Source organism: Laedolimicola intestinihominis (assembly GCF_040096155.1).
GTDB lineage: Bacteria > Bacillota > Clostridia > Lachnospirales > Lachnospiraceae > Laedolimicola > Laedolimicola intestinihominis.
Genome location: NZ_JBBMFE010000005.1, coordinates 57,672 through 115,342, shown reverse-complemented (window position 1 = coordinate 115,342; position 57,671 = coordinate 57,672). Strand labels below are relative to the sequence as shown.

51 protein-coding genes and 1 tRNA gene (2 of these 52 cut by a window edge) are annotated in these 57,671 nt (G+C 49.3%); 10 read left to right on the top strand and 42 right to left on the bottom strand.

The window, feature by feature from the left end; genetic code table 11:
- The 3 genes from pfkA to coaBC form a co-directional block, all read right to left on the bottom strand.
- Window positions 1–179, bottom strand: the 5' end (the start) of a protein-coding gene (gene pfkA / locus WMO29_RS07395; RefSeq protein WP_178037974.1) for a 6-phosphofructokinase. It extends 802 nt beyond the left edge of the window; only the first 179 of its 981 coding nucleotides appear in the window; it begins with the start codon at window positions 177–179; its stop codon lies off the left edge, out of view.
- 83 nt (window positions 180–262) lie between these two features.
- Complete coding sequence (locus WMO29_RS07390; protein ID WP_349164373.1) at window positions 263–3,745, bottom strand: DNA polymerase III subunit alpha; 3,483 nt, start codon at window positions 3,743–3,745, stop codon at window positions 263–265.
- A 9-nt stretch (window positions 3,746–3,754) separates the two neighbouring features.
- The gene (gene coaBC / locus WMO29_RS07385; protein WP_349164372.1) at window positions 3,755–4,966 is read right to left on the bottom strand and encodes a bifunctional phosphopantothenoylcysteine decarboxylase/phosphopantothenate--cysteine ligase CoaBC; all 1,212 of its coding nucleotides are present in this window, start codon (window positions 4,964–4,966) and stop codon (window positions 3,755–3,757) included.
- A gap of 173 nt (window positions 4,967–5,139) precedes the next feature.
- Here coaBC and WMO29_RS07380 point away from each other — a divergent pair, with 173 nt between their 5' ends.
- Together WMO29_RS07380 and WMO29_RS07375 are read left to right on the top strand one after the other, a co-directional pair.
- Complete coding sequence (locus tag WMO29_RS07380) at window positions 5,140–5,748, top strand: ECF transporter S component (protein WP_349164371.1); 609 nt, start codon at window positions 5,140–5,142, stop codon at window positions 5,746–5,748.
- Between the two features lie 33 nt (window positions 5,749–5,781).
- Window positions 5,782–6,552, top strand: coding sequence for a type III pantothenate kinase (locus WMO29_RS07375; RefSeq protein ID WP_349164370.1), 771 nt, complete (start codon window positions 5,782–5,784; stop codon window positions 6,550–6,552).
- A gap of 186 nt (window positions 6,553–6,738) precedes the next feature.
- Here the strand turns inward: WMO29_RS07375 and WMO29_RS07370 are convergent, their stop codons facing one another.
- The 3 genes from WMO29_RS07370 to WMO29_RS07360 form a co-directional block, all read right to left on the bottom strand.
- The gene (locus WMO29_RS07370) at window positions 6,739–6,972 is read right to left on the bottom strand and encodes a polya polymerase (RefSeq protein WP_178039972.1); all 234 of its coding nucleotides are present in this window, start codon (window positions 6,970–6,972) and stop codon (window positions 6,739–6,741) included.
- Between the two features lie 94 nt (window positions 6,973–7,066).
- Window positions 7,067–7,903: a CvfB family protein gene (locus WMO29_RS07365; RefSeq protein WP_349164368.1), complete on the bottom strand. Its 837-nt coding sequence runs from the start codon at window positions 7,901–7,903 to the stop codon at window positions 7,067–7,069.
- A gap of 82 nt (window positions 7,904–7,985) precedes the next feature.
- Window positions 7,986–8,687: an acyl-[acyl-carrier-protein] thioesterase gene (locus tag WMO29_RS07360; protein WP_349164367.1), complete on the bottom strand. Its 702-nt coding sequence runs from the start codon at window positions 8,685–8,687 to the stop codon at window positions 7,986–7,988.
- A gap of 176 nt (window positions 8,688–8,863) precedes the next feature.
- Between WMO29_RS07360 and WMO29_RS07355 the strand changes: the two genes are divergently transcribed.
- The gene (locus WMO29_RS07355) at window positions 8,864–9,613 is read left to right on the top strand and encodes a FadR/GntR family transcriptional regulator (RefSeq protein WP_349164366.1); all 750 of its coding nucleotides are present in this window, start codon (window positions 8,864–8,866) and stop codon (window positions 9,611–9,613) included.
- Window positions 9,614–9,681: 68 nt separating this feature from the next.
- On the opposite strand, the gene WMO29_RS07350 is transcribed toward WMO29_RS07355, so the two are convergent.
- From WMO29_RS07350 to WMO29_RS07305, 10 genes are all read right to left on the bottom strand, one after another.
- Complete coding sequence (locus WMO29_RS07350) at window positions 9,682–10,512, bottom strand: SDR family oxidoreductase (protein WP_178039980.1); 831 nt, start codon at window positions 10,510–10,512, stop codon at window positions 9,682–9,684.
- Between the two features lie 6 nt (window positions 10,513–10,518).
- On the bottom strand, window positions 10,519–11,427 hold the full coding sequence (locus WMO29_RS07345) for a dihydrodipicolinate synthase family protein (RefSeq protein ID WP_349164365.1): 909 nt from the start codon (window positions 11,425–11,427) through the stop codon (window positions 10,519–10,521).
- Window positions 11,428–11,430: 3 nt separating this feature from the next.
- Complete coding sequence (locus WMO29_RS07340) at window positions 11,431–12,540, bottom strand: mandelate racemase/muconate lactonizing enzyme family protein (protein WP_178039982.1); 1,110 nt, start codon at window positions 12,538–12,540, stop codon at window positions 11,431–11,433.
- Between the two features lie 45 nt (window positions 12,541–12,585).
- A complete protein-coding gene (locus WMO29_RS07335) occupies window positions 12,586–13,863 on the bottom strand; it encodes a TRAP transporter large permease (protein WP_349164364.1) in 1,278 nt (425 codons plus the stop codon).
- A gap of 17 nt (window positions 13,864–13,880) precedes the next feature.
- Window positions 13,881–14,480 (bottom strand): TRAP transporter small permease subunit, encoded by a 600-nt coding sequence (locus WMO29_RS07330; protein ID WP_178039984.1) that lies wholly within the window; start codon window positions 14,478–14,480, stop codon window positions 13,881–13,883.
- 99 nt (window positions 14,481–14,579) lie between these two features.
- The gene (locus tag WMO29_RS07325) at window positions 14,580–15,680 is read right to left on the bottom strand and encodes a TRAP transporter substrate-binding protein (RefSeq protein WP_349164363.1); all 1,101 of its coding nucleotides are present in this window, start codon (window positions 15,678–15,680) and stop codon (window positions 14,580–14,582) included.
- A 307-nt stretch (window positions 15,681–15,987) separates the two neighbouring features.
- Window positions 15,988–17,604 carry a hypothetical protein gene (locus WMO29_RS07320; RefSeq protein WP_349164362.1) on the bottom strand — a complete coding sequence of 539 codons (1,617 nt, stop codon included), beginning with the start codon at window positions 17,602–17,604 and terminating at the stop codon, window positions 15,988–15,990.
- 176 nt (window positions 17,605–17,780) lie between these two features.
- Window positions 17,781–18,380, bottom strand: a complete 600-nt coding sequence (locus WMO29_RS07315; RefSeq protein WP_349164361.1) for a TetR/AcrR family transcriptional regulator — start codon at window positions 18,378–18,380, stop codon at window positions 17,781–17,783.
- Window positions 18,381–18,666: 286 nt separating this feature from the next.
- Window positions 18,667–18,738 (bottom strand) — tRNA-Gln (locus WMO29_RS07310).
- Window positions 18,739–18,857: 119 nt separating this feature from the next.
- Window positions 18,858–20,036 (bottom strand): cation diffusion facilitator family transporter, encoded by a 1,179-nt coding sequence (locus WMO29_RS07305; protein ID WP_349164360.1) that lies wholly within the window; start codon window positions 20,034–20,036, stop codon window positions 18,858–18,860.
- A 254-nt stretch (window positions 20,037–20,290) separates the two neighbouring features.
- On the opposite strand from WMO29_RS07305, the gene WMO29_RS07300 reads away from it, so the two are divergent.
- Window positions 20,291–21,745: a nicotinate phosphoribosyltransferase gene (locus tag WMO29_RS07300; protein WP_349164359.1), complete on the top strand. Its 1,455-nt coding sequence runs from the start codon at window positions 20,291–20,293 to the stop codon at window positions 21,743–21,745.
- Window positions 21,746–21,839: 94 nt separating this feature from the next.
- On the opposite strand, the gene WMO29_RS07295 is transcribed toward WMO29_RS07300, so the two are convergent.
- Window positions 21,840–22,790 (bottom strand): LysR family transcriptional regulator, encoded by a 951-nt coding sequence (locus WMO29_RS07295; RefSeq protein WP_349164358.1) that lies wholly within the window; start codon window positions 22,788–22,790, stop codon window positions 21,840–21,842.
- 162 nt (window positions 22,791–22,952) lie between these two features.
- On the opposite strand from WMO29_RS07295, the gene WMO29_RS07290 reads away from it, so the two are divergent.
- The 4 genes from WMO29_RS07290 (at window position 22,953) to WMO29_RS07275 (ending at window position 27,584) form a co-directional block, all read left to right on the top strand.
- Complete coding sequence (locus WMO29_RS07290) at window positions 22,953–24,380, top strand: aspartate ammonia-lyase (protein ID WP_349164357.1); 1,428 nt, start codon at window positions 22,953–22,955, stop codon at window positions 24,378–24,380.
- 164 nt (window positions 24,381–24,544) lie between these two features.
- The gene (locus tag WMO29_RS07285; RefSeq protein ID WP_349164356.1) at window positions 24,545–25,918 is read left to right on the top strand and encodes a sodium-dependent transporter; all 1,374 of its coding nucleotides are present in this window, start codon (window positions 24,545–24,547) and stop codon (window positions 25,916–25,918) included.
- Between the two features lie 267 nt (window positions 25,919–26,185).
- Window positions 26,186–26,464 carry a helix-turn-helix domain-containing protein gene (locus tag WMO29_RS07280; protein ID WP_178039996.1) on the top strand — a complete coding sequence of 93 codons (279 nt, stop codon included), beginning with the start codon at window positions 26,186–26,188 and terminating at the stop codon, window positions 26,462–26,464.
- Window positions 26,451–27,584 (top strand): type II toxin-antitoxin system HipA family toxin, encoded by a 1,134-nt coding sequence (locus WMO29_RS07275; RefSeq protein ID WP_349164355.1) that lies wholly within the window; start codon window positions 26,451–26,453, stop codon window positions 27,582–27,584. Before WMO29_RS07280 ends, WMO29_RS07275 begins: the two co-directional genes overlap by 14 nt.
- Window positions 27,585–27,656: 72 nt before the next feature.
- Here WMO29_RS07275 and malQ read toward each other — a convergent pair whose 3' ends face one another.
- The 16 genes from malQ to WMO29_RS07195 form a co-directional block, all read right to left on the bottom strand.
- On the bottom strand, window positions 27,657–29,123 hold the full coding sequence (gene malQ / locus WMO29_RS07270; RefSeq protein WP_349164354.1) for a 4-alpha-glucanotransferase: 1,467 nt from the start codon (window positions 29,121–29,123) through the stop codon (window positions 27,657–27,659).
- A 6-nt stretch (window positions 29,124–29,129) separates the two neighbouring features.
- Window positions 29,130–29,369, bottom strand: coding sequence for an HPr family phosphocarrier protein (locus WMO29_RS07265; protein ID WP_158362543.1), 240 nt, complete (start codon window positions 29,367–29,369; stop codon window positions 29,130–29,132).
- A gap of 34 nt (window positions 29,370–29,403) precedes the next feature.
- A complete protein-coding gene (locus WMO29_RS07260) occupies window positions 29,404–30,501 on the bottom strand; it encodes an ABC transporter ATP-binding protein (protein WP_349164353.1) in 1,098 nt (365 codons plus the stop codon).
- Between the two features lie 83 nt (window positions 30,502–30,584).
- A complete protein-coding gene (locus WMO29_RS07255; protein WP_349164352.1) occupies window positions 30,585–31,595 on the bottom strand; it encodes a LacI family DNA-binding transcriptional regulator in 1,011 nt (336 codons plus the stop codon).
- An 8-nt stretch (window positions 31,596–31,603) separates the two neighbouring features.
- Window positions 31,604–32,446 carry a carbohydrate ABC transporter permease gene (locus WMO29_RS07250; protein ID WP_349164351.1) on the bottom strand — a complete coding sequence of 281 codons (843 nt, stop codon included), beginning with the start codon at window positions 32,444–32,446 and terminating at the stop codon, window positions 31,604–31,606.
- A gap of 1 nt (window position 32,447) precedes the next feature.
- Window positions 32,448–33,299 (bottom strand): carbohydrate ABC transporter permease, encoded by an 852-nt coding sequence (locus tag WMO29_RS07245; RefSeq protein ID WP_158362550.1) that lies wholly within the window; start codon window positions 33,297–33,299, stop codon window positions 32,448–32,450.
- An 87-nt stretch (window positions 33,300–33,386) separates the two neighbouring features.
- The gene (locus WMO29_RS07240) at window positions 33,387–34,733 is read right to left on the bottom strand and encodes an ABC transporter substrate-binding protein (protein WP_435391117.1); all 1,347 of its coding nucleotides are present in this window, start codon (window positions 34,731–34,733) and stop codon (window positions 33,387–33,389) included.
- A 191-nt stretch (window positions 34,734–34,924) separates the two neighbouring features.
- Entirely contained in the window at window positions 34,925–35,194 is a 270-nt protein-coding gene (locus WMO29_RS07235; RefSeq protein WP_349164350.1) for a hypothetical protein, read from the bottom strand.
- A gap of 188 nt (window positions 35,195–35,382) precedes the next feature.
- Window positions 35,383–36,120 carry a creatininase family protein gene (locus WMO29_RS07230; RefSeq protein WP_178040006.1) on the bottom strand — a complete coding sequence of 246 codons (738 nt, stop codon included), beginning with the start codon at window positions 36,118–36,120 and terminating at the stop codon, window positions 35,383–35,385.
- A gap of 17 nt (window positions 36,121–36,137) precedes the next feature.
- Window positions 36,138–37,316: a M24 family metallopeptidase gene (locus WMO29_RS07225; RefSeq protein ID WP_349164349.1), complete on the bottom strand. Its 1,179-nt coding sequence runs from the start codon at window positions 37,314–37,316 to the stop codon at window positions 36,138–36,140.
- 45 nt (window positions 37,317–37,361) lie between these two features.
- Window positions 37,362–37,724 carry a sensory rhodopsin transducer gene (locus WMO29_RS07220; protein ID WP_349164348.1) on the bottom strand — a complete coding sequence of 121 codons (363 nt, stop codon included), beginning with the start codon at window positions 37,722–37,724 and terminating at the stop codon, window positions 37,362–37,364.
- A gap of 13 nt (window positions 37,725–37,737) precedes the next feature.
- Entirely contained in the window at window positions 37,738–38,067 is a 330-nt protein-coding gene (locus tag WMO29_RS07215) for an L-rhamnose mutarotase (protein ID WP_349164347.1), read from the bottom strand.
- A gap of 13 nt (window positions 38,068–38,080) precedes the next feature.
- Window positions 38,081–39,046 carry an ABC transporter permease gene (locus WMO29_RS07210; protein ID WP_178039301.1) on the bottom strand — a complete coding sequence of 322 codons (966 nt, stop codon included), beginning with the start codon at window positions 39,044–39,046 and terminating at the stop codon, window positions 38,081–38,083.
- On the bottom strand, window positions 39,043–40,563 hold the full coding sequence (locus WMO29_RS07205) for an ATP-binding cassette domain-containing protein (protein WP_178039302.1): 1,521 nt from the start codon (window positions 40,561–40,563) through the stop codon (window positions 39,043–39,045). Before WMO29_RS07205 ends, WMO29_RS07210 begins: the two co-directional genes overlap by 4 nt.
- Before the next feature lie 17 nt (window positions 40,564–40,580).
- A complete protein-coding gene (locus WMO29_RS07200; RefSeq protein ID WP_349164346.1) occupies window positions 40,581–42,680 on the bottom strand; it encodes a glycoside hydrolase family 20 zincin-like fold domain-containing protein in 2,100 nt (699 codons plus the stop codon).
- Window positions 42,681–42,758: 78 nt separating this feature from the next.
- Window positions 42,759–43,850, bottom strand: a complete 1,092-nt coding sequence (locus tag WMO29_RS07195; RefSeq protein WP_349164345.1) for a sugar ABC transporter substrate-binding protein — start codon at window positions 43,848–43,850, stop codon at window positions 42,759–42,761.
- A gap of 196 nt (window positions 43,851–44,046) precedes the next feature.
- Between WMO29_RS07195 and WMO29_RS07190 the strand changes: the two genes are divergently transcribed.
- Window positions 44,047–46,332: an extracellular solute-binding protein gene (locus WMO29_RS07190; RefSeq protein ID WP_178040010.1), complete on the top strand. Its 2,286-nt coding sequence runs from the start codon at window positions 44,047–44,049 to the stop codon at window positions 46,330–46,332.
- Here the strand turns inward: WMO29_RS07190 and WMO29_RS07185 are convergent.
- The 8 genes from WMO29_RS07185 to spoVT all read right to left on the bottom strand — a co-directional run bounded on the left by WMO29_RS07185 (window position 46,311) and on the right by spoVT (window position 54,065).
- The gene (locus WMO29_RS07185) at window positions 46,311–46,919 is read right to left on the bottom strand and encodes a sugar O-acetyltransferase (protein ID WP_178040011.1); all 609 of its coding nucleotides are present in this window, start codon (window positions 46,917–46,919) and stop codon (window positions 46,311–46,313) included. The genes WMO29_RS07190 and WMO29_RS07185 overlap by 22 nt on opposite strands.
- A gap of 58 nt (window positions 46,920–46,977) precedes the next feature.
- Window positions 46,978–48,156, bottom strand: a complete 1,179-nt coding sequence (locus WMO29_RS07180) for a M24 family metallopeptidase (protein WP_349164344.1) — start codon at window positions 48,154–48,156, stop codon at window positions 46,978–46,980.
- 45 nt (window positions 48,157–48,201) lie between these two features.
- Entirely contained in the window at window positions 48,202–48,561 is a 360-nt protein-coding gene (locus WMO29_RS07175) for a sensory rhodopsin transducer (RefSeq protein ID WP_178039305.1), read from the bottom strand.
- A 31-nt stretch (window positions 48,562–48,592) separates the two neighbouring features.
- A complete protein-coding gene (locus WMO29_RS07170) occupies window positions 48,593–49,603 on the bottom strand; it encodes a substrate-binding domain-containing protein (protein WP_178039306.1) in 1,011 nt (336 codons plus the stop codon).
- A gap of 69 nt (window positions 49,604–49,672) precedes the next feature.
- The gene (locus WMO29_RS07165) at window positions 49,673–50,665 is read right to left on the bottom strand and encodes a substrate-binding domain-containing protein (RefSeq protein ID WP_178039307.1); all 993 of its coding nucleotides are present in this window, start codon (window positions 50,663–50,665) and stop codon (window positions 49,673–49,675) included.
- Between the two features lie 44 nt (window positions 50,666–50,709).
- The gene (locus tag WMO29_RS07160) at window positions 50,710–51,675 is read right to left on the bottom strand and encodes an ABC transporter permease (protein WP_178039308.1); all 966 of its coding nucleotides are present in this window, start codon (window positions 51,673–51,675) and stop codon (window positions 50,710–50,712) included.
- A gap of 13 nt (window positions 51,676–51,688) precedes the next feature.
- Window positions 51,689–53,191, bottom strand: coding sequence for a sugar ABC transporter ATP-binding protein (locus WMO29_RS07155; protein WP_349164343.1), 1,503 nt, complete (start codon window positions 53,189–53,191; stop codon window positions 51,689–51,691).
- A gap of 325 nt (window positions 53,192–53,516) precedes the next feature.
- The gene (spoVT, locus tag WMO29_RS07150) at window positions 53,517–54,065 is read right to left on the bottom strand and encodes a stage V sporulation protein T (protein ID WP_349164342.1); all 549 of its coding nucleotides are present in this window, start codon (window positions 54,063–54,065) and stop codon (window positions 53,517–53,519) included.
- 225 nt (window positions 54,066–54,290) lie between these two features.
- On the opposite strand from spoVT, the gene WMO29_RS07145 reads away from it, so the two are divergent.
- A complete protein-coding gene (locus tag WMO29_RS07145; RefSeq protein ID WP_349164341.1) occupies window positions 54,291–56,816 on the top strand; it encodes an ATP-binding protein in 2,526 nt (841 codons plus the stop codon).
- 171 nt (window positions 56,817–56,987) lie between these two features.
- Here WMO29_RS07145 and WMO29_RS07140 read toward each other — a convergent pair whose 3' ends face one another.
- On the bottom strand, window positions 56,988–57,671 hold the 3' portion of the coding sequence (locus WMO29_RS07140) for a 2-hydroxyacid dehydrogenase (RefSeq protein WP_178039312.1). The gene runs 288 nt beyond the window's last position; only the last 684 of its 972 coding nucleotides appear in the window; its start codon lies beyond the right edge, outside the window; its stop codon occupies window positions 56,988–56,990.

The window sequence follows — 57,671 nt, the reverse complement described above, 5'->3', positions numbered from 1 at the left end:
TCATTTGCGGACATATCTATAATCTCTTCGTCCAGAAGTCCGGTATAGCCTTTGAGAATTCCTTTTACCTGTTTGCCGTTTACCAGTGCTTTACGTACTACAGCGCGGACTGCCGCGTTCATACCCGGCGCATCGCCGCCGCTTGTCAGTACTCCGATGGTTTTAATCTCTTTTGCCATAATGATTCCTCCTCGCGTCCGTCCGGGTTCTCATCTCCTGGACTGTTACTGCCAATCATTTTATAACATCCTTGAATGTGATTTTACTTCATCCGCCTTATATTTTCAATACGTTTCTCTACAACTTTTACATTTCCTTTACCGAAACTTTTTTCCAATTTTCCAATCAACTCCGGATCTGCGTTTACATTTCGTCCTGCAGGAAGACGCTTCACGCTCTTCTCTGCCGCCGCGTAAAGCACCACCGGATCTTTTCCGTCGCTGTCGGCAAGCATCGTCAGCAGCTCCTGCTCCCGTTCCAGACAGGACGCCTGATTCGGGAACTGAATCCACAGCTCTTTTCTGCCTGCGTCAAAAGGAATGATCCGGTCGCAGATAAGCTTACCCGCCCGGTCGTCGCCCACGTCCGCATGGCCGCTGATGAAGATCTTCGCATCCTCCTGCAGTACCTCGCCGCTTCGCTCATACACATTCGGAAATACGACTACTTCCACCGTACCCAGCAGATCCTCGATCTGCAGGAAGGCCATGACCTTATTGTTCTTGGTGTATTTGATGGTTTTGCCGGTAATCATGCCGCCGATGACGACGGATTCCCCGTCATGCACCTTCGCAGCTCCGCTCTCCTCATCCAGGGCAAAATCCGTGGTCACCGCTGTAATGTTCTTCTTCCAGCGATCCATATATTCCTCCAGCGGATGGCCGCTGACATAGACGCCCAGCACCTCTTTTTCAAAGGAAAGCATGAGCTCCTTGGGGTACTCGTCCACATCGGGCAGTTTGGCCTGGAAGCTCTCCTTTTCCTCCTCGCCCACCAGGTCAAAAAGGGAAAGCTGGCCGGTCATCATGGTCTTCTGGCTCTGGGCCACGCCATCCATGATCCCTGCGTAGGCTATCATAAACTGCTGCCGGTTGCCGCCGAGGCTGTCTAAAGCGCCCGCCTTAATCAGGTTCTCCACTACACGCTTATTCACATCCTTGCCGCCCATGCGCTCAATGAAATCTGTCAGGCTCTTAAAACGTCCGCCAAGCTTCCGCTCCTCAATGATGGATTCCACCACCGGACGGCCAATGCTCTTGATCGCGCATAGCGCAAAACGGATCGCGCCGTCGGACACGGAAAAACGGGCCTCCCCCTCGTTGATATCCGGGGGCAGAATATCGATGCCCATCTGGCGGCAGGTCAGGATGTATTCGGATACCTTTCCCGAGTTATCAATGACAGAGGTCATCAATGCCGCCATGAATTCCACCGGATAATAATATTTCAGCCAGGCCGTCTGATAGGCCACCACCGCATAAGCTGCCGCGTGGGACTTGTTGAAGGCATACTTGGCAAAATCAATCATTTCATCATAAATCTTCTGGGCTGTCTGCTCTGGAATGCCGTTTGCGATACAGCCCGGCACGCCCTCCTCCGGATTTCCGAAGACGAAATTCTGCCGTTCTTTCTCCATGACGGAAGCCTTTTTCTTGGACATGGCACGACGTACCAGGTCGCTTCGTCCCAGGGTATAACCTGCCAGCTTCTGTACGATCTGCATAACCTGCTCCTGGTAGACAATGCAGCCGTACGTGGGCTTTAAGATCTCCTCCAACTGAGGGCAGTCGTAGGTGATGCTCTCCGGGTGATCCTTACCCTTGATGTACTGGGGAATGAAGTCCATGGGTCCCGGACGGTACAGGGAAATTCCGGCAATGACGTCCTCCATGCTCTTTGGCTTCAGTTCCTTCATGAATCCCTTCATGCCGCTGCTTTCCAGCTGGAACACGCCGTCGGTCTTACCGGTTCCAAGGGAAGCGTAAACCGCCGGGTCGTCATAATCTATTTTATCAATGTCTATCGTCTGTCCGGTTCGCTCGGACGCCATACGGGCCGCGTCCTGAATGACCGTCAGGGTACGCAGGCCCAGAAAATCCATTTTCAGAAGGCCCAGCTCTTCCAGGGTAGTCATGACAAACTGAGTGGTGATGGAACCGTCGGAGGCCCGGGACAGGGGTACATATTCGTCCACGGATTTCTGGCTGATGACGACGCCCGCCGCGTGCATGGATGTGTGTCTCGGAAGTCCCTCCAGACGCATGGACATGTCGATGAGCTCCTGCACCTGCGGGTCATTTTCGTAGCTCTTCCGAAGCTCCGGATTCATTTTCAGGGCTTTTTCCAGAGTGATATTCAGCTCCTGGGGCACCATTTTCGCGATGGAATCCACAAAATTGTACGGCAGATCCATAACACGGCCCACGTCCCGGATGACGCCCCGGGCCGCCATGGTACCAAAGGTTACGATCTGTACTACCCGGTCCTTGCCGTATTTGCGGACCACATAGTCGATGACCTCCTGACGACGCTCAAAGCAGAAATCCACGTCGATATCAGGCATGGACACACGCTCCGGATTCAGAAAACGCTCGAACAGCAGCTGATAGCGCATGGGGTCGATGTTGGTGATTCCCATGGTATAGGAAACGATGCTTCCGGCTGCGGATCCCCGCCCCGGGCCTACCGCTATGCCGTGCTCTCTGGCATAATGGATGAAGTCCCAGACGATCAGGAAATAATCTACATAGCCCATCTTCTGAATGACGCCAAGCTCGTAGGTCAAACGGTCGCGCATGGTGCCGTCGTCATTGGGATAGCGCTCTGACAGGCCGTCGAAGCACAGCTTGTTCAGGTATTCCCAGGAAGTGTAGCCCTCGGGCACATCGTATTTCGGCAGCTTGGTGACGCCGAACTCGATTTCCACATTGCAGCGCTCGGCAATTTTACCCGTATTCTCCAATGCATCCTTCGCATAAGGAAACAGAGCATCCATCTCCTCGGGAGACTTCACATAATACTGGCCGCCCTCGTAGCGCATACGATCCTCGTCCGCCAGCTTTTTGCCGGTCTGGATACAGAGCAGAATGTCGTGGGGCTTCACGTCCCGGGCATAGGTATAGTGGCAGTCGTTGGTGGCTACCAACGGAATATCCAGCTCCCGGCTCATGCGAAGCAGCGCCTGATTGACCGTCTTCTGCTCAGGAATGCCGTGATCCTGCAACTCCAGGAAATAATTTCCTTTTCCGAAAACTGCTTCATACTTTAATGCGGATTTTTTTGCCTCGTCGTAGAGTCCCTTCTGGATGTACCGGGGTACTTCGCCTGCCAGGCAGGCAGACAGGGCGATGATTCCCTCGTGGAACTCCTGCAGTACCTCCATGTCCACACGGGGCTTATAATAGAAGCCTTCCACGTAACCCCGGGACACGATTTTCATCAGGTTGGCGTAGCCCTGGTTGTTCTCGGCCAGCAGCACCAGATGATAATAGCGGTCGTCGCCGCCGGTGGTCTCCTTGTCGAACCGGGAGTTGGGAGCTACGTAGACCTCGCAGCCCAGGATGGGCTTGATCCCCTCCGCCCGGGCCGCCCGATAGAAGTCGATGACGCCGAACATGGCTCCGTGGTCGGTAATAGCTGCGGCAGTCATGCCCAGCTTCTTCACCTGGGCCACGTATTCTTTTATTTTATTGGAGCCGTCCAGAAGGCTGTATTCTGTATGGGTGTGTAAATGTACAAATGACATGGAGTCTCCTTATCCCAGTTTTTTACAGATCTCGTTTAAAATCTCATGGGCAGTTTCTTCTTTCGAAAGCAGCGGAAGCTCCCGCTCCCCGTCTTTCGTCAGCACGGTCACGCAGTTCGTATCCCCACCGAAGCCCGCGCCTGCCTTTCTGAGACTGTTGGCGCAGATGAGATCACAGTTCTTACTCTCCAGCTTCTTCTTCGCGTTCTGAAGCAGATCTTCCGTCTCCATGGCGAAGCCGCAGAGCACCTGGCTTTCCCGCTTGTGCCCGCCCAGATATTTCAGAATATCCCGGGTTCTGGTCAGCTCAATGGAAAGTCCGCCCTCGGCCTTCTTGATTTTATGGTCTGCGGTCGTCACCGGCGTATAATCCGCCACGGCAGCGGCCTTGATAATCACGTCGGATTCTTCCGCGCGCTCTTTCACGGCCTCAAACATATCCTGTGCCGAAGTCACACGCACTACGTTCACCAGAAGGGGGACTTCTGCCTCGGTGTGTCCGGCTACGACGGTCACATCAGCACCACGCAGCATGGCCGCATGAGCCAGCGCAAAGCCCATTTTCCCGGTGGAATGGTTGGTGATAAAACGCACCGGGTCGATGGCTTCCCGGGTCGCCCCCGCGGTTACCAGCACCTTTTTTCCCGCCAGATCCTTCTCACAGGCGATTTCCTTTAAAATATATTCCAGCAGCAGTCTTTCATCGGGCATCCGACCGTCGCCGCTGTCGCCGTTGGCCAGCATACCGGTCTCCGGCGGGATGATTTCGTAGCCGAAGCGGGCCAGCTTTTCGATATTATCCTGGACGATGGGGTTGTGGTACATGTTGTGATTCATGGCCGGAGAAATGATTTTCTTACAGGGGCAGGCCATGACTGTGGTGGTCAGCATGTCGTCGGCAATGCCGTTCGCGATTTTGCCGATCACATTGGCGGAAGCCGGAGCCACCAGCACCACGTCCGCCTGCTTAGCCAACGCCACATGCTCCACATTATACTGGAAATTCCGGTCGAAGGTGTCGATCAGGCACTTATTGCCGGTGAGTTGCTCGAAGGTCAGCGGCGTGATAAATTCCGTGGCGTTCTTCGTCATCAAAACCTGTACGTTGGCGCCCAGTTTTTTCAGCATACGCGCCAGATTTACAATTTTATACGCAGCGATACTGCCGGTCACGGCCAGCACCGCGGTCTTTCCTTTTAAGGTTTTATTATCAAATGTCATCGTATTTCCTCCCAGTTTATCCCCCTTGATTATATGGGAATTTCGCATTTTTTTCAATACAAAGGCCCCTGAACTTTTTATTTGCTTGAATCCGCTCATTTCCTATGCTATCATTAGCCCGTAATTGTATTGTATCCCCGCTTGGGGAATAATAACAAGGAGGAAAACTGAATATGAAAACATCTACCAAAACACGGCAGCTAACCGTTCTCGGACTGCTGACCGGCATCTTACTTCTGATGGCTTATACGCCTCTGGGATACCTGAACATCGGGCCTCTGGCTATCTCGTTCAACGTGATCCCTGTCGCACTGGCTGCCATTACCCTGGGACCTGCAGGCGGAGCTGCCGCGGGAGCCGTATTCGGACTGACCAGCTTCTTACAGTGCATCGGTGTGGGCGGAGTGAGCTCCATGGGAGTCGTCCTTTTCGGAATTAACCCTGTACTGGCTTTTATCCAGCGCTTTGTACCCCGTCTTCTGGACGGTCTGCTGCTGGGATATATCTTCCGCGGTGTAAAGAAGGCTTCGAACGCGCGTCTTAGCTGCTTCGTTACCGGCTTCTTTTCCGCATTTTTAAATACGCTGTTTTTCATGACCGCACTTGTGGTTCTCTTCGGTAATACCGAATACATGCAGGGCCTCATCGGCGGCAAGAATATCATTCTTTTCGTATGCGGCTTTGTAGGAATCAATGCTGTCTGCGAGATGGTTTCATCTACAATTATTACCGGAGCGGTGGGCTTCGCACTTTTGAAGGCTGGCCTGGTTAACCGCGACTAATTTTCGGAAAATGATTTATTTACGGAGGAAAACATGATTCTGACCATTGATATTGGAAATACGAATATTGTCATGGGCTGTTTTCTTAAGGATCAGCTTCTCTTTCTGGAGCGTTTTTCCACGGAGCAGGATTCCACGGCCCTGGAATATGCCACCATTATCCGGGAAATGCTGGATCTGCATGAAATAAAGCCTTTCCAAATCAAAGGCGGCATCATTTCCTCCGTCGTTCCTTCTGTCACCAATACGCTGAAGGAAGCGGCCGAGAAATTCACCGGTGCCCGCATGCTGGTGGTTGGACCCGGCATCAAAACCGGCATTAAGCTGGCGGTGGACGACCCTGCCCAGCAGGGCAGCGACCTGATCGTGGGTGCTGTAGCAGGCGTACACAGCTATCCGGTACCCCAGATCATCATTGACATGGGAACTGCCACCACGGTCTCTGTCATCAATAAGGACAAAGCTTATATCGGGAAAATGATTTTACCCGGCGTGGCTGTCTCCCTGAACGCCCTGTCCGGCAAGGCGGCACAGCTGCCTTATATCTCGCTGGAAAAGCCAAAGCGGCTCATCGGAAGTAACACCGTTGATTCCATGAAAAGCGGTATCCTCTATGGAAATGCCGGAGCCATGGACGGGCTGATTGATCGAATCAACGAGGAGCTAGGTGAGGAGTGCACCGTAGTAGCCACCGGCGGGCTGGCCGGGGTGATTACACCGCTGTGCAGGCATGAGATTATACTGGATGACGATCTGCTTCTGAAGGGGCTGCTGATTCTGTATTATAAGAACTGTCCGGCGTAGAAATCGGCACATCCTTTTCCCCGCCTGTCCAAAGCAGTCTGCTACAGATATCAGATAAAAAGGAGCGAATGCTGCATAGATGAGTAATCACCTATCTGGCATTCGCTCCTTTTTCTCGTTTTTTCTGATTTTTGGGCAGAAAAAACGAGGTATCCGTTCCCGCAGGAACACGTACCCCGTTCTTAATTAACCATTGATCATAAATGAAACTAATCTGTCGATGTCTTCCTTCTCGTACGCGATGATCTCAAGCTCCGGAATCTCTCCGTTGGAGAAGATGTTCGCCATAGATACATACTGGGAAAGCTTTGACTTCAGGTTCAGTCTGTCGCCCTCACCTGTAACCAGCTCAACCTTACCCTTGCAGCTGTCTACTACCTTGAAGAATTTATCGATGTCGGTAATGTTCTGTACTTTCATTCTAATTCACCCCTTTCTTCTCTTTCCCTATTATAACCGCAAAGTCCGGCTTTGGAAAGCACTATTTTTCAATTTTCATAAAATTTAACATTTTTTATACTTTTCGGCGGATACTCTTCTCGGTTATCTCTATTTTGCCCTCTTTTAAGAGTCTTCCCACCGCTCTTTTGAACGCATTTTTGCTTAAATGCAGCTCCCGTTCAATCACTTCCGGCGACGCTTTGTCTGTAAAGGGCAGAACGCCGTCAAATTCGTCGATGACAGCCAGCACAGCTTCCGCGTCTGAGTCCATCTGCAGGTAGGCTTTTTCCCGGAGACTTAAGTTCAGCTTGCCGTCCTCATGGACGCCGGTAACCCGGGCCTCCACAATGTCGCCTATTTTCGCTCCGCCATGGAAATCCTTTCGGGGCACCAGTCCGGAGTAGCGGTTATCAACAGCCACAAACGCGCCGAACTCCTCGCTTATCTCGTAGACGGTTCCTTTGACGCGGTCGTCCTTTTTATAAGGAGACTGAAGCTCCAGATACTCGTACACGTTCATGGTCGCGCAGAGGCGGCTGCTCTTGTCGATATAGAGGGCCACCAGGACCTCCTGGCCCTCATGCACCCGGCGGGTCTGTTCCCGGAAGGGCAGCAGCAGATCCTTCTCCAGCCCCCAGTCCAGAAAAGCACCGATTTTGCCCACCTGAGCCACCTTCAGGACGGCCAGGCCGCCCAACTCCAGCTTTGGTTCATTTGTAGTGGAAATCAGGCGGTCTTTGGAATCCTTGTACACAAAGACTGTCAGCTTCGAACCAATCTCCGTCCCCTCCGGCACCTGCTTCTTCGGCAACAGCACGCGCTCCTCCGCGCCCTCCTGCTCACCTAAGTAAACGCCGAATTCCACCCTTTTTATTACGGTTAATTCCTGTTTTTTTCCTAATTCAATCATTTTTAGTGTTTCCGTCTCCTGTTCTTTTCGTTCCTTCCGCTATTTCAAAACGCCTCGCGGGCCAGTGTTACTTAAATAATACTTACGATAGTTCTATGACCGCATAAGGCCGTCCCAGCTCATCACACAGTCCCACCGTATACCGCTCGTCCTCCAGCGCCACCACCGGGTAAATCATGTCGCCCAGCAGCGCTGATTTCTTATACTCGGCCCTCATCTGGTGAATAGGGAAATCCTCCGGTACGTATTCCCGGGCCATCTGAATATACTGGCCGTTGTTCACGTGGTGATTCGTGTCCAGATGATGCTTCTGCACCGCAAAGGGCTTCTTCATGCCGCCATTCTTCGGCATCGGCACCTTCCGGGAAGCGTACTTCATGTCCAGTTTTTCTTCCAGCACATAAGCCTGTTCAATATCCGCCGGCACCCGGGTCGGAAGTCCCGTATCCGTGTCCAGAAAGCTCCAGAGGCTGTTGGCGTAGGCTATCAGCTTTCCCTCTTTATCCCGCATGATAAAGTTACGGTAGCCTGCGAAATTCTTAAAATAATAGGGCCAGGTTCCTATTTCAATCTCCTCACAGAGCTTCGGATACCGTTCAATCACTATCTGCCAGGAAGAAAGCACCCAGACTCGATGCAGCTCCTCCAGGCGCTCCACACCGTTATTCAGCAGCTCTGACTGAAAGGTACTGCAATCCTGAAAATAGTTAATAATGCTGTTCAACGACAGCTTCTTATCCTCGCCCACCTCGCTGTAGCGGACGCGGCTTTTAAATGAATACATAAGATGTCCTCCTTATCCGCCTGCGTTTCGCCTCTATTATACAGAAACCTTTGCGAAAACACAAGTAAATCCGCCTTTTTCTCTCTAATCGATTCCTTGCAAATATTGACATTTTCCCTCTTTTTCGTTACACTTTTGTGTAGAAAAGGTATTTTTTACGATGGGGATCGATACATATGAAATCAGAAAATTATGGTTCTGTGGTGCAGAAAGCAGTGGAGCAGATCAAGCAGTTTCTCTTCACCTCAGACTTAAAAAAGGGCGAGCATCTTCCGACGGAGAAGGAGCTGTGCCAGCAGTTGGGCGTGGGGCGTAACAGCCTCCGGGAGGCCTTGCGAATTCTCGCTTCCACCGGCTACATTACCCTGGAACCCGGGCGGGGCGCTTTCGTCCGCCGCACCGGGGAAATTCAGGACGAGGAGGACGTTATCTTCTGGTTCAACCAAAATCAGGTGGAGGTCCGGGACTATCTGGAGATTCGTTCCGTCTGTGAGCCTCTGGCGGCCAAGCTGGCCATCGAGCGCTGTTCCCAGAAGGATCTGGCCCGACTACATTCCATTCACAATGCCTTTGTGAAAGCCACCCAGGAACATGATATGCAATCCATCCTGCTTCAGGAGGGTAATTTTCACGACTCCATCATCGAGCTGTCCCAAAATCAGCTCTTAATCAATATTTTCCGGTTTTTCCAAAGCCGGACCCAGGATTTCCGCTACCAGAGTCTGCGTCTGCCCAATGGCCCCCAGGAAGCGATTCTGCCCCATTTCAAGATTCTCAGGGCCTTTGACCTGCATGACCCGGAACTGGGCGAAACAGCCATGCGGGAACATGTGAAGCTGGGTATGCAGAATTACCAGCTGGCTATGATCGATGCGGAATACGAGCGGATGCAGAAAAAAAAGGAAGAGACGGAAGCTCCCCAGTAACGAGACACGAAGCGATACAAAAAACCGGAAGGCTTAAAAGCTTTCCGGTTTTTTGTATTTTACAGTTTTTACCAGGCCGTCCATCCGCCGTCCATAATCAGGTTGGAACCTGTCATATAACGGGAAGCATCGGAGGCCAGAAAAATGATAGCCCCGTTATACTCGTCTTCTTTGGCCATCCGTCCAATCGGAATCCGACTGCAGTAGTTGGCCTGGAAATACTCGTCCTGGGTGTCACGCCATACGCCGGAGGGCGTAAAGGTATTGACACGGATATTTTTCTTTCCCCAGTAGGTCGCCAGATAACGGGTCAGGTTGTAGATACCGGATTTGGCCGCGGAATACGCCACCGGTTTGACGAAGGGAATTCCTGTCATCTTCTCCTTGTAGGCGTAGATATCCTGCACCGGGGAAACCATGCCGTAGATGGAACCCACATTGATGATAGAACCCGGCTTTCCGGCCTTGACCATGCGCGCACCTACGGCCTGACAGGTCAGGAAGGTACCCACCAGATTCACATCTACTACCTCCCGGAACACCTCCTCCGGGAAGTTCTCGAAAGGTCCGGATACCTCGGGCGGAGCACTGGGCTGCGTATCAATTCCGGCATTATTTACCAGTACATCCGGAGTTCCCCAAGCTTCTTCCATCTGATCCAGAGCCTTATTCAGATCACTCTTACTGGTGATGTCTACCTGGAAAAATTTCAGGTTCGGGCTCTCATACTCGTCCTTCTCAAACACCTTCTGTACTTTGTCCTCGCCCACATGTCTGCCAAATACGGCTACCTTCGCGCCGCGGCTCAGGAACGCCTTCACATACTGGGCCCCCAGCTGACCCATACCACCGGTAATTACACAGATTTTATCTCTTACGCTAAACAGTTTGTCTTCCATACACTATCACTCTCCGTAATTTGTCTTATAATAGGAAATCCATTCTGCAATCTTCTTTTTGTCGTCCTCTGAAACCGGAATATAGGGCTTCGTAAACGCGGCGCTCATAATCCCCATCTGGGCCAGCGCCTCTTTCCGCCAGATATTCGGACTCATCCAGCTGTCAGAGAACCGGTTCAGCTTATTCATCTCATCCACCAGGTCACAGTGCTTCTTGCATGCCTCCCAGTCGCCCTCTCGGGACGCCTTCCAAGCCGCCGCCAGCACCTTCGGAAATGGGTTCGCCAGGGACGGAACCAGACCGTCCGCGCCATTTTTCAGGCCGAAATAATTCAATTCCTCGGCGCCCACGAAGATCTTCAGCTTCTCGCCGTAGCGTTCCTTCAGCTTCAGAAAATTCTCTGCCTTTCCGCTGCTGTCCTTGATACCATACAGGTTATCAATGTCGCAGACGTGATCCAACAGTTCCTCGTTCAGAGAATAGCCTGTCACCGGCGGAATATTATACAGAAGCACCGGAAGCTTCGTGCTGGCTGTCACATCCTCGGTGAATTCGATCTGTTCCCGGATACTGGTGGTCGGGAAATAATAAGGCATGGTGGTCACAATGGCGTCTGCTCCCGCCTCCTCAGCCCGCTTGATATTCTCAATGACCAGACGGGTACCGCACTCGCTGACGCCGGCCAGAACCGCCACTCTGCCCTTTGCGGCTTTGGCCACGGTACTCACCAGCTCCTGGTGGGATTTCTGGGAAAATCTGGCAAATTCGCCCGTTGTTCCATTTACAAAAATGGCGTTTACGCCGCCCTCCGCCACATAGTCGGTGAGGGCCGCCAGCTGCTCATGGTTGATTTCCTCCACCTCATTAATCGGTGTCAGAATCGGAACCGCGATTCCTTCGATTTTATTCGACATGTTCTATCTCCCCTTACACTCCTTGATATAATCCATGTTCAACTCCAGGCCGAGACCCGGCTTCTCGGGAATAGTCATAATACCGTTTACCGGCTCCGGCGCATTCAGGTATACGCTCTTTACAACCTCGTCGAACATAAACAACTTCTCCAGATATACGCCGTTGGGTGCAGCCGCAACCAGATGCATATGCATATGCTCCATGCCATGAGGCGCGAATGCCTTATTAAAGGCCTGGCTCAAAGCCATGATACGGAGCATCTCGGTGTAGCCGCCCACACGGGTGGCGTCGCACTGCAGGATATCTACCGCATGATTCAGAAACAGGTCGCGCACGCCGTAACGGGTATACTCATGCTCGCCGGTAGCCAGCGGAATGTCGGTGCCACGCTTAAATTCTGCCAGTCCCGGAATATCGTCTGCAAATACCGGCTCCTCGAAGAACTCAATGTTGTACTCGCGAATCTTATTAGCAAACTGGATGGCAGTCGCCGCGCGCCACACATTGTTGGCATCCAGCATAAAGCCAATGTCCGGGCCGATAGCCTCGCGGACTGCAGCCACACGTCTTACGTCCTCATCCGGGTTGTTGCCGCCCTCTACGCCGACCTTCAGCTTAATCTTCTTGTAGCCCTTGGAAACCATCATTTTCGCTTCCGCTACCAGTTCCTCTGTGGAATAGCTGGTCCATCCGCCGGACGCGTAAATCGGTACTTCCGGATTGGTGCCGCCAAGCAGACGGAACAGAGGCATACCCAGAGCCTTGCCCTTCAGATCCCAAAGCGCGATATCCACAGCGCTGTAGGCGCAGAAGGCCAGTCCCTTACGGCCAACGCCGCGCATATAGTGGAAGTTCTCCTCATACAGCACTTCCGTCTCGAAGGGGCTTCTTCCAATCATCTTGGGTTCAATCGCATATTTAATGAAATCACGGATGGCCTCGCCGCCTACCTCATGGTAGGTAACACCAATGCCGTGCAGACCCTGGTCTGTACTCACGTCTACCACTGCAAAGCCGATAGTCTCCACATTTCGGGTGGAATCCGCAAAATTTCCTTTTACTCTTGTCTCACAAAGCGTTACGTCAATGCCTGTAATTTTTAAATCATTCATAGTTGTCACCTCATATTATGAAAAATAGATTTTTGTCATTTTATATTATGAAAATAAATTCGGAATAAAGGTTGTCAGGGCCGGTACCCAGGTAATCAGCACAAGTACTGCCAGGCCAACCAGTACAAAGGGTATGATTTGTTTGAACAAATCGGTCAGTTTTACCTTCGCCACATTTGCCGTTACGAACAGCGTCATGCCGATTGGCGGGGAAATCAGGCCTACGGTCAGGTTGAAGCAGCACAGTACGCCAAAGTGAACCGGGTCGATGCCGTATTTCATGGCGATGGGAAGCAGAATCGGGGTCATCATCAGCAGCGCCGGGCTCTGATCCAGCACGCAGCCCAGAATCAGCAGAATGAGATTCACCAGAAGCAGGAATACTGCCGGGCTGTTTACATACTTCATGCAGACTTCTACCATGGCCTGGGGAATACGCAGTACGGTGATAGCGTAGCTCATAGCTGACGCGATGGAGATAATCAGCATAACGTTCGCTGTGGTTTTCGCCGTATTCTTGCAGCATTCCACCAGACTCTTCCAGGTAATTTGACGCTTGCAAATGGCTACAATTAACGCATAGAATACTGCTACCGCACTGGACTCTGTGGCGGTAAATACGCCGCTCACGATACCGCCCAGAATGATAATCGGCAGGCCAAGGGCCGGAAGAGAACGCTTGAAGGAATGCAAAACCTCTCTTGCAGAAGAACGTCTTGCTCTGCAGGGATGATTGTATTTCCGTGCGAAATAGTAGCAGAGCAGCATCTCAGCCAAGCCCAGCACGATACCGGGCATAATGCCTCCCAGGAACATGGCCGATACAGATACGTTGGACGCGCACACTGCGTAAATAATCATAATATTACTGGGCGGGATAATCGGTCCGATGATGGCGCTGGCCGCCGTAACCGCCGCGGAATACTCCTTGGTATATCCAGCTTTGGTCATCATTTCCATCTCGATACGACCCAATCCCGAAGCATCCGCCGTAGCGGATCCGGAGATTCCCGCAAACAGCATACTTGCCAGAATATTGACGTGTGCCAGACCGCCCCGTATATGTCCCACCAGGGTATCGCAGAATTTTACGATGCTCATGGTCAGTCCGCAGCGGCTCATGATCTCGCTGGCCAAAATGAACAGCGGGATACACATATAGGTGAAATTGTATACACCTGAAAACATTTTCTGAGGGATGATAACCATGGCTCCATTTCCGATGGTGAACGCCGAAATGGTCATAAAGCCCATGGCGAAGCTAATCGGAACGCCTACAATTACAACCAGCAGAAAAATAATCAGTAAAACGGCTGCTAACATGATTTCTCATCTCCCTTCTATTCACCCTCGATGGAGCGAAGTTCTTCTTTCTCCTGTTCGGTCAGTTCTATCTCCTCTTCCTTCGGCGGACGGCCCACAAAAGGAAGTAATTCTCCACATAATACGCCCAGTGTCTCGGTCACTGCCTCATATCCCATAAGAATACAGCCCAGGAACGGCGCGCTGTAAAGGAGATATCCCGGCAGATGCAGACTGGTGGAACTCCAGGTCAGCATGGAAATAATTGCGTCCCAGCCATATTTCAGTCCCATAACCAGGAAGATGAATACAATGACTCTGGTAATACAGTACAGTACTACCTTTCCCTTTTTTCCAAGTTTGTCATAAATTACATTGACAGAAGCCATGCTTCCCTCTTTATAACAGATGCCTACCATCAGATAAGTAATCCAAATCAGGGCGTCCTGCGCGTACTCTGTGGTCCATGAACAGGACCAGCTTACAAAATTGACCAGAATGAATCGATATGTAACCTGCAAAAGCAGGTCCGCGGCACAGCTCAATACCAGCAGTACCACAACAGCTTCCAGAATTTTCTGTATCACGCCGGATATCTTGTTCATGCCGTTATAAATTCCACATACAGCTTTTTTCATTCTCCTCCTGCACCTCTCTTTCTTCTTTAATAAAGCTGCCTGTCTGAATATTTTACATATACAAACAGGCAGCTTTTCAGTTTCCTAATTTATTTCTTTTTAGTTTGCCTGCTCAATTGCTGTCAAAAGTCCGTTTACTACATCCTCGCCTACCTGACCGGTTACGTAGTCAATACAGGGCTGTCTCATAGCGGAGTGCCAGTCTTCCAGCTCAGCCTCGGTCGGTGTGTAAACTTCCATGCCGTACTCTTCCAGCTTTGCCACGCCTTCGTCGTTCAGCTTTTTGCAAACTTCAGAAGCCTCCGGAGTAACAGTTTCTGCCGCGTCGGTTACAACCTTCTGCAGATCCTCCGGCAGAGAATCCAGGAACTTCTCGCTGATAGCGAAGGTTACGATGGAAGCGATGTGCTTGTCCAGAACCATGTATTTCTGTACTTCATAAGTCTTGTCGTTCAGAATATTTACAGGCGGGTTCTCCTGTCCATCTACAGTACCGTTCTGAAGCGCTGTATACATCTCGCTGCCTGCCATGGGAACCGGGTTCGCGCCGATTGCGGATACCATCTTCTCGCAAACCTCGCTCTGCATGACACGGAAGGTGATGCCCTTTGCACTGTCTACGGTAGTCAGCGGAGTCTTTGTGGTGGTGAAACAACGCATACCGTTACAGAAGGCTGCCAGTACATGGATACCGGATTCCTCGCCGATCTTGCCGAAGAATTCCTGTCCCCACTCGCCGGACAGAACCGCGTCGCACTGTGCCTCGTCCTTGAACAGAGCCGGGCAGCTTAAAGCCATGGTGTCAGCATAAATGTTGTTCAGGGAGTTTACATTTGCTACCGTCATCTCCAGAGAACCGTTCAGAAGTCCCGCCAGGTTCTCCTCTACACTTCCCAGCTGTCCGGAGGGATAAATCTCTACGCTGATCTGTCCGTTACTGTTCTTTTCTACCTCTTCCTTAAACCGCTCAGTCCAGGTTACCTCCGCGCTTTCCTCTCTCGGAACATCGCCCTGGGTCATACCCAGCTTAATCACGTAGCTCGCGTCTCCGGTGGAGGCGGTATCTGCGGCGTCTGCCGCTGTGTCCTCGGTGGTGTCTGCTGCCGGTGCGTCTGCGGTCGCATCCTTGGAACCGCCGCATGCGGTCATTCCGACTACCATCGTTGCTGCCAGAAGCGCTGCCAAAACTTTCTTTTTCATAGTTATCCTCCTTTTTAATGTTTTCCGTATTTGTAGGACAATTTCTACTGTATCTTTATTATATCCTCTGTTTATTTGTTTGTAAATGTTGTTTTTCGCCAATATATTTATGATGATTTTATGCATTTTGTCTATTTATTCACATTATTGTCCTACAATTATTTTGTTTTGACAGAACAAATCCTTTTGGAAACATTTCCTATGCATGTACAGGCAAAAGGGACTGCCGCTCCATCACCTGTTATCGATGATGAAGCGGCAGTCCCTTCTGGTAGTTCCCACATTTCCCCTGTATTCTGCGTTCTATTTACTTGTTATATTTTTTTCTGCTGCCGATCACTGCGCCAAATGCCGCACCGGCACTGAGGAGCAGCAGAACCAGCCATAAGGAAATGACGTTTGTATCGCCGGTTTCCGGGCTCTTGCCATTTGTTTTCGGACTGGAAGCTGTTGATTTACTATGGCTTGTTTTGGTGCCGGACGATTTCGTGTCGGTCGGCTTTGTGTCAGCCGGCTTTTCCGTAAGCTTCGCTATGATCGTCGCGTCCTTTGTAATTTCCTTTGTGGCGGCCTCGTCGCTGTAATATTTGCCGCAGCCGTCGCAGTACCAGTACTCAATATTGCCCTCGGCGGTCTTGGTCGCCGCCTTTGCCGGAACATGTTGAAGGTGGATATGATTCTGCATATTCAGGCTGCCATATTCCTTTCCGCAGCCGCTGCAGACCGCCTTGTCCTTGCAGGTGGCCTCCCCGCCGTGATGCCGTGCCGCCAGCCTCTGCCATGCCAGTACCGGGAGTTCTGTCGTATCCTCTGCCGCATCGGTCAGGGGCTTGCAGCCCTCGGTGTCCCAGGGATTCTCATCTCCGGTGCGGTTGGCAATCAACAGATTCAGCACGGTGCCGTTGGCAAAGTCGGCTGCTTCATAGGCTGTCGGTGCCACAACCTCGCTTTCGCTGGTATTGTCGTTTGCTCCGATGCCCTTTTCTGCTGTGCCGTTCAGATAATAGCAGTTCTTTATTTTGCCGCCATAGTGCTCATCATCGTAATCATCCCCATAGACATAACCCACAATCGCTCCATATTTGCTTTCACCGCCTGTAGCGCTAACAGTACCCATATTATAACAGGATTCCATTTCCCCTCTATGATGTCCTGCCACACCGCCTGTATGACTGTTACCTGTTACTTTACCCAGATTATAACAATCCTGTATGCCTCCTGCTTCCGGGGTTTCTCCTGCGATACCGCCGATATCGTCATCACCGCTCACCTCACCGGTATTATAGCAATTTTCAACGACTCCACTGTCATTGATATCTCCTACGATACCACCGATATCGTCATCGCCGCTCACGGTACCGGTATTGCTGCAATTTCGGACGATAACATTATCATAGATAACACCTGCAATACCGCCGATATCATCGTCGTCACTGGTAATCGCGCCTGTATTGTGACAATTCTCGATAATTGTATTGTCATTGGCATCTCCTACGATGCCGCTGATATCTCCGTCTCCACGGATCTCACCCGCATTATAGCAATCACGGATGACAACGCTATCATAGCTCTCTCCCACAATACCGCCAATATTATCATCACCTTTTATCGTGCATTCACTCCTGCAGCTTGAAATACTGGTGGTACCTATCGCTTCTCCCGCGATGGCGCCGACATAATCATACCCTTCTATATATCCCGTTACTGTCAGAGCTTTCACTGTGGCATTCTCCAGCTTTGCGAAAAGACCCTGATAGTCATCACTACTATTGGTATACAATCCCCGAATTGTATGACCGGCACCATCAAATGTACCTGTGTAGGGCGCTTCATAAGTTCCAATTGGCGTCCACTCTACCGCTGTCCCATCGGAATAATTACCGTCCGCATCGAAGGTTCCCTCATTGAGTACGATATCATTCATCAGCCTCCCGCAGAGACCAGCTTCTCCATATCACTTTTCCTCCGGTCTTTTTATTAATTAATCGTTTAGTTATACAATATCATAATATAGCTCCGTATACAAGCATCTCTGTGAAAAGATAAAAAAAATAGTGCCTGACCTGACGGCCAGACACCACTTATCCACCATGTGATTCTCTATTCTGCTTTTTTTACCATATTACCTTTATATTTTTCCATAAACATCACGACGCTCTGCTTCAGTACCTCCAGCTGGCTCTTCAGATAATATTCATCCTCAAACATTGCGTAATGCACGCTGGCTCGAATCAGAATAAAGATCAGCGGCGTCAGCACCTCACAGGGAATCCCAAGCTTCGCCTCCAGGCTTATGGCATACTCCATATAACGCCTGCTTACTCCTTTGAAGAACTGCTTGCCGTGTTCGATATACTTCGGATGCGTGTAGACCTGGTACATCAGCCGGTACTTCTTCCCGTGCTTTTTTGCTGTCCAGTAGGGAATCTCATCGATGAAATGCATCAACTCCATCGGATCGGTGGGCGCTTTCGCCATGAAATCATCCTCCACCTTCGCCATACAGTATCCGGTAGACTGTATAATCAGATCGTCCAGATTCTCAAAATACTGATACAGCGTAGCGGAATTACATCCGCAGGCCTCCGCTACTGTCTTGATTCCCACACCTGTCAGGCCATTTTCCGCATAACAGTCGTAGGCCTTTTCCATCAATTCTATTTTTCTCGCCCGCCGGGCCTCTTCGTTTACTGTACGCAAAGCTTTCTTCCGCCTTTATATAAAATAATGGACTGATGATATACTTCAGATTTTCATTTTATCATAGCTTTTTTTATATCGCAATCTCTTCGTAGAGTAAGAAAGAATCCTGCGAAGCAGGATTCTCCGCCTGCGGCGGGTCGCATAAGCGACATGATTCCATTCCGCCGCAGTGCGATCTCCCGGAGGGGCTTTTTGCTCTATAGGAATCATGGCTTTCACACTTTAATGTAACACGGTATTTCCTATAGAGCAAAAAAGGGAATCTCTCACGAGATTCCCTCAGCAGGGCTACAAGGATTCGAACCTTGAAATGACGGAGTCAGAGTCCGTTGCCTTACCGTTTGGCGATAGCCCTATGTCTTAGCGACGAATATTATGATACCATAGTATTTTGTAGAATGCAAGCACTTTTTTCATTTTTTTCGATTTTTTTTCAGCCTTTTGCCGAACGCCGGAAATCGGGCGGCGGATGGACTATTCCTCCGCCACGAAACCACTGTCAAATGTAATGACGCAATGGTAGCGTTCGTCCAGGGATCTCACTTCTTCTTCGATAGCTTCCCGAAGCTTTGGCCGATCATTTTCCCCATAGGAAAAAGGGACAACCACGTCAAAGATCAGATTAATCCACTTTTCTCCATCCACCATACGAAAATCATGCAGGCTCAGACGTTCATCCATCTGATGAAGCACTTCCTGCACCTCTGCCTTCACTTCTGCCACCTGCGCGTCCGCAGTTTCCACCGGATCCATATGAATCACCAGAAAGATTCCCAGCTTCTTTGCCGCGTCCCGCTCGATCCGGTCAATGATCTCATGGGATGTCTCGATATCCACATTGTTCGGCACCTCCGCATGGATGGATGCCAGACTTTTCGTCGGGCCATAATTGTGTACAATCAGATCATGGCTGCCCAGAATGCCGTCATAGCTTTCCACAAATTCTGAAATCTCCCGGTACAGCTTTGGATCCACCGACTGGCCAATCAGCGGCTCCAGCGTATCCTTCGCAATACCGACGCCGGCCCACATGACAAGCAGGGATACCGCCAGGCCCACATAACCATCGATATTAATCTTTGTAAAATAAAAGAAAAGGATCGAACCCATCGTCGCCAGCGTTGTCACCACATCCCCCAACGCGTCTGTGGCTGTCGCCTGCATCACAGTGGAGTTGATCCGTTTCCCCAGCTTCTTATTAAAAAAGCTGAGCCAAAGCTTCACAGCCACGGACGCCAGCAGAATGCCCATGGAAATCAGATTGAAGCTTAATTCCTCCGGCGTCCGGATTTTCGCAATGGCGTTTTTGAAGAAAGTAAAGCCTACCTCAATGACCAAAAATGATACAATCAGCGCCGCAATATATTCGATGCGGCCATGGCCGAATGGATGCTCCTCATCCGCAGGCTTCTCTGCCATTTTTACACCGATGAAACCGATGACGGATGAAGCAGCGTCGGACAGGTTATTGAAGGCGTCCGCCATAACGGACACACTGTGAAGCACCAGTCCCACAGCCAGCTTTCCCCCAAACAGAAGCAGGTTGCAGACGATGCCAACCAGACTGGCCAGCACACCGTAGGCCGTCCGAACCTTCGCTTCCTCTGTATTTTGATAATCTTTTACAAATGTTTTTACCAGTAATTCAGTCATATTTCATTGCCCCCATTTTTCGAACGGCTGTTGCCGATCACTAACTCTCCATATACCGCAATAGCACCAGAAGGCAGCTTTCGCTGCTCTCTGATGCTATTCTCTCTATCATATATTATTTCTACGAAAAATGGAAGTGGATCTTGTTATTTTTTTGTAAATGTGCTATCTTGATAACATCTAATTTAATGACAAGACAGTTGTCCGTTCATTAAACGGCGCTGTCCGGAACTGCGAAGGAGCGCAAATTTATTATGAGTACGATGAAACTGACTCTGCTGACCGACCTCTATGAGCTGACCATGATGCAGGGATATTTCAAGAATCACACCAATGAAACGGTTATTTTCGATGCCTTTTACCGGAAAAATCCCTCTGGAAACGGATTTGCCATTGCGGCTGGTCTTGACCAGGTTATTGATTACATTAAGAATCTGACCTTTGATAAGGATGATATTGCCTATCTGAGAAGCCTGAAGCTTTTTGATGAGGATTTTCTGGATTATCTGAGCAATTTCCATTTCTCCGGCGATATCTACGCGATTCCCGAGGGAACGGTTGTATTTCCGCGTGAGCCGCTGGTAAAGGTTATCGCCCCGATTATGGAAGCACAGTTAGTGGAGACTGCTATTCTGAATATCATCAACCACCAGAGCCTGATTGCTACCAAGTGCGCCCGGGTCGTATACGCGGCTAAGGGCGACGGTATCATGGAGTTTGGTCTTCGCCGGGCACAGGGTCCGGACGCCGGTATCTACGGAGCCCGCGCTGCCATGATCGGCGGCTGTATCGGCACCTCCAATGTGCTGACCGGACAGCTTTTCGACGTGCCGGTTAAGGGTACCCACGCGCACAGCTGGATTATGAGCTTCCCGGATGAGTATACCGCATTTAAGAAGTATTCCGAGCTGTATCCGGATGCCTGCATTCTTCTGGTGGATACCTACGACACTCTAAAATCCGGCGTCCCCAACGCTATCCGCGTATTTACAGAGATGCGCGAAGCCGGTATTCCGCTTACCTTCTACGGTATCCGTCTGGACAGCGGTGACCTGGCTTATATGTCCAAGAAAGCCCGCAAGATGCTGGACGAGGCCGGTTTCCCGGATGCGGTTATTTCCGCTTCCAGCGATCTGGATGAGTACCTGATCAACAGCCTGAAGGATCAGGGCGCAGCCATCACCTCCTGGGGTGTCGGCACCAATATGATTACCTCCAGCGACTGCCCCGCTTTCGGCGGCGTATACAAGCTGGCGGCTGTACAGGATGAAAATGGAGAGTTTATTCCGAAGATTAAGCTTTCCGAAAATTCTGAGAAGATTACGAACCCGGGCAATAAGACGGTGTTCCGTCTCTATGACAATGAGACCGGCAAGATTCGCGCGGATCTGATTGCGCTGGCTGATGAGTCTTATGACGCGGACAAGGATCTGCTGATCTTCGATTCCATAGAAACCTGGAAGAAGACCACCTTAAAAGGCGGCACCTACCATGTACGGGAGCTGCTGGTTCCGGTGTTCCTGAAGGGCGAGTGTGTGTACACTTCTCCCAGCGTTATGGAAATCCGGGATTACTGTAAGAAGGAGCAGGAGACGCTCTGGGATGAGACAAGAAGACTTACCAATCCCCATCAGGTTTATGTGGATCTGTCGGATAAGCTGTTTCGGATTAAGACGGGGCTGCTGGATCAGATGAGCCAGGGTAAGTAGTATACAACGGACGAAAAACCAGGGTGTGACCCTGGTTTTTCTGACTTTTGATTTCGCAAGGGGTGGAGCTACCTGGGGCAGACTCCGCCCCGTTTTAGATTTGAGGGACCGGAGTGGTGGTGTGTTTCAGAAATTCCTCCATGGCCCGCGTCCGGTATCTTCCCGCTTTCCAGTAGAAGCTCAGGTTCCGGCTGCGCCTGTCCTCCGGCAGCTTGAAATAGGCCACGTCGCTGCGGGCGGGAACCTCGCGGATCAGCGTATCGCTGACAAAGGCTATCCCCAGGCCGGAACAGACTACGTGATAGGAGGTCAGCTGCTGATCCAGCTCCAGGGAAATCTCCGGGCTGATTCCGGCCCGTTCCAGAATCTCCACCGCGCGCTTCCGGGTATCATTTTCCGGCTTCAGCATTACAAAGGGCGCTTCCGTAAAGAACTTTAAGGGAACCGGCTTTACCGATTTTTCTTTCCATTTCCCCGTTTCAATCATCTCTTTGCTCAGAATATAAGCCGCCGCCTGCTCCGCAGCCGGAAACTGCCTGGGAACGGCCAGAAACAGAGTTTCTTCTCGATAGACGGCGTGATCGAAAAGTCGGGGATCCAGTCTGCAGTTGTCCAGCATCATGTCAATTCGGCCCTGCTGCAGAAGGCGGGCCAGCTCGGCGGTGCTCTCCTCTATCAACTCCACATGTACCTTAGGGTAACGGACGGAAAATCGACCGATGAGGCCGGGCAATACCCAGGATGCAAAGAGGCTGCTGCCACCCAGCACCAGATTACCGGTTTTCAGGTCGCCCCAATCGTTTACGTAATCGGAGAATTCATTTTCAATGGCCATGATCTGCTCCACGGAGCGGATGTATCGCTCGCCGCATTCGGTCAGGGACAGGGGCTTGGTGCTCCGATCGAAAAGCGGATATCCCACTTTTCCTTCAATTCTTTTAATATTGGCACTTAGGGACGGCTGGGAAATACACAGGCGCTCAGCCGCCCGGGAGATACTTTTTTCCTGATAAACTGCATAGACGTATTCCATTCCGCGGAACATGATTTTCCTCCCCATAACATAATTTTAAAGTTATATAGATTATAGAAATATATGTATTTGCTTATATTGTAGCAGGTTGCTATAATAAGCTCAACAATGAAATTTGAAAAGCGCGCAAAAATCAGGTTTAAAAATTACGTTATTTACTGAAGGAGAATTGTTATGAGCGACAAGACAGAATATAGAGTTGAAAAAGACTCCATCGGTACCAAAGACGTCCCCGAAGACGTGTACTACGGCGTCCAGTCCCTGCGTGCCGCAGAAAATTTCCATATCACCGGACTGAATATGCATCCGGAGATTATCAACAGCCTGGCTTATATTAAGAAGGCCGCTGCCATCACCAACTGCGAGATTAACCTGTTGGATAAGAAGCGGGCAGACGCCATCGTGAAGGCCTGCGACGAGATTCTGGCCGGTCAGCATCACGAGGACTTCATCGTTGACCCGATTCAGGGCGGCGCCGGAACCTCTATCAATATGAATGCAAATGAAGTCATCGCCAACCGCGCCATCGAGCTTCTGGGCGGCCAGAAGGGCGATTACTCCATCGTACACCCCAACGACCATGTAAACTGCGGCCAGTCCACCAACGACGTCATCCCCACTGCAGGTAAGATGACTTCCCTGCGGCTGTTGCAGAATCTGAAGAAAGAGCTTCTTCGTCTTCACGACGCGTTTTCCGTAAAGTCAGAGGAATTTGACCATGTCATCAAGATGGGACGTACCCAGATGCAGGACGCGGTTCCCATCCGTCTTGGACAGGAATTCAAGGCATACTCTGTCGCAGTTATGCGTGATATCCGCCGTATGGACATCGCCATGGACGAGATGCGTTCCCTGAACATGGGCGGTACTGCCATCGGTACCGGTATCAACGCAGACGAAGCTTACTTAAAGCGTATCGTTCCGAATCTGTCTGAGGTATCCGGTATGGACTTTATCCAGGCCTTCGACCTGATTGATTCCACCCAGAACCTTGACCCGTTCGTATCCGTATCCGGCGCTATCAAGGCCTGCGCCGTTACCTTATCCAAGATTGCCAATGACCTTCGTCTCATGTCCTCCGGTCCCCGCGCAGGCTTCCATGAGATTAACCTTCCGGCAAAGCAGAATGGTTCTTCCATCATGCCGGGCAAGGTAAACCCGGTTATTCCTGAGGTAGTGAACCAGGTTGCCTTCAATGTCATCGGAAATGACATGACCATCACCATGGCTGCTGAGGCAGGCCAGCTGGAACTGAACGCTTTCGAGCCGATCATCTTCTACTGCCTGTTCCAGTCCATCGATACCCTGGCTTACGCCGTAGAGACCTTCGTAGACAACTGCGTCGTTGGAATCACTGCCAACGAGGAGCGCTGCCGTTACCTGGTAGAAAACAGCGTGGGTATCATTACTGCCATCTGCCCCCATGTAGGCTACCAGAAGGCCGCCGATATCGCCAAGAGAGCCATGAAATCCGGCGATTCCGTCCGTGAGCTGATTCTGAAGGAGAAGCTTCTGACAGAGGCAGAGCTTGACGAGATTCTGAATCCGGTACAGATGACTGAGCCGGGTATCTCCGGTAAGGAGCTGCTGAAGAAGGACTGATTGAAAACATTTTTCTATGACAATTTCCTAATTACAATCGTTCAAAAAGACCACCGCCTGCGTTTCTGCCATCTTCGCAGGCGGTGATCTTTTATTGCTTTTCCCTGTCCTATGTGTTACACTTAAACTCTGTATGACATATCAAAATGGGGGGGATTTTACAAATGAATTCACACAATCACAAAAGAAGCTCTTTTTCGGGAAAACTGGGCTTCGTACTCTCCGCAGCCGGCGCCTCCGTAGGCCTGGGCAACATCTGGCGTTTTCCGTATCTGGCGGCCAAATACGGCGGCGGTATTTTTCTGCTGGTCTACATCATTCTGGCGCTGACCTTCGGTTATACCATGATCGTGGCGGAGACTGCCATTGGCCGCATGACGAAAAAAAGTCCGGTGGGCGCTTATCACACCTTTGGCAAATCTAAATGGCTGTCCTTCGGCGGTTGGATCAACGCGATTATTCCGATTCTGATCGTTCCTTACTATTCCGTCATCGGCGGCTGGGTAATCAAATACCTAGTGGAATATCTCACAGGACACGGACATGCCCTGGCTGCGGACGGTTATTTCTCCGCCTTTATTTCCAATGGCGTCTCCACAGAGCTTTGCTTCATCGTATTTTCTCTGTGTACCCTGCTGATTATCTACGCAGGCGTCCGCAATGGAATTGAGCGGGTATCCAAGATTATGATGCCGATTCTGGTGGTATTATCCGTCATCATTGCCGTTTACTCCATAACCAGACCGGGGGCTCTGGCTGGCGTGAAGTATTTCCTGGTACCGAATCTGGAGAATTTTTCCTGGATGACCGTAGTAGCGGCCATGGGACAGATGTTTTACTCCCTGTCCATCGCCATGGGTATTCTGGTGACCTTCGGCTCCTACATGAAGAAAGATGTTTCCATTGAAGAGTCCACGAAAAATGTGGAGATTTTCGATACAGCCATCGCGATTATGGCGGGCCTGATGATTATTCCGGCAGTATTCGCCTTCTCCGGCGGAGATCCGGATACGCTGCAGGCCGGACCGGCGCTGATGTTCATCACCATCCCAAGGGTCTTCGACAGCATGGGGATGGGAACTGTCGTGGGTGTCCTGTTCTTCCTGCTGGTACTCTTCGCAGCTATGACCAGCTCCATCGCCCTGACCGAAAGCGCGGTGTCCACCTTCGAGGACGAGCTTGGCTGGGGCCGCAAAAAGGCCACTGTCATGATCGGTATCATTATGCTCGCTCTGGGAACCCTGTCCTCCCTGGGCTACGGTCCCCTGGCTGCTGTGAAAATCATCGGTATGCAGTTTCTGGATTTCTTTGATTTCCTGACCAACTCTGTAATGATGCCCATCGCGGCAGTCGCTACCTGCCTTCTGGTGTCCAGAGTCATCGGCGTAAAGGGAATTGAAGAAGAAGTGCTCCACGGGGAACAGTCTTTTAAGAGAAAGAAGATTTTCCGCGTCATGATCCAGTATCTCGGACCGGTCTTTGCAGTCATTATCCTGCTCAGCTCCGTGTCAAACGCCTTTGGGTGGATTTCCATGTAGTCCTATCCGATATCTTAGAAGAGGTGTTACAAATAGTCAAAACAGGCTATTTGTGACACCTCTTTTTCTATTTGCGCAGGCAAATTCCGCCTTTCTTTTATATATCTCAGCAAATAAATTCTCTCTGCTATTTATAGAACTTTTTGTCGTCATTCCATCTTTTATTTCTTGAATATGTTCATCCATTTATGTATAATATATTATATGATTTTACTTATTTTATTCATTTTTAGATAATATATTATCTATTATAAAAGGGGTTCTTTCATGAACGAATACATCTGGGAAACCGCCGAGGAACTGGACAAAAAAATTGCCGATCGGGTGCGCCTTATCCGAAAGCGCCGCTCTATCTCTCAGGAAAAACTGGCGCAGATCAGCGGCGTCAGCTTCGGCTCTGTGAAACGCTTTGAAACCACCGGACAAATCTCACTTCTCTCATTGACCAGGATTGCCATGGCACTGGATATGGCAGACGATTTGAGACAGCTTTTTACCGAGGTTCCCTATCGGAACATTCAGGAGGTTATCAATGAAAACAAATAAAGTCATTCAGGTACTTTATGACGAAAGGCTGGTAGGCACCCTTGCCCTGACAAGCGCACATAAGGCCGCATTTGAATATTCTGAGGAATGGCTGGAGACCGGCTTTCCCGTCAGTCCCTTTTCGCTTCCGCTGAAGCGCCAGGTTTTTCTTCCATCCAAAGATTATTTTGGTGGACTATTCGGCGTATTTGCCGACAGCCTGCCGGACGCCTGGGGGCGCCTTCTGCTCCAGCGTTTATTAAAACAACAGGAGGAAAATGCGGATCGTCTCACGGTTCTCGACCGTCTCGCTATTGTAGGTTCTTCCGGAATGGGCGCGCTTACCTATCAGCCGCAGTATGATCTTTGCGCGGAACCGGAACTGGATAACCTGGACGTTCTGGCCCGGCAATGTCAGAAGATCCTGAATACCGAATTTTCCGATAAGCTGGATGAATTATACCGTCTGGGCGGAACCAGCGGCGGCGCACGGCCTAAAATCATGACGCAAATCGACGGTGAATCCTGGATTATCAAGTTTCCCTCCCATGTGGACGGCCCGGACGCCGGATTTATGGAATATCAGTACGCTCTGTGCGCGAAGCAATGCGGCATTACCGTAAGTCCGTTCCGCTTATTTTCTTCTGATGTATGTAAAGGCTATTTCGGGACGAAACGCTTTGATCGCGTCATGACTTTCTCCGGTGAAAAACGTATCCATATGCTGACAGCTGCTGCTCTTCTGGAACTGGATTTTGAGCAGCCAAGCCTTGATTACCACAGTCTGATGAAGCTGACGAAGATTTTGACCCGTGATAATCCTCAGGATCTGGAAAATATGTATCGCCGCATGTGCTTCAATGTCTTCGCCCACAACCGGGACGATCATTCAAAGAATTTTACCTATCTTTACGACGATACCACCGATTCCTGGCGGCTGAGTCCGGCCTACGACCTGACCTACAGTAATACTTACTACGGCGAGCACACTACGACCGTCGATGGCAACGGGCGAAATCCCGGCCTGAAAGAATTGGTTGCTGTCGGAACTGCTGCCGGTCTGAAAGCTGATTTGTGTAAAACCATTGCATCTGAAATTGATACCTGCGTAAAAGAAATGCTTGGGGCATATGTTTTGTAAATAATTGGATACAAAAACAGGACACAGCGTTTGCCATGTCCCGTTTTTTACATCCGTATCATCTGTACTTTTTTATTTTTCCAACCGCCCACAGGCTTCCATCTTCTCTCGAAGTTCTGCAGCCAGCTCTGGCGTAAAGCTTCCCTCTTTCGCTCTCCAGCGCCAGTTTTCGCCCACCGTGGATGGCGTATTCATGCGGGCTTCGCTTCCCAGTCCCAGGATATCCTGCGCCTGGACGATGGCAAGCTCTGCCCGGCTGTTCCAGATGGCAGCGAGCATAGCCCGGGCCGTTGCCTCATCCTCTGTCTCATGGAGATATTCCTTGGCGTAGGCCACATCCTCTGCCGGAGCTGTTTTCATCCAGCCCAGCGCCGTATCGTTGTCATGGGTTCCCACATAGGCCACGCAATGCTCCGGATAATTCTCCGGCAGATAGGCGTTGCCGCCTCCGTCCCGGCTGTCAAAGGCAAATTCCAATACCTTCATTCCCGGAAAGCCGCTGTCCTTCAGAAGCTGGTGGACCGATTCAGTCAGATAACCCAGATCCTCCGCAATGATCCGCTGCGGCCCAATCTGTTCCTCTACTGCCCGGAACAGAGCGATTCCCGGTCCCTGCTTCCAACGCCCGCCCCGGGCCGTTGTGTTTCCATAGGGAATCGCATAGTAGGAATCAAAGCCCCGGAAATGATCGATCCGCAGGATGTCATAAACCTTACAGAGATACTGAATCCGTCTGACCCACCAGTCATAATCGTTCCTTTCCATATATTTCCAGTCAAACAGAGGATTTCCCCAGAGCTGTCCGTCTGCGGAAAAGCCGTCCGGCGGACAGCCGGCCACTTCTTTCGGATTTCGGTTCTCGTCCAGCTGGAATAGCTCCGGATGTGCCCACACATCCACGCTGTCCAGGGACACATAGATGGGCAGATCGCCAATCAGACGGATTCCCTGCTCATTGGCATAAGCACGAAGCTCCTTCCACTGCCGGAAAAACAGATACTGGAGCACCTTCCAGAAGCGGATCTCCTCCGCGTACCGAAGCTCAATTTCCTCAGCCGAAAGGGCTTCCCACTCCTGCCAGGGCGCTCCCCCATGAGCATGCTTCATGGCCATAAACCGGGCGTAATCTCCTAGCCAGTAATCATTTTTCTCGCAGAATTCCGGATAGTCCGAAGGAATCCGCGTAAGGAACCGCTCTGCGGCCTTCCGCAGAATCGGGTAACGCTTTTCGTACAGGACGCCGTAATTGACCCTATCCGGCGCGCTCTCCCAATCCACCTCTCCATACTCCTGCCATTCCAGAAGTCCGTCTGCCTCAAGCAGCTCCAGATCGATAAAGTAAGGATTGCCCGCGTAGGTAGAAAAGGACTGGTAGGGAGAATCCCCGTAGCTGGTGGGACAGATGGGAAGCAGCTGCCAGTAGCCCTGGCCCGCCGCCTTCAGAAAATCAATGAATTCCCGCGCCGGTTTTCCCATGCTGCCGATTCCGTAAGGACTCGGCAGGGAAGAAAGGTGCATCAAAATTCCACTGCTTCTCACCGGCCATCACGCTCCTTTTTCCACAAGATAGGGTTTCAGATCCTCCTGAAGCTTTTCATCCCCGTCCGTATAGGCACAGAGATCCAGCGGGTGGGTCAAATCCAGGGAAAAGATACCCATAATGGATTTGGCGTCAATGGTATAGCGTCCCGACACCAGATCAAAATCATAGGGATAGCGGGTAATGGTATTTACAAAGTTTTTTATTTTTTCAATGCTGTTCAATAAAACGGTATATTTCGTCATCGTGATTTTCCTCCTGACTGCCCGATTTTTAATCCTAATGACAGATGATAGCTTCCGTCTCCGCGTCAAAAACATGAATTTTGTTCACATCCAGAGCCAGCTTCGCCACGTCCTCCGCGCGGATTCCGGTACGGGACGGCACTCTGGCCACCAGCTTCTGTCCGAAGCAGGTCAGATACAGATAAATCTCAGATCCCATCATTTCCGCCAGGTCTACCTTCGCCTCGATATTGGAAGCGTCGGAGATAGACAGGAAGGATTCCTCCGCGTGAATGTCCTCCGGGCGGATGCCCATGATAACCTCTTTGCCCACATAAGCCTGGAGCTCCGGCTTGTTTACCGGAATCCGGTAATCGCCAAATACCAGTACGGTTCCGGCTGCATCCTTCTCCACCTTCACGTTCACAAAATTCATCTGGGGAGAACCGATAAAGCCTGCCACAAACTTGTTGCAGGGATAATTGTACAGGTTCTGGGGCGTGTCTACCTGCTGGATGATACCGTCCTTCATGACTACGATACGGTCGCCCATGGTCATAGCCTCGGTCTGATCGTGGGTTACATATACGAAGGTGGTCTGCAGACGCTTATGTAACGCGGCGATCTGGCTTCTCATCTCGGTACGGAGCTTGGCGTCCAGGTTGGACAGGGGCTCGTCAAGCAGGAATACCGCAGGGTTCCGCACCATGGCGCGACCCAGTGCCACACGCTGTCTCTGTCCGCCGGACAGAGCCTTGGGCTTCCGGTCCAGGTACTCTGTCAGGCCCAGAATTTCGGCTGCCTCGCGTACCTTTTTGTCAATCTCGTCCTTGGGCGTGCCATGAAGCTCCAGGGCAAAGGACATATTTTTGTATACGGTCATATGGGGATACAGGGCATAGCTCTGGAATACCATCGCGATATCCCGATCCTTGGGCGCCACATCGTTCACTCTTCTGTCGCCGATGTACAGGTCGCCTTCACTGATCTCCTCCAGACCCGCGATCATGCGGAGGGTCGTGGACTTTCCGCAGCCGGACGGACCGACCAGCACGATAAATTCCTTGTCGTGAATTTCCAGATTCAAATCCGGAACCACTGTATTTTTATTGTCATAGGTTTTCACCACATGCTTAAATGTAATATCTGCCATTTTTCTTCCTCCTTACCATGTCCGCCTGAGGCGTACACCGTAATTATTCCATATCTTCACCGTTACCTATCTTCTGTTCTGTCTTAGCGGGCGATTTTCGCCGCGCTCTCTCCCTCCACGATATCAAAGGGAAGAAGCTCATGCACCGCCGGACGCTCCCCCGCAATGTCCGAGAGCAGAATTTCCAGGCTCCGGTCGGCAATCCTTTCTCTGGCCTGGCGCACCGTGGTGAGCCGCGGAGAAAGATAATTTCCCAGTTCAATTCCATCAAAGCCTATCACGGAAACGTCCTCCGGCACCCGCAGTCCCCGGTCCCGGATGGCGCGGATAGCGCCCACTGCCAGCACGTCTGCCATGGCAAATACCGCTGTCAGATCCGGCATCTGATCAAACAGCTGCTCCATGGCGTGATAGCCCTCCTCCATGGAAAAGAACGCCGAACGGTACTGCCGACCGGGCTCCAGCTTTATACCTTGCTCCGCAAAGGCCTTTTCACAGCCCTTGTACCGGGTATGGGCCGCATGGGACTTCTCCATATAGCCGCCCAGGATACCGATGTTCCGGTGACCCAGCTTTAGAAGATGCGCTACCGCTGCCTGAGCGCCTGCCTCGTCGTCTGTACTGACACTGGAGAGATTGTCAAAGCCCAGCTCCGCCGCCGAGTTGGTAACCAGCACGCAGGGAATCTCCAGCCGGTCAAACCGCTCTTTGAAGAACTCCAGGTCGCTTCCCAGAAAGAGAATCCCCAAGGGATGCCGCTCCAGGCATACCCTTTCAGCCCGCTCCACCTCATTTTCCTCCTCACCGATATAGTAGATGAAGGAAGCGTACTTTTTCTCACTTATAAGCCGCTGCAGCCGCTCCACAATGGAAGCGAACAGCATATTCTGGGAACCCTTTACGATAATCGCGATTCCGCTGCTGGCCTGCTGCTTCAGGTGCTTGGCGTTGCTGTTTAGTTTGAAATGGTGCTTTTCTACCACCGCCATAATGGTCTTTCGCGCTTTTTCCGATACGTCCGGATGATTATTGAGCACACGGGACACCGTGCCTACCGCGTATCCGGACTCCTTCGCAATGTCTTTGATTGTCATCTGTATGTTTATCCCTTAACTGCTCCCGCAGCCACTCCTTTGATAATGTGTTTCTGGCCCAGCAGATATACGATAACAATAGGAATTACGGTTAACATAATACTTGCCATCATGGGGCCCATCTCTACTTTACCATAACTTCCGCGGAAATACTGGATCAACATAGGAATGGTCTTATAATTCTTAATATCCAGTACCAGGGTCGGCAGAAGGTAATCGTTCCATACCCACATGGCTTCCAAGATTCCTACGGATACCAGGGTCGGCTTCAGCATGGGAAGTACAATCAGGAAGAAGGTCTGCAGCGGATTGCAGCCGTCGATCATGGACGCTTCCTCTACCTCCAGGGGAATGGATTTCATAAAGCCCGCGAACATGAAAACTGCCAGGCCCGCTCCGAAGCCCAGGTAGATAATCCAGATATTCCAGGGCTTGTTAAGGTTTAAGGAATCCGCTGTCTGGGACAGGGTAAACATCACCATCTGGAAGGGTACTACCATGGAAAATACAAACAGGTAATACAGAATCTTTGACAGCTTTCCCTTTACCCGGGTGATGTACCAGGCGCACATGGAGCAGCAGATAAGAATCGCCGCCACAGAAGTGATGGTAATCAGAAGGCTGTAGCCTAAGCTCTGTAAAAAGCCCTTGGAGGCAATCGCGTTGGCGTAGTTCGCCAGGCCTGCGAAGGTGTCCGCCGTCGGCAGGGTGAACGCGCCGGAGGTGGTAATCGCCGTCTCCCTCTTTACAGAGTTAAAGAGAATCATGACGATCGGATAGACGTACAACAGCGCCAGAATGCTCAGAAACACTATCATGACGGTATCCTGTATCTGTTTCTTCTTTCTCATCTTACTGCTGCACCTCCCTCTTACGTGTAGCCCGCAGCTGGAGCACGGAAATTACGATAACCAGCAGGCAGAACAGTACAGCCTTGGCCTGGCCGAGACCCTTCCACTGGGCTCCTGCCCTTGCGTAGAAGGTCTGATAAATGTTCAGCGCCAGCATCTCTGTCATATGGTTCGGATCTCCTCCGGTCAGTGCCAGGTTCTGATCAAAGAGCTTGAAGGAGTTGGTCAGCGTCAGGAATACACAGATGGTAATGGACGGCATAACCATAGGAAGCTTCACCTTCCATAAAGTCTGCCAGGGCGTCGCTCCGTCGATCTGGGCTGCCTCCAGCAGGTCATCGGAGACATTCTGCAGTCCCGCGATATAGATGATCATCATGTAACCAATCTGCTGCCAGCACATAAGAATAATCAGTCCCCAGTAGCCTGCGGAGCTGTTCAGTGCCAAAAGCGGCTGTCCTACAATGGAAAGCACACAGTTGATCAGAATCTGCCAGATATATCCCAGCACGATACCGCCGATCAGGTTCGGCATAAAGAAGATCGTACGGAAAATATTGGTACCCTTAAGCTTCCGTGTCAGAAGAAGCGCCAGTGCAAAGGCAATGACGTTTATCAGCACAATGGAGGCCACCGCGAAGAGCACGGTAAACTTAAAGGAGCTTAAAAATGTAAGGTCGGAAAAGATTTTCTTATAATTTCCAAAGCCTGTGAATTTCGCGTTTTTTACTGTCGTGAACTGGCAGAAGGACAGATACAGTCCCTCAAAGAAGGGAATGATAAATCCAATCGTAAAAGCCAGAAGCGTGGGCAGTACAAAAAGGGGCGACCAGCGTTTGATCGCTTTTTCCATGATTCTGCACTCCTTTCTGAGTTAAAATTGAGTAGAAAAAGGGCAGGCAAGTATGAACTGCCCGCCCCTTAAAATAGTCTCTTTCTTTTACTGGCCGTTTGCCATCTGGTACTCGGTTGCCCATCCGTCAACGAATGCGGATACAACACCTGCCCAGTTTGCGTCGGTCTGGTCTGCTGCGTATGCGGTCAGAGCCTGGCCTACGCCGTTCTTCCACTCCTCAGAGGGCATGGTAGTGAAGTTCCAGGATACCGGAGTCTTGCCTTCTGCGGTGTACTCTGCGTCCTGCTTTACAAACAGGTTCTTGGATTCCTGCGCGCCCTTGAACGGAATAACGAAGCCCATCTCATCAGCCATGGTCTTGGTTCCCAGCTCAGAGGTTACACACCAGTTCATGAAGTCCAGAGTTGCCTGGATATCTGCCTCGTCTGCCTGGTTGTTCACACACCAGTAGTTCTCTGTACCGGTGCAGAGACCCTGATTTGCCTCGTCGCCAGCGCCGATATAAATCGGAATCATAGCCAGGTCGTCATCGGTATAAGCGCCGTCTGCTGTCAGGTTCGCGTACTCCCAGGAACCATTCTGGAAGAAGACTGCGTCGCCTGCCAGGAACTCGTTTCTGGAGTCGTCACCGGTCTTAGCGGAAAGCTCCTTCGGGTCGCAGGTGCTGTTGTTGATGTACAGGTCCCACATATCGCGGTAGTTGTCCAAGTAGGTTCCCTTGATAGCGTCTGTGCTGCTGATACCATCGGTCTGATACTCAAAGTAAATCGGCAGGTTTGCCAGATGGGTCTTGAATCTCCAGTCAGAGGAGCCGTCCATACCTGCAGAGGTAAATGCCGCAAAGCCAAGCTCAGAGGAGCGTGCTGTGATATCCTCGGCTACCTTTTTCAGATCCGCGAAGGACTGGATATCGTCGATGGTGTAGCCTGCCTTCTCCAGCAGTGTCTTATTTACAATCAGTCCGTAGGACTCGATTACATATGCGATGCCGTATACGGTGTCGTCTTCCTTCAGCGCGTAGTTATCGCTGGTCAGCTGTCCGTAGATATCGGATCCTGCCAGGTCATAGCAGTAATCCTTCCAGTTTGCCAGACCCACCGGTCCGTTTACCTGGAACAGGGTCGGAGCGCCGCTCTTGCCCATCTCACTCATCAGAGTGGTCTCATAGTTACCGGATGCTGCCGTTACAACGGTTACCGGAACGCCGGTCTCGTCGGTATAAGCCTTTGCCAGGTCCTGCCACTGCTGATCCTGCTCCGGTTTGAAGTTCAGATAGTATACAGAGCCTTCTGCTCCGCTTGCTTCTGTGGTATCTGCCTTCGTGTCTGTAGATGTAGAGGTGTCTCCTCCGTTGGAAGATCCGCCGCAGCCTGCCAGCATGGAAACTGCCAGAGCGCCGCTCAATGTAAGAGCTAAAAGTTTCTTGTTCATAATGATTTCCTCCCGTTCATGGTGGAATTCCTTGTTGGAATCCGTTTTGGAAACGTTTCATTGGAAACGTTTCCAGTTCTTATGCTTCTATCATAGTCTCTTTCACGAAAAAAAGCAAGAAGTTTTTTCCACTCCTTGCTTTTTTCGTCAGTTTTACAGATTATTAGGTCTGCTTTTTGTGCATTTTTTCACTAGATCCACTCACAATCACCGCCGGTGACTGCCAGGCTTAAGAGTCCATCCATTCTTTCTATCTCTTCCTCACCCTCCAGCTTATCGATCAGCTCTGCCGTATCCATCATGTCTTCCATAGATTCGTCCGGCCCAATCTCATAATCGATATCCATCGCGCAGTCCGGACATGGGATCCGCTGCATGGTCTGCAGGGATAAAAAGCGGTTGCCACATTTTTTACATTCATAGAAGCCGCATTCTTTGGTTCCTTCCGGTACATAGTACATATTTATCTGCCTCCCTGTCTCTAATGTCTCATATTGTAACCAGAAATTCCCGTAACGTCAATTATTTTAAAGAAATTTGCCGGAGGTCTTTTTTGAGGGGGACAGCGAATTCCATCAGATTTTTTTATTCCAAAAGAAAGGATATCACAGTTTCCTGCAATATCCTCTCTTTCGCAATTCAGATTTAACTATTTGATAATATCCTGCAGGGTCTCCAGCGCGCACTGCACCATATGCTGTCCCAGCTCCATGCTGGTTTCCACGGAATTCTTCGCAAACCACTGTGTATTTCTCTTTGTGCGTTCCAGATCTACATGCTCCGGATACAGCGCGTACATCAGGCTGGATTCAAACTTTCCGGCATGGTCGAAGCCTCCGCATTTGTGCTGGGCTTCTGCAGACAACAACGGAATTACCTTGATATAGGAAAATGGATCGTCTCCGGTTCCCAGATTTTCATAATAATCCGCATAATCATTGCTGCCCCACCAGCCCTTGCCACGGGTATCCTCCATATACTCCATAATCAGCTTTTTCGCTGCCTTATGGCATGCCAGTGTCATCGGCATAAGTCCTGCTTCTTCGGTCTGATGATGCGCTACGCAATATATATTCTTTACCCCACCATAAATCAGGGATTTTAGAATGCAGTAAATATAATTTTCATAGGCATCCACATCCACCTGAATGGTTCCGCTCTCCGGTCCTGCCACTGCGTAGCTTGCCACGCCGTACCAGATAGGCGGGCAGACAACCATTTCCTTTGTCTTTTCCAGCTCGCGCATTACTCCTGTGATGACCATAGTGTCAGTTCCACAGCTTGCATGATAACCATGGTATTCGATCGTTCCAATCGGTATCACAAATGGTACTTTTCTTTTCTTGGCGTCTTCCAGTTCCTCATAAAACATATCTACCATCTGCATAGCGCTTATTCTCCTTCCTAGAACTCAAGCTCGTATAAGGTTCCAATCTCCGGGGACAGAACATCGCAGCCATTCTCGGTTACCGCGATTCCCTTCTCCCAGCGTACGCCAAAGGTATCGGATGAAATAAAGGTATCAATCTGATAGCACATATTCGGCTGCAGCTTGTAGTTAGAGCTGGTCTCTACCCAGGGAGCCTCTACCTCAATCATACCGGTTCCATGGAGCGGTCCGTATACGAAATTGTCCTTATATCCGTTCTCTTCATAGAATTTATAGAAATTCTGTGCAATATCAGATGCTAAAACGCCGGCCTTAACCTGCTTCTGGGTCCACTTGTGGGCTTCCAGACCAAACATTACCACATCACGTCTTCTGCCTTCCAGTTTTCCAAGAACAATCGGGTAACCGATTGCTGCGGAATAACCGTCAATCTTTGCGGACAGATTCAATTGTACGATATCGCCCTTCTCGAATTTGCGGTAGCTGGAACGGGAGATCGCATGACGGGTAGACGCCTCTGAGAATACATACATCGGAAGTCCCTCATACTCTGCTCCGTTCTCATAAACCACTCTCTGTGCCACGCCAACCATCTGAAGCTCCGTCATGCCGGGACGAATCTCCTTAATAACCTGCTGGGTAGCCAGTTCAGCGATCCGGTAACCCTCTCTCAGACAGTTAATCTCATTGACAGACTTGATGGAGCGAAGCTCTACCATAATATGATCTGCTCTTACGATCTCTGCCTCCGGGAATGCGTCCCTGATAGCTTCCATAATGATTACTGAGGTGTCCAGATAGCTTGCCACGCCAATGCGAAGCTTCTTACCTTTGATTCCAAGCGCGTTAAATACGTCCTGATAGGTGTCAGCCTGAAGCTCCGGATATGCCGGGTCTGCGCCCTCTCTGTACGCCTTTAACACAAATACCTTATCCAGCTTGCAGCGGTCTGCGCCGAATTCACGGCTCTCCGGTCCTACCATCAGCGCTGCGTCGCCTGCCGGTGAAATTGCTACGCCGCATCTCTCGAACAGCGGCCAGAAGCCTGAGAAATAACGGGCATTTGCGTAATCCGCCTCGTTGGAGTTTACAATCAGCGCGTCCAGTCCTTCTCTCTGCAAAATTTTTGCTGCTCTCTGCACTCTCTGCTTGTACTCCTCGTCCGGAATTCTGATGGTTCCATGTTCTGCCATATCGCTTCTCCTCCTTAAATTTTATTCTTTGTTCCTATCTCGCTATTACATCTCATAATAACCAGGTGTTGTATAGAAGGCCACTTCCCTTGTCTCTGCCCGTCCATACTGTGCCACTACCGGCACATCGCTCTCCAGAAGGATCGCGTACTGCTCGCCTACAACCGGGATATGACTTCCAAAATCCTTTTCCTCATTTGTACGGAGACAGCGAACCCGCTCCGCTCCCACAACCACTTCAATATCCCGTACCGGATCTCTGTCTGTATAAATCAGAGTTATTTTTACATGGGCGTCTTCTTTTCCCGTATTGGTAATGATAACCGATTCATGTCCGGGAATCACATTTACGCCCTCAGGCGGAAGCTCTGCATCCGGAAATACCCATACTTTCTTTCCATATCCCATTTTCGAATTCTCCTTACTCCATATAGAAGATTTGCTGCATGTCATGATAAAATTCACTTTTTTCATCTACCGCGTAGGTTTCAAAGCAGGGATGCGTATGTGTCCACCACTGTTGTGTCACCGGATCGGCCTCCATCCGTTTCATGTCCTCATCGTAGTTCTCTCCCGTATATTCAAAATACGCGAAAACCCATTCGCCCTGAAGGAAGATGGAATAATTACACAGGTGACATTCCTCTATCATCTGCTTGACATCCGGCCACACTGCCGCATGCAGCTTTTTATATTCTTCTATCTTATCCTTTTTCAGTTTTCCTACCTGACCAAAAATCCTTTTCCTCACAGATTCCTCCACATCAGTCTTTCTTGGAATATGAGTCAATCAGTACAACGACTACCAGGATAATACCCTTTACGACCCACTGCCAGTAGGTATTGATTCCCATCAGAACCATGATATTGGAAATGACCTGAAGGAACAGTGCTCCGATAACGATTCCCACAACTCTTCCGCGTCCGCCGGTCAAGGAGGTTCCGCCCAGTACACAGATGGTCATGACATCAAACAGCAGCGCGTCACCCAGCGTAACGTTTCCGGACTGGGTCTTGGAGGTCAGTCCCAGAGCTCCGATGGTGGAAAGCACGCCTGACATAATAAATGCCAGAATCGCCACAAAATTCACATTCAGACCGGAAAGCTTCGATGCCTCTTTGTTGCCGCCTACCGCGAAAAAGCTTCGTCCAATGGCCGTATGCGCTGTAAATATGTACAGAATAACCGCCACTACAATCATCAGAATAACCGCGACTGGGATAATTCCTACCTTACCCAGCGCCAGCTGCCCAAAGCTGTTGGGAAGTCCCGAAATCGGAAGTCCGTCAGAGTAAATGTAGTTAATACCCTTCAGCATATTCATGATAACCAATGTGGCAATAAAGGAAGGCATTTTTCCATATACCACCAGACAACCGTTTAAAACACCTATAACGACAGACATCAGCAATACAATTACGATAGCCAGCCAGATAGGCATCCCGTTGTTCACCACAAAACCGGCAAAGAAGATCGAAACCATACCGATAATGGATGTGATAGACATATCCATTTCTCCTATCAGAATAACGAAGAACTCACCCATGGCAATGATGGCCACAAAGGAAGCCTGACGCAATACATTCATGATATTGTTGGTGGTTCGGAAGTTACTGTTCAGGCAGCACAATGCAAAAAGTGCCACAAACAGAAACGCAATCATCCAGTCACTTAGCAGGGCTTTCATTCCACCGCTGTATTTTTTTGATTTTGTCTTGTAATCATTCATTCTGCATTCACTCCTAACAAACTATTAATGATAACTTCCTGCGTCTTTCTTTCACCTTCCACCTCATCCATAATGGCTCCCTCATACATAATGTAAATGCGGTTGCACAATCCGATAAGCTCTTCCATCTCCGGTGAAACCAGGATAACTGCCTTATTCTGCGCCGTAAGTTCATGAATCAGGTTATAAATCTCAAATTTTGCTCCGATATCGATGCCTCGTGTGGGCTCATCCAGAAGAAAAATTTCCGTATCCCGCAGCATCCATTTCGCGATTACAATCTTCTGCTGATTTCCTCCGGACAGCTTCTTTACATTCTGCCACAGAGAATAATAACTCAGATTCATCTTTTCATTAATATCATATGCAGCCTTAGCTTCTCCCTCATGATCCTGGAAGATTCCCAGCTTCCGGAACAGCTTCATAGAGGGAAGTGTTGTGTTGTCCTTAATATCGAATTTCATATTCAGGCCCAGGGTCCGTCGCTCATCCGGAACCAGTCCCATGCCAAGATGAATCGCCTGATAGGGCTTTTTAATATTAACCGGCTTACCCTTAACCAACACCTCACCGCTGACAATCTTATGATTTCCGAAGATAGCCTGTACCAGCTCTGTCTTGCCTGCTCCCAGAAGTCCTGCCAGTCCTACCACCTCGCCTGCCCGTACCTGGATATTGATATCACGGAACGCCTTCGGCGCCGTCAGATGCTTTACTTCAAGAATCACATCTCCCAGGTTTTCATTGATAGGCGGATACACGTTTGCCAGCTCACGGCCAATGATCATCTTCACCAGCTTGCCATTATCAATATCCTCTACTTTGCCGGAATTGATGTAGCGCCCGTCGCAAAGCACTGTATAGGAATCACAGCAGGAAAATACCTCGTCCAGACGATGGGAAATATAGATAATTCCAATTCCCTTCGCCTTAAGGATGTCAATAATCCGGAAAATATTCTGAATATCTTTTTCCTGTAATACAGCTGTCAGCTCGTCAAAAATTACAATCTGCGGATCATCCAGAAGCGCTTTTGCCAACTGAATCAACTGCCGCTCCGCCGTTCTCAGATGTTTGACCGGCACGTGCAGATTTACGTCGCACTGGAGGAAATCCATCAGCTCCTGTGCCCTTTTATCCAGTGCCTTCCAATCAATGAAGCCGTGTTTTTTCTCATAACGTCCTACGAAAATATTTTCTACGCCAGTCATATCGCTCATCAGCGTAAACTCCTGATGAACAATGGCGATTCCCCTGCTCTGAGATTCCCGTACCCCATAGGAAGATATTTTAATCGGTTCACCCTTGACAAAAAGTTCACCCTTTGTCATACGATTTTCACCGGTAATGCACTTGGACAAGGTGGATTTTCCCGCGCCGTTTTCACCTACCAGAGCATGACACTCACCCGGCATCAGGGTAAAATTTACATTATCCAGCGCTTTAACCCCCGGAAACTCCATTGTACAGTTTCGAATCTCAATCAGAGGAGTTACCCCTGTCTTTTTGTCTTCCATTTCGGTCGCTCCTTCCCTTATAGCCACAGCCAGCCAAGAGCCTCCACGCCTGAACAGATAATATTATCGTCCGGTGCTTCCGGATGTCTGATATTATGAATCAGCCGCTTCATCTCATGATAGGGGAACATACAGCTGCTCACTCCTGTTTCACTTACTGGATTGATATCAAAAAACATTTCTTTTGCAATATCAAAATCTTTCTCATTGTAATATAAAATCTTGTCCAGAAGCTTATCCTTTTTCTCCGGATCCTCTTCCCTCTCGTAATCCAGCGCAGTCAGTACCAAATCGTAAATAACCGCGTTTCTGCGCTCCGCATTAGACCATTTATCAAAATGTGTCAGCCACGGTCTCAGCTTCGGATCGTCGTAAGCCTTCTGCTGCAGCATTTCGATCTTATCCATCAGATTCTGATGATTTGCTTTTGCTGCCATAATAGCCGGAATATCGGCGTCTGTAATCTTATTCTTCTGGAACGGGAAAGGTGTCGTATACAATGGAATCTGGCTTTCATGAATTGTTATCATGTTCTTCATGATATAAAGCACCGTCTCTCCCAATTCCCCAAAATTCAGTTCACAGGCTCTGTGATAGAATTCTTCCTCGTCCATCATGGAACCCCAGCCATAATTGCCGTGTGCGAACAGATGCATGAACAGGCCATACCACTCGAACATAAAGCCGTTGATTCCATGAACACCCATTTTTACGCTACCCTTATGCTGACGGATATCCGTCTCAATCACCTGCTCATTGGTTTCGTCCTCGTACCGAATCATGTTCGATTTAAATGTCCGATACAGGCGTCCCATCGTAGATGTAATGGAATTGGATTCCGTATCACGGGCCCAGATACGATCTGTTCCAAAGGCTTCACACCACTTGGGGAATTCCGTCTCAGGAACATACAGTCCCGGAGCCCAGAACAGCATAATGTCCTTCGGCATAGAGTCTACGCATTCCTTCAAGAATGCCGGCTCCTTCTCCAGCGGCGGCTGACGGAATGCCCGGATTCCGATGACTGCTTCCGGATTAATCTCGCGGACCGCGTCGTAAATCTTCTTCAGCAGCCACATATTTGCCTTATGCTTTGCTTCACCCGGAGTCTTGGAAATTGCGTGCCAGCGCTTCTTACATTCCTCGCATTCACAGAACCAGAAGCCCTCCTCACTTTCCTCCAGTGTATAACCGTCGAAGCCAAGCTTCGCAATCTGCTGCATGGATTCGATGATATAATCCGCATTTCCCGGATAACTCAGACACAGAGAATCAAAATCATTCAGGAAACCGCTGGATTTCGGCGGCTTCATTCTTGCCTCCGGATGCTTAATGGTATAAGCGCCGTTGTAGGAATTCAATCCTACATACGCGAAAATTTTAACGCCGAACCGATGGGCCAGCTTAATGAATTTGTCCATAAAGGGCTCTTCCAGATTCGGATGTGTATAATGTACAGTCAGCCATCTGCGGTTTTCCGCGTTCCAGATTTTAATCGGCACATCCCGGAATACGGTTTCCGGATGATTCGGCAAATCAAAGGGCCAGTAGCCGTACATAACCAGGTTGAACTGGTTGATGCGGTTATCCAGACAGATATTCAAATACTGTACCCAGTCCTCATATCCCCACAGCTGACTGTCAAAGCCAAATCTTCCATAGCCTGCATACCAGGAAAAGGTCTGCGCAATAGCTCGTACCGGAATGGACGGATAATCCGTAATATGGCAAAGCGGTAAGGTGAAGCCATTTTCCTCTGTTCCCTTCAGAAGTAGCTTCAGGGAGGTGACGCCGTTTACAAAGCCCACGCTGCTCTCATATCTTAAGACAGCCTCGCTCTCTCCAATCTCCAGATCATACCCCTGCTCCTTCAGCAAATCCGGTTTATCCGCCGTTATTCCTTCCAGGGATGGGCAAATTGTCACTACATATCCATCGCTTCCCTTTCCGGCCGTTATACCGATTTCCGGATAATTCCAAAATCGCAGCTGCATTAAATCAAGCAGCTCTTCCAGATTTTTTTCCTTCTCCTCATCATTCAGAAAGATTCTGGTAAAATGGTTTGACATTCCGCCCTTTTCTTCTAATTTTTTCGGTTCCGGCAATAAATTAATCATGGAATATGTACCCCCTTATCCCTGTATAAAATCCGGCGGGCTGTTGTGCCCGCCGGACTATGTAAGTTTTATTTCCTGTCAGCCAAGCCAGCCCCAATTCTGCCAGTCATAATCTTTGATATTGTCTTTGGTAATTGCTTCCGGCTCAGGCAGGTCGTATTTCTCAGGAAGCTCTTCCTTCAATACCAGAACCTTGTACATTGCGTCTGTTGCCTGATATCCCAGTACCACCGGATCCTGAAGTACCTCTGCAAGCCACATCTCGTTGCCGTCTGCAAGCCATCCAAGAACATCGATATCACCGGCGATACCGATAAACTTAATTTCCTTACGTCCCTGTGCTACTGCTGCATTGTAAGCGCCTACAACCTCTGCGTCGTTGTGTCCGCAAACCACGTCAATCGTTGCTTCTCTCTGTAATACGTTTTCCATCAGGGTCTGCGCGGAATCTCTGTTACCTGCTCCCGTATCGCCTTCCTCTACGATCTTTGCCTTCGGATATGCTGCCAGAACAGTTTCCTTAAATCCGTTGAAACGGTCGGAAGATACCTGACCGGATGTGGGACGGGTAATGAACAGACACACCGGATCGTCCTTTCCCAGAGTATCCAGATACTTCACTGCTTCCTCGCCTGCTTTTGCTCCCAGAGCCTTCATGTCATGTCCTACGAAGGTAGACCATACCACGTCGTCCGGAGAAGCTGCTTCCTGAGCGTAATCACCGATAATAAAGGGAGTTCCGTTCGCAACTGCTTCCTTCATGGTCGGAATTGCGGAAGAAGCGTCTGCCGGGAATAAGATGATACCGTCACATTTTGCGGAAATCATGTTTTCCACGTTGGTCAGCATGGTCTGAACATCGGAGCGGGAATCCTCGAAATCAAATTCAAAATTCACCTTGTCTGCCGCGCCATTGTCGGCCATCCACTGCTTACATCCATCAATAACGCCCTGATACCAGGTGTACGCAGTCAGCTCCATGATGGAAACACCAATTTTGTAGTTCTGTACATCTCCTGTAGCCGTATCATTTGCTTCATCTGCTTTATCCGCTGTTTCTTCCGTAGCTGCCGGAGTCTTTGTCTCGTCCGGTGCAGCCTCTTTTGAGCCACAGGCAACCAGTCCTACCGTCATCGCTGCCGCCAACAGTAATGCTAAAACCTTTTTCATACTACATGTTCCTCCTTTTTTCAAAATCTTTGACACGTATCTCAATTACTGTCTAAGAGTATTTTAATTGTTCTTTAATTTACAGTCAATACTTTTGTCTAAATATAAACTTAATTTAATTGAAACGTTTAACTTCTTTTCTTTTTCTATTTTTAATGTTATAATATTCTGAAAATAAAGGGAAAGGATTTCTGTTATGGCTACAATAAAAGATGTGGCCCGTCAGGCGGGCGTTTCCATCGCGACTGTTTCAAACTATCTCAATCAGACTAAACCCGTCAGTAAAGAAGCGGCACTCCGGATCCAGGCCGCAGTTGACGCTTTGCAGTATGCTCCGAATCTCTCTGCCAAAAGTCTGAAATCAAATTCCTATATGGACATCGGAATCGTTCTTCCGAATTTCGATGACCCCTATTATGTCCAGATGTTCCAGGGAATTGAAAGTACCTTCCAGAATACCGGCTATTTTACAAACCTTGCTTTCTCCTATGATATTCCGGACTTTGAGCGAAATATTACTTATAATTTTCTGAAAAAAAAAATAAAAGGAATGATTCTGATCTCCTGTCAGCCGGACAGCTGGAAATTTTATTATGATCATTTCACCTCCGATCAGAATCGTCCCCTGGTTCTGATTGACCGGGACATCCACAGCCTGGACGCGAACTTCGTGTCCTTTGATAACCAGTCTGTCATACGCCGTATGACTGCCGGATTGCTGGAGCAGGGCTACCGTCAAATTTTCCTTTTGTCGGGTCCGCAAAGCTTTGAATGTGAACACAAATGTATTTTGGGGTTCCAGGAGGTATTTCTTGCATCCTCGCTCCCCTATGACCCTGCTTTTCTCGTAAAAACCAATCTCAGCAAGGAGGATGCTTTCCGTAAAACCATCCAGCTGCTGAGAAATACCCGTCCGGAAGCGCTCATCACAACCTCTGAAACCATTGCCGACGGAGCCATCGAGGCTCTGACTCTGCTTGGTTTTCGGTCTGATGAAATTCCGGTTCTCACTCTGGGCGAGGAGCATTGGAATCTGTATACCAAATCCTTCGCCTCTGTTTCCGCGCCCAGACCTGCGATTAAGCTGGGACAGACGGCTGCGGGACTTCTTCTGGAGCAGCTGAATTCCCCGCTTACCAAAGAAAATGAAAAAATTATTCTTCCGGACACCTGCCCCAATTACAGGATTCCGCCTCTTCCCACCCGGGAAAAATGTCTGACAGATGAGCCGGCCTGTACGAAGAAGCTGCGTATTCTTATGGTAAATACGCCACAGGTACACACTCTTCAGGGCCTGCTCCGGAATTTCGAGAATAACACCGGCATCAAAGCAGAGGTAACGATTCTGCCCCATCATTACCTGTATGAAACGATTCTCCAGAAGCATCAGGCCCAGGAGGAGGAGCCTTATGATGTCTTTATGTATGACATTCCCTGGCTCTCCGCACTGGCCACCAATCACGTTCTGGCAGATATTACCAAAGAGATCCGGGATCTGGATTTGAGCATTTTTCTGCCGGACTGTCTGAAGTATTTCAGTGAATTTAATCACCGTTATTACGGCATCCCTTTCATGTATGCTCCGCAAATCTTATATTACCGGAAGGATTTATTTGAAAATCCGGAGCTGAAGGCTCTTTATGAACGGCAGAACAATATCAGCCTGCGCCCGCCTCTGACATTGAAGGAGTTTCATACCGTGGCAGATTTCTTTACCTGTCATACGGACGCTATCCCCTATGGCATCTCCATTCCTGCCGCTTACAATGAATGTCTCGCGCCTGAAATCTATATGCGTCTTAATGCTTACGGCAGCGGCGTCTTTGATAGCAAGGGAAATGTATGTCTGGATCGGCCTTCCTCACTAAAGGCTTATATTCACCTGCTGCGCTCTGTCCGCTCTGCGAAACCGGATTTCCGCTCCGCAGACGACGTCAGCATCGTACAGGATTTTCTGAATGGCAATACCGCTATGCTCATTACCTATCCTTCTTTTCTGACTGACGTCGTTGATCTGCGTAAAAGCAGCATGGTAGGCTCTATTGGTTATCACCATATTCCCGGAAAAAGTCCGCTTTTGGGAGGCTGGAGCCTGGGTATCAGCAGCCGTTCTTCCCGGAAGCAGGAGGCCTTTTCCTTCCTGAAATGGATTTGCGATGAACAGACTGCCAATTATTTTGCCCTTTTAGGCGGCCAGTCTGCCATCACTTCCACGTATACCAATGATGAGCTGAACAAGCTCTACCCATGGCTGCCTCTTTATCTGGACACGTATCAGTATACACGGCCTACGCTTCCGCCCAGATTAAAAAATGGCGTCATATTATCGCAGAACGATATTGACGCCATAGTTTGTAAATGGATTTATAAAATTTTAGACCAAGAGATTGAGGTTCAGGATGCCATCACCAATACGCACCGGGAACTGGAGCAGCTGACTACATCTCTTCTGCAGTCGTCTTACCCTTCCGAAAAGCCCTGAAAACCTTTCTTATACTTTTCATCATCCTCAGGGGTCAGCTTGCGGATAACCTTGCAGGGATTTCCTCCTGCAAGCACCCCTGACGGAATATCTCTAATCACTACGCTTCCTGCTGCAATAATCACGTCATCGCCGATGGATACTCCCCCGATAATCTTTGTACCGCCGCCGATCCAGACATTGTTGCCAATGCGGATAGGCCATGCGTACTCGATTCCGGAATTTCGAAGCTCCACATCGAAGGGATGTCCGGCCGCATATAATCCGCAATCCGGCGCAAACATAACATTATCGCCAATATCAATGGTATTTCCGGCCAACACTACAAAATTATAATTGGAATAGAAATTCTCACCTACGCTGACTCTTTCCCAGAAATCGCAGCGGAAGGGCTGCTCAATCAGGAATTTTTTTCCTGTTTTCTTAAAATGCTTCCGCACCATTTCTTCCCGTTCTTTTATCTGGGACGGGCGCAGCGCGTTATAATCGAAGCTCAGCTCCTGGCTTGCTTTCCTTCCTCTATCCAAATCCGGATCATATTTTGCATCGTACAGAAGTCCTGCTTCTGCCTTTTCCCATTCTGTCATTTCCGAATCTCCTTATCTCTTCCTAAAATAGATCTACAGTTTCCGAATGTCTGTTTTCCTAGAATTCCAGCTCGTATAAGGTTCCAATCTCCGGGGACAGAACATCGCAGCCATTCTCGGTTACCGCGATTCCCTTCTCCCAACGTACGCCGAAGGTATCGGATGAAATAAAGGTATCAATCTGATAGCACATATTCGGCTGCAGCTTGTAGTTAGAGCTGGTCTCTACCCAGGGAGCCTCTACCTCGATCATACCGGTTCCATGGAGCGGTCCGTATACGAAATTGTCCTTATATCCGTTCTCTTCATAGAATTTATAGAAATCCTTTGCAATATCAGATGCCATAACGCCGGCCTTAACCTGCTTCTGGGTCCACTTGTGAGCTTCCAGACCAAACATTACCACATCACGTCTTCTGCCTTCCAGCTTTCCAAGAACAATCGGGCAGCCGATTGCTGCGGAATAACCGTCAATTCTTGCGGACAGATTCAGCTGTACGATATCACCCTTCTCAAATCTACGGTAGCTGGAACGGGAGATTGCATGACGGGTAGACGCCTCTGAGAATACATACATCGGAAGTCCCTCGTACTCTGCTCCATTCTCGTAGATAACTCTCTGTGCCACACCTACCATCTGAAGCTCTGTCATACCCGGACGAATCTCCTTAATAACCTGCTGGGTAGCCAGATCCGCGATCCGATAGCCCTCTCTCAGACAGTTAATCTCATTGACAGACTTGATGGAGCGAAGCTCTATCATAATATGATCCGCTCTTACGATCTCTGCTTCCGGGAATGCGTCCCTAATAGCTTCCATAATCACTACTGAGGTGTCCAGATAGCTTGCCACACCAATGCGAAGCTTCTTTCCTTTGATTCCCAGCGCGTTAAATACATCCTGATAGGTATCGGCCTGAAGCTCCGGATATGCCGGGTCTGCGCTCTCTCTGTATGCCTTTAACACAAATACCTTATCCAGCTTGCAGCGGTCTGCGCCGAATTCACGGCTTTCCGGTCCTACCATCAGCGCTGCGTCGCCTGCCGGTGAAATCGCTACGCCGCATCTCTCGAACAACGGCCAGAAGCCTGAGAAATAACGGGCATTTGCGTAATCCGCCTCGTTGGAGTTCACGATCAGTGCGTCCAGTCCTTCTCTCTGTAAAATTTTTGCCGCTCTCTGTACTCTCTGCTTGTATTCCTCATCCGGAATTCTGATGGTTCCATGTTCTGCCATATCTCTTCTCCTTTATATTCCTTGATTTTTTTGTTATTTTCCTTCTTATTCACAATAACCCGGTGTCGTGTAGAAAGCCACTTCCCTTGTCTCTGCCCGTCCGTACTGTGCTACTACCGGCACATCGCTCTCCACCAGAATCGCGTATTGCTCACCTACAACCGGAATATGACTGCCAAAATCCTTTTCCGCGCTTGTACGAAGGCAGCGAACCCGCTCCGCTCCCACAACCACTTCAATATCCCGTACCGGATCTCTGTCTGTATAGATCAGAGTTATTTTTATATGGGCGTCTTCTTTTCCCGTATTGGTGATGATAACTGATTCATGTCCCGGAATTACATTCACGCCTTCCGGCGGAAGTTCTGCATCCGGAAATACCCATACCTTTTTTCCATATCCCATTTTCAACTCTCCTTTGCCATTTCCGAATCTTCTATCTTTTTTTGATAGAATTTCCCAGTCTCAGCCGATAAGGCATATAAAGCTTTTCCGATGAGCCTTCTTTCTCCTGTACCATATTGCGCAGGATACACTTTACTGCCGCTTTTCCCATCGCTTCTATCGGCTGTTGAATACAGGTCAGCTCGGGCTCCATCAGCTCCCGTCTGGTAAAATCATCAAAGCAGACCAGGGAAATCTCCTCCGGAATCCGGATGCCGCACTCCTTGGCGGCCACCATGACCCCATAAGCCTCCACATTATTGTGGGCCAAAACCGCTGTCGGCCTGTTCTCCATGGCCGCCAGTTTTTTCATCGCCTCGTATCCGCTTTCGAAGCGACAATTTCCTACAAAAACCCATTCTTCTTTCGGCGTTATCGCTCTTTCCTTTAAGGCCTCCCGATATCCAGCCAGTCGCTCGGAACAGGTTGTCTCTGTCAAGTCTCCGACAACAATCGCGATCTCTGTGTGACCGGCATCCAGCAGCTGCTCTGTCAGCTCCTTCGCTGCCTTACAGTTATCGATACCGATAAACGCGTATTTTCCCCCTTGAATTCCCGGCTCATTGTCCAGAAATACACAGGTTTTCAGTTCTTCCTCAGATGATTGATCATAAATATCGCTTTTACCAACCGGCGATATGATCATCCCGCTGACTTTTTTCGCCTTCAAAAGTTCAAAATAATGCTGTTCCCGTTCTGTCTTTTCATCCGTATCACAGATGATAATGCTGTATCCGATATTCCAGAGCTCCTGATCAATGCTTTTCAGGAGCCTGGAATAAAATTCATTGGATACATCCGGAATAATCACACCTATGGTAAAACTGCGCTGCATTTTCAATTCACGCGCTATCTCATTGGGTTGGTAATTCAGTTTTTCCGCTGTATCTCGTATTTTTTCACGCACTTCTTTACTCATGCGTCCCTTGCCGTTCAGTCCTCTGGACACTGTCGATACAGAAAGATTCAGATGATCTGCTATATCCTTTAATGTTGTTCCCATAAATTGTCCACCGTTTCTTAATATATATCAGATCATACCATACCTTATACTGTACTGACAATCTTTTCCTTAGTCGTAAAGCAGCGGAGCAATCTGCGGATCATCCATGTTATCCGCATCGTACCAGTAGCAGCCGGTGTCGATAAAGCTTTCTACTTCCTCGCCGTTTACCAGCTTCACTGCCGCTTCAATGGACTTATACCCCATACCGATCGGATCCTGGGTGATTGCGCCTGCAATCTGACCATTGCGGATAGCTTCCTTCATAGCTGCGGAGGAATCGAAACCGATTAATTTTACATCGTCAATTTTTCCAACCTCATTCAGACCATTGTATGCGCCGATACAGGATCCCTCATTATTGGTAAAAATCAGATTCAGATCCGGATTTGCCTGCACCATAGCCTTTGCGATCTCTGCGGATTTCAGATGATCTCCATCTCCAAACTGAACGTCAACCACCTCAATGTCCGGATAATCGTTGGTAATCTTATCAATAAAGCCCTTATTTCTCTCTACACTGTCTACCGTTGTCTGGGAGTAGCCAATCACTGCTACCTTACCTTTGCCGCCAAGAAGCTCTGCCGCGTGCTCTGCCGCGATTGCTCCTGCCTCGATACTGTCTGTTGTACACTTACAATCTGCCTCTGCCTCTCCTACGCCTGCGTCGAAGCCTACAACCTTAACGCCCTTACCCTTTGCTTCCTGCAGAATACCGGCTACAGATTCTGTATCAATAGCTGCCATACAAACCGCTACCGGATTGTTTCCCAGTGCTGTCTTCAGCATATCCACCTGCTTGTCTACCTGTGTCTCAGTCTCCGGTCCCTCAAAGGTAATGCTTACTCCATACTCTTCTGCAGCCTGCTCCGCGCCCTGCTTTACTGCCTGCCAATACTGATGGCTGAAGCCCAGCGCAATCATAGCAATATAGGGCTTTCCGCTGTCTGCGGCAGCTGCTCCGTCTGTAGCTGCAGCCTTATCAGAGGCTCCGCCTCCGCATCCCAGCAGGGACACTGTTAAAGCTGCGGTTAATAATGTTGCGATCCATTTCTTCTTCATAGAGAATCCTCCTTTTCTATGTATAAACCTCTCTGGTTTATATGTTACTTTGCCTCACGACGTCTTCTTACCTGGTCAATAAATACGGCCAGTGCCAATACGATACCTACAATTGCGGACTGAATCTCAGAAGACACCTGCATGATACGAAGTCCGTTTGTCAGGGAGCTGATAATCAGCGCTCCGATTACGGTTCCGATAATACTTCCCTCTCCGCCTGTAAGAGAGTTTCCACCGATAACCGCAGCTGCAATCGCATCCAGCTCGTATCCTGCTCCCAGCTGCGGCTGAGCGGAATTCAGACGGGAGGACATAATCAGTCCGCCGATTCCACAAAACAGTCCACATAAGGAATAAATGCCAATCTTCCAACGGTCTACCTTGATTCCTGACAGTCTGGTTGCTTCCTCGTTAGAACCGATTGCCAGATCATAACGTCCAATCAGCGTCTTGCTGAAAATGATGTGTGCAACAATCGCAACAATTATGAAAATAATAATTGCGTTGTAAAATCCTTTGATTCCAAGAAATTCTCCGATAGCAATTTTCTGATATCCGGGAGCTCCTGTAAAGTAAACCGGTTTAATTCCGGAAATGACCAGGGACAGACCTTTTGCAATCATCTGCATGGCCATTGTCGCGATGAACGGGGGCAGATACATTTTTGTAACTGCGATACCGTTGATAGCGCCGCACAGCGCTCCCACCAGAAAGCCAAACAAAATAGCCAGCCACAGCGGCCATCCCCATACACTGAAGGCGGTTCCGCTCATGACACAGGATAATGTCATAACCGTTCCTACCGAAATATCAATTCCGCTGGTGATAATAACAAAGGAAACACCGATTGCCAGCATACCATTTACACAGGTAGACAGCAGAACGGTCATGATATTATCATAACTGATATATGCCGGATTCATAATCGAGAAGAAAATAACCAGCAATATAAAGGTTCCTACTATAATAACTTTTTGTGACATATCTTTATTTTTTAATACATTCTTCATACTGGTTCCCCTCCTATGCATCCGCCTTTTTCGCAGCATAATTCATAATTGTATCCTGATCAATCTCATTGCCCGCTACCTCTCCGGTAATTCGTCCCTCATACATCACGATAACTCTGTGACAGGTTCGAATAATCTCCGGAAGCTCGGAGGAAATAACAATAATGGTTTTTCCTTCTTCAGCCAGCTGATTTAACAGCTTGTAAATCTCATTCTTAGCGCCAATATCGATACCTCGGGTGGGTTCGTCAAATATCAGAATATCCGAATTCTTTGTAAGCCATTTTGCCAGTACTACCTTCTGCTGGTTACCGCCGGACAAAAGTCCTACCTTCTGCTTAATGGACGGCGTCTTAATTCTCAGCTTTTCTGACTGCTCCTTCGAATTCTTTTCCGACGCTCCAAATTTTATAAAGCCGCTATTCTGGTATTTTTCCATATTAGGAAGAGCAATATTGATATCCACATCCAGTCCTAGCACCAGACCGTATTGCTTCCGGTCCTCAGACAGGTAAGCGATACCATGACGGATAGCGTCGCTGGGGCATGTAATTTTTACTTCTTCCCCATTTACAAAAATCTGACCGCTCTCGTAATGGTCTGCGCCAAAGATTGCTCTGGCTGTCTCTGTCCGTCCTGCGCCCACCAGTCCGGCAAAGCCAAGGATTTCTCCCTTGCGCGCCTGGAATGATACGTTCTTAACCATTTTCCCGGCATTCAGACCCCGTACCTCCAGCGTTACCGGCGCGTCCTTACTGTTAAAACTATTCTGCTTAGTAACAAAAATTTCCCGACCAACCATCATCTTAATGATTTCATCTACGGTAACATCCTTTGTATTTTTAGTTCCTACATAGGTTCCATCCCGCATAACGGTTACACGGTCGGTAATCATTTCCAGCTCTTCCAGCCGATGGGAAATATAAATAATCGCATGTCCCTTTGCCTTCAGCACACGGATAATGGAAAATAAATCCTCAATCTCGTTCTCTGTCAGTGACGCGGTCGGCTCGTCCATAATCAGAACCTTGGAATGATAGGAAAGCGCCTTCGCAATCTCTACCATCTGCTGATTTGCCACGGTCAAATCTCCGACCTTTACTGTCGGATCCAGATCCAGGTTCAGCTCCTTAAAAATTTCCTCTGCTTTCCGATTCTGCTCCTGCTTATCCAGAAACAGCGGAAACTTCTTTTTGCTTTCACGTCCGATATAAATATTTTCTGCCGCGGTCAGATGATTCATCAAATTCAACTCCTGATGAATCATGACAATTCCCAATTCCTGCGCATCACGGACATTGTGAATGTTGACCGGCTTTCCTTCTACCAGCACCTCACCGGAATCCCCCTGATAAACACCGGTCAGTACCTTCATCAATGTGGACTTTCCTGCTCCGTTTTCCCCCACCAGAGCATGAACCTCACCAGGCTTCAGATCAAATGATACATCATCCAGAGCCTTTACCCCCGGAAAGCTTTTACAGATGTGGTTCATTTGTACCAAATATTCCGCCATAATCTCACCTCTCCTTATCATCGTTGGGCAATCGTTTGTTCATTTGAAAAAAAATTAAAAACTAGTATGCGCTTAACTAGTTCTTCTTTGAACAATCGTTTGTTCTTATAGTTTAATGTATACCACTTCCCCTTATACTTGTCAATACATTTTCTTATCTTACTCTTTTTTTGTGATTATTATGCAAATTTCAAGATAATTTTTTGTTAATTATTCACATTCAAAATTTATTTTCAAATATTATTTTTACAAAAATACCCTCGTTGCTGGTTGTCCAGTAAAGAGGGTACCTATCCATATTTTGAAGGGGATTTCCTTTTTTCTTTTAATTTTCCATCTGCCGTCCCAGAAAATTCGCTGCGGTCAGGGCCAGCTTTAATTCCATATCACCCATTTTCACCTTTGGATCGCGGGAAAACAAAATCACAGCGCCGATGGCGTCGCCTTCGGCGATGATGGGGCAGATAGTTTCACTTCCCATCTGCTCTGTGTCCTCCTCCACAAGTCCTACAAATTTTTTATGCCCGGCTTCCGCCTGCTGATTTTCCCGGTTTTCAATCAGCCTTTCCAAACCGGGGCTGATGGCTTTTCCCTGATACTCCTTCTTTGCCCCGCCTGCAGCCGCGATCACTGTATCCCGGTCGCAGATACAGACCGGAAGCCCCAGAACCTGTCCCAGACTGTCCGCGTACTCCTTCGCGAAGGTTCCCAGTTCGCCGATGGGCGAATATTTCTTCAGAATGATTTCCCCTTCCCGATCCGTAAAAATCTCCAGCGGATCGCCCTCCCGGATACGGAGCGTCCTGCGTATCTCTTTCGGAATTACCACTCTGCCCAGATCGTCTATCCGCCGCACAATTCCCGTTGCTTTCATAATAAGATTTTCCTCCATTGCAAACATTAAGCTTTGGAGTTATTATGTGGAAATCCAGCAAAAATATACAGAAATTTTTATTTCACAACCGCCAAATTTTATTGTCACATTTTGTCCGGTAATGTCTTTCTTTTTCCGGAAAAAGACATTGTTTTTCCTGTAATTTCCTGTTATACTCCATGTAAACACCACCGATACCATTTCCCCGAAAAAGGATCTTTTTATATGGACAAAAACAGGAAAAAACAATACCTGCTTCTGCTATTCACCGCGATTCTGCTGACAGCAGCCGCAGTCATTTTTATTCTGCGGGACTATATGAGCCGTGTGGACAACCGCATTTATCTGACCAGTACCACCAATCTCCGCGAAGTTTACTCTCAGGTGAACAATAAGCTCTCCCATATTGTAAATGAACAGTGGGATCTGCTTGCCATGTCTGAAGATTATATCGACAGTAACGCAGATGCTCCTGAGACCATTGTCTCTTTCGTTGACGATTGGAAGCTCTCCTGGAAATTCACTGATTTCTACTTTATAAACACTGCCGGCGAATGGTGTACGCCCGATGGCGCAGCCGGTACCATGTCCTTCGGATCCGCATGGGGCAAGCTTATCAGTAAGCAGGAAAAGGTTATCGTAGATGCGGACACTCAGAATCAAGAATCTTTTATGCTTTTCGCTATTCCGGTCGATACCGGTACCTATAACGGTTTCTCCTATGACGCGCTCGCCGTATCCTACAGCTCGGACGCCCTGAACGCGGCTCTTGGTGTGTCCGCTTTCCGCGGACAGGCCACCTGCTATATTACAGATCTGAGCGGAAATATTATCTTTTCTGATTCTCCCACCAAGCCCATCGGTAAGAATCTGCTGAATTATCTGGCTGACGCGGAATTTTCCCATGCTACCTATCAGAAGGTGCAGGCAGACTGGGCGGCCAACACTTTTGGCCAGTGCAGTTATCTTTTAAATGGAGAAAAATACTATCTGGTATATCAGCCCACCGATTTCTCAGACTGGCTCCTTGTCTCCATGATTCCGGCGGATATCATCGACAGTGATATGCTGATCGTCCAGAAAACCACCACTCTGATGGTGGGCTTCACCTGCGTCGTGATTCTGGCGCTGGCTGTCATTTTCATGTTTATGTCCTATCAGCAGACCATTTCCCAGAAAAATCAGGAGCTCTTCTGGCGCGACATTATGTCCGATATCATGCTTCAGAATCTGGATAATGTCTATATTATGATTGAGGTTAATCAAAAACAGACCGTGTATGTCAGCCCCAATGTCGAGCGTGTCTTCGGCATCTCCCACACCAGCGCTCATCCGCTCTTCGCGATTCAGGAGCTGGAGCTTTCCCCGGAAACGTTAGACTTTCCCATCGAAGATCTGATGCAAATGCCAAACGGCGGTTCCCGTGTCATGGAGTGTCAGATTCGGACGCCCGGCGCTTCCGCGCCCTCCCTGTTCCAGAAATCTGTCTTTCACATTCTCGACGGACAGAATAACCTGCTGATCTTTGAATTTTCCAATCGTACCCATGAACAGGAGATCCGGGCGGATATCGAAGCAGCCCTTCAGGCCGCCAATACTGCCAACCAGATCAAGAGTGCTTTCCTGTCCAATATGTCCCACGACATACGGACGCCTATGAACGCCATTATGGGAATCTCCAGCCTCCTTCTGCACGCCGCCCACAACCCGGCAAAAACGGAAGAATATGCCCGCAAGATTCAGTCTTCCAGCCAGTATATGCTTGGAATCATCAATGATATCCTCGACATGAGCAAAATCGAAAGCGGACAGACCCATCTGCATCCGGAACCCCTCAACCTCTCCGAACAGATTGAGCAGATTGAAATGCTTATCCGTCCTCAGGCAGTCCAGAAGAAGCAGACTTTTTCCATTTATAAGGATGAAATCCTGCATGAGAGTATCGAGGGTGATCCTACCAAGCTTCGCCAGATTCTCGTAAATATCCTGGGTAACGCTGTGAAATACACTCCGGAGGGCGGCTCCATCGACTTTCACATCCGCGAGCTTCCCCGCACGCTCCATTCCTATGCCCGTTACCAGTTTACCATAAAGGATAATGGTATCGGTATAGAAGCAGATTTTCTCGAGCATATCTATGAACCCTTTGTACGCGCGGAGGATTCCGTCACCAATAAGGTGTCCGGTACCGGCCTCGGCATGGCGATTACTAAGAGTCTTGTGGATATGATGGGCGGCGCGATTCAGATAGACAGTACCCCCGGCAAGGGAACCTGCTTTGATGTTTTTCTGGAATTTCGGATTAACGAAGAAACGATGGCAGGAAGTAAGCCCGACGCACCGGATAGTGCCGACGCTTCCGCCCGTCTTGCAGGGATGAAGCTCTTATGTGCCGAAGACAATGCGTTAAATGCGGAAATCCTCAAGTCCATTCTGGAGCTGTGGCATGTCTCCTGCGATATCTATCCAAACGGAAAGGAACTCTGCGACGCCTTCGCTTCTGCCCGTCCCGGCGATTACGATCTGATTCTCATGGATATCCAGATGCCGGTCATGAACGGATACGAGGCTACACGGACCATCCGCAACAGCTCCAATCCTCTTGGGCAGACGATTCCCATCATCGCTATGACAGCCAATGCCTTCGCCGACGACGTACAGCAGAGCCTGGACGCCGGCATGAACGCGCATCTGTCCAAGCCGATTGATATTGATAAATTGTACCAGACACTACAGACCATGTTTGGCTGATCCCATCATAAAATAGAATCCTGCTCTGCAGGATTCTCCGCCTGAGGGGCTTTTTGCTCTATAGGAATCATAGTTTTCGTACTTTAACGTAACACGGTGTTTCCTATAGAGTAAAAAGACCGGAAGCATTTCTCTGATGAGAATGCATCCGGTCTTTCTATCTTCGAAATCTTATTTGATTTCATTCACCAGGTTGTTGTTATGGAAGAATTCCTTCACATTGTTCAGGGTTGTCTCCGCGATGTTGGAAAGCGCTTCCTCGGTCAGGAATGCCTGATGGGAAGTCAGCAGCACGTTCGGCATGGATACCAGAAGCTGCAAGGTTGCGTCGTCCACGATTTCCCCGGAGCAGTCCTCGAAAAAGTAGTTAGCCTCTTCCTCGTATACGTCCAGGCCTACGGCACGCAGCTGCTTGTTCCACAGAGCCTCTACCAGGGCTACGCTGTCTACCAGGGCACCGCGGGAAGTATTAATGAGGATGGCGCTGTCTTTCATGATGGCGAAGCGCTTCTCATCTACCATGTGATGAGTCTCGTCGGTCAGCGGGCAGTGCAGGGAGATAAAATCACTCTCACGGAACAGGGTGTCCAGATCCACGTAGTCGATGCCCTCCACCGGATACATATCATAGGCAATGACTTTCATGCCGAAGCCGCGGCAAATGTCGATGAACATGCGGCCAATCCGTCCGGTTCCCACAACGCCAACAGTCTTGCCGTACAGGTCTACGCCGGTCAGTCCGTTTAAGCTAAAGTTAAACTCCCGGGTACGGTTGTAAGCCTTATGAGTCTTACGGTTCAGGGTCAGCAGAAGCGCCATGGCATGCTCTGCTACCGCATGGGGAGAATAAGCCGG

Bases quoted from the DNA above. Each gene is read 5' to 3' on its own strand.
- WMO29_RS07365 (WP_349164368.1), bottom strand. From the start codon at position 7,903: ATGATTGAATTAGGAAAAAAACAGGAATTAACCGTAATAAAAAGGGTG.
- WMO29_RS07245 (WP_158362550.1), bottom strand. From the start codon at position 33,299: ATGGAAAAAGCGATCAAACGCTGGTCGCCCCTTTTTGTACTGCCCACG.
- WMO29_RS07210 (WP_178039301.1), bottom strand. From the start codon at position 39,046: ATGAATGATTACAAGACAAAATCAAAAAAATACAGCGGTGGAATGAAA.
- WMO29_RS07355 (WP_349164366.1), top strand. From the start codon at position 8,864: ATGAAATCAGAAAATTATGGTTCTGTGGTGCAGAAAGCAGTGGAGCAG.
- WMO29_RS07305 (WP_349164360.1), bottom strand. From the start codon at position 20,036: ATGACTGAATTACTGGTAAAAACATTTGTAAAAGATTATCAAAATACA.
- WMO29_RS07335 (WP_349164364.1), bottom strand. From the start codon at position 13,863: ATGTTAGCAGCCGTTTTACTGATTATTTTTCTGCTGGTTGTAATTGTA.
- WMO29_RS07360 (WP_349164367.1), bottom strand. From the start codon at position 8,687: ATGTATTCATTTAAAAGCCGCGTCCGCTACAGCGAGGTGGGCGAGGAT.
- WMO29_RS07290 (WP_349164357.1), top strand. From the start codon at position 22,953: ATGAGCGACAAGACAGAATATAGAGTTGAAAAAGACTCCATCGGTACC.
- WMO29_RS07160 (WP_178039308.1), bottom strand. From the start codon at position 51,675: ATGAAGAATGTATTAAAAAATAAAGATATGTCACAAAAAGTTATTATA.
- WMO29_RS07185 (WP_178040011.1), bottom strand. From the start codon at position 46,919: ATGACAGAATGGGAAAAGGCAGAAGCAGGACTTCTGTACGATGCAAAA.
- WMO29_RS07230 (WP_178040006.1), bottom strand. From the start codon at position 36,120: ATGCAGATGGTAGATATGTTTTATGAGGAACTGGAAGACGCCAAGAAA.
- WMO29_RS07200 (WP_349164346.1), bottom strand. From the start codon at position 42,680: ATGATTAATTTATTGCCGGAACCGAAAAAATTAGAAGAAAAGGGCGGA.
- WMO29_RS07340 (WP_178039982.1), bottom strand. From the start codon at position 12,540: ATGAATGATTTAAAAATTACAGGCATTGACGTAACGCTTTGTGAGACA.
- WMO29_RS07175 (WP_178039305.1), bottom strand. From the start codon at position 48,561: ATGGGATATGGAAAAAAGGTATGGGTATTTCCGGATGCAGAACTTCCG.
- WMO29_RS07170 (WP_178039306.1), bottom strand. From the start codon at position 49,603: ATGGGAACAACATTAAAGGATATAGCAGATCATCTGAATCTTTCTGTA.
- WMO29_RS07235 (WP_349164350.1), bottom strand. From the start codon at position 35,194: ATGTACTATGTACCGGAAGGAACCAAAGAATGCGGCTTCTATGAATGT.
- WMO29_RS07285 (WP_349164356.1), top strand. From the start codon at position 24,545: ATGAATTCACACAATCACAAAAGAAGCTCTTTTTCGGGAAAACTGGGC.
- WMO29_RS07390 (WP_349164373.1), bottom strand. From the start codon at position 3,745: ATGTCATTTGTACATTTACACACCCATACAGAATACAGCCTTCTGGAC.
- coaBC (WP_349164372.1), bottom strand. From the start codon at position 4,966: ATGACATTTGATAATAAAACCTTAAAAGGAAAGACCGCGGTGCTGGCC.
- WMO29_RS07265 (WP_158362543.1), bottom strand. From the start codon at position 29,369: ATGACGAAATATACCGTTTTATTGAACAGCATTGAAAAAATAAAAAAC.
- WMO29_RS07325 (WP_349164363.1), bottom strand. From the start codon at position 15,680: ATGAAAAAGAAAGTTTTGGCAGCGCTTCTGGCAGCAACGATGGTAGTC.
- WMO29_RS07295 (WP_349164358.1), bottom strand. From the start codon at position 22,790: ATGTTCCGCGGAATGGAATACGTCTATGCAGTTTATCAGGAAAAAAGT.
- WMO29_RS07155 (WP_349164343.1), bottom strand. From the start codon at position 53,191: ATGGCGGAATATTTGGTACAAATGAACCACATCTGTAAAAGCTTTCCG.
- WMO29_RS07195 (WP_349164345.1), bottom strand. From the start codon at position 43,850: ATGAAAAAGGTTTTAGCATTACTGTTGGCGGCAGCGATGACGGTAGGA.
- WMO29_RS07255 (WP_349164352.1), bottom strand. From the start codon at position 31,595: ATGACAATCAAAGACATTGCGAAGGAGTCCGGATACGCGGTAGGCACG.
- WMO29_RS07180 (WP_349164344.1), bottom strand. From the start codon at position 48,156: ATGGCAGAACATGGAACCATCAGAATTCCGGATGAGGAATACAAGCAG.
- WMO29_RS07250 (WP_349164351.1), bottom strand. From the start codon at position 32,446: ATGAGAAAGAAGAAACAGATACAGGATACCGTCATGATAGTGTTTCTG.
- WMO29_RS07205 (WP_178039302.1), bottom strand. From the start codon at position 40,563: ATGGAAGACAAAAAGACAGGGGTAACTCCTCTGATTGAGATTCGAAAC.
- WMO29_RS07330 (WP_178039984.1), bottom strand. From the start codon at position 14,480: ATGAAAAAAGCTGTATGTGGAATTTATAACGGCATGAACAAGATATCC.
- WMO29_RS07260 (WP_349164353.1), bottom strand. From the start codon at position 30,501: ATGGCAGATATTACATTTAAGCATGTGGTGAAAACCTATGACAATAAA.
- WMO29_RS07375 (WP_349164370.1), top strand. From the start codon at position 5,782: ATGATTCTGACCATTGATATTGGAAATACGAATATTGTCATGGGCTGT.
- WMO29_RS07225 (WP_349164349.1), bottom strand. From the start codon at position 37,316: ATGGCAGAACATGGAACCATCAGAATTCCGGACGAGGAGTACAAGCAG.
- WMO29_RS07280 (WP_178039996.1), top strand. From the start codon at position 26,186: ATGAACGAATACATCTGGGAAACCGCCGAGGAACTGGACAAAAAAATT.
- WMO29_RS07190 (WP_178040010.1), top strand. From the start codon at position 44,047: ATGGCTACAATAAAAGATGTGGCCCGTCAGGCGGGCGTTTCCATCGCG.
- WMO29_RS07380 (WP_349164371.1), top strand. From the start codon at position 5,140: ATGAAAACATCTACCAAAACACGGCAGCTAACCGTTCTCGGACTGCTG.
- spoVT (WP_349164342.1), bottom strand. From the start codon at position 54,065: ATGAAAGCAACGGGAATTGTGCGGCGGATAGACGATCTGGGCAGAGTG.
- WMO29_RS07345 (WP_349164365.1), bottom strand. From the start codon at position 11,427: ATGTCGAATAAAATCGAAGGAATCGCGGTTCCGATTCTGACACCGATT.
- WMO29_RS07320 (WP_349164362.1), bottom strand. From the start codon at position 17,604: ATGAATGATATCGTACTCAATGAGGGAACCTTCGATGCGGACGGTAAT.
- WMO29_RS07350 (WP_178039980.1), bottom strand. From the start codon at position 10,512: ATGGAAGACAAACTGTTTAGCGTAAGAGATAAAATCTGTGTAATTACC.
- WMO29_RS07145 (WP_349164341.1), top strand. From the start codon at position 54,291: ATGGACAAAAACAGGAAAAAACAATACCTGCTTCTGCTATTCACCGCG.
- WMO29_RS07240 (WP_435391117.1), bottom strand. From the start codon at position 34,733: ATGAACAAGAAACTTTTAGCTCTTACATTGAGCGGCGCTCTGGCAGTT.
- WMO29_RS07300 (WP_349164359.1), top strand. From the start codon at position 20,291: ATGAGTACGATGAAACTGACTCTGCTGACCGACCTCTATGAGCTGACC.
- WMO29_RS07370 (WP_178039972.1), bottom strand. From the start codon at position 6,972: ATGAAAGTACAGAACATTACCGACATCGATAAATTCTTCAAGGTAGTA.
- WMO29_RS07220 (WP_349164348.1), bottom strand. From the start codon at position 37,724: ATGGGATATGGAAAGAAAGTATGGGTATTTCCGGATGCAGAGCTTCCG.
- WMO29_RS07165 (WP_178039307.1), bottom strand. From the start codon at position 50,665: ATGAAGAAGAAATGGATCGCAACATTATTAACCGCAGCTTTAACAGTG.
- WMO29_RS07275 (WP_349164355.1), top strand. From the start codon at position 26,451: ATGAAAACAAATAAAGTCATTCAGGTACTTTATGACGAAAGGCTGGTA.